Below are 54,991 nucleotides of genomic sequence, written 5' to 3'. Positions count from 1 at the left end.
GGCAGGCCGAGCCGCGGCGGCCGGGTCGGCGGCAGACTCGGCCCCGGCCGACAGACCGGCGCCGGGCCGCGCCGCCGGCTGCGGGGCGAGCAGGCCGGTGGCGTGCAGCTGCCACGGCTCGTCGTCCTCGGCGCGCTCGGCGCGGGAATGCACAGTCAGCTCGCGGCGGCCCTCGTCGTCGGCCGGGGCGGCGAGCACCTGCAGGCGGACCGCGCCGTCTTCCGGGATGACCAGCGGCGCCGCGAGGGTCAGCTCGGCGAGGTGCTCCGCGCCGACGTGTGCGCCCGTGTGCAGCGCGATGTCGACGTACGCGGTCGCCGGGAGCAGGACGTTGCCCAGCACGACGTGCTCGGCCAGCCACGGCGAGGTCGCCGTCGACAGGCGGCCCGTGAACAGGTAGCCGTCGCCGCCCGCGAGGCCGGTCGCCGCGCCGAGCAGCGGGTGCCCGGCGGCGCCCAGCCCGGCGGTCGCGACGTTGCCGCCGGTGTCCGTCGCGTCGAGCCAATACCGCTTGTGCTGGAACGCGTACGTCGGCAGCGCGGCGGTTTCGCGTTCGGGCAGCCACGCGCCCAGGTCGGGCCGGACCGCGGTCTTCGCGACCAAAGTGGACAGTGCGTCGAGCACGCTGCGTTCCTCGGGCTTGCCCGGGTGCAGCATCGCCGCGGTGGCGTGGTCGCCGGCGCCGAGGGTGTGCCCGGCGAGCGTGGTGAGCGTCGTGTCCGGGCCGACCTCGAGGAAGCCGGTGACGCCCCGGGCGGCCAGGGTCTCGATCGCGGGCCCGAACCGGACGGCTTCGCGGATGTGCCGGGTCCAGTAGTCCGGGTCGGTGAGCTGATCGGCCAGCTCACCCGTGACGTCGGAGATCACCGGGATGCGCGGCTCGTGGTAGGTCAGCGTGGCCGCGTAGGCGCGGAACGCCGGCAGGATCGCCTCGGTGTGCGGTGAGTGGAAGGCGTGGCTGACCTTGAGCGCCTTCGCCTTGCGGCCGCGGGCTTTCCACTCCTCGACGATGGCCGTGACGGCGTCACGATCGCCCGAGATCACCAGCGAGTCGGGGCTGTTGACCGCGGCGATCGAGACGGTCCCGGGCAGCTCGCCGAGGTCGTCCGGCGTGGCGGCGAGGGTGGCCATCGCGCCGGTCGGCGGGAGGGTCTGCATGAGCTGCGCGCGCTTCACGACGAGCCCGGCCGCGTCTTCGAGGGAGAGCACGCCGGCGAGGTGCGCGGCGGTCAGCTCGCCGATCGAGTGGCCGACGAGGAAGTCCGGGCGGACGCCGAAGGACTCCAGGAGCCGGTAGAGCGCGACCTCGATGGCGAACAACGCGGGCTGCGTGTGCTCGGTCTGGTACAGCAGCTCGGCTTCCGGGCTGCCAGGCTCGGCGAAGACCAGGGACTTGACGCCGACCGCCGTGTGCTCGTCCAGCGCGGCGCAGGTCTCGTCGAAGGCGGTGGTGAACGCGGCGAACCGGCCGTACAGCTCGCGACCCATGCCCGGGCGCTGCGAGCCCTGGCCGGAGAACAGGACGGCGAGCGCGCCGTCGGTGCCGGTGCCGGTGACGACGTCCGGGGACTTGGCGCCCTCGGCGAGCGAACGCAGTGCCGCCAGCGGGTTCGAGCCGGTCTCGGCCAGGACCACCGCGCGGTGGTCGAGCCGCGCGCGCCCGCGGGCCAGCGTGGCCGCCACGGCCGCGGGGTCGGTCTCGGGGTGCTCTTCGAGATGGGCGGCGAGCCGGCCGGCCTGGGCACGCAGGGCGTCGGCGGTCTTGCCGGACAGCACCCACGGCGTGTGCGCCCGCGTTGCCGCCACGCGCTCGACCGGTTCGGCGGCCGGCGGCTCTTCGACGATGACGTGCGCGTTCGTCCCGCTGATGCCGAACGACGAGATCCCGGCGCGGCGCGGACCGTCGGAAACCCAGTCGCGGGCTTCGGTGAGCAGCTCGACCGAGCCCGCCGTCCAGTCCACTTTGGACGACGGACGGTCGACGTGCAGGGTGGCCGGGAGCACGCCGTGGCGCATGGCCAGGACCATCTTGATGATCCCGCCGACCCCGGCCGCGGCCTGGGTGTGGCCGAGGTTCGACTTGAGCGAGCCGAGGTAGAGCGGCTTGTCCGGCCGGTGTTCGCGGCCGTAGGTGGCCAGGACGGCCTGGGCCTCGATCGGGTCGCCGAGCGAGGTGCCGGTGCCGTGGCCCTCGACGGTGTCGACGTCGGCGGCTTCCAGGCCGGCGTTGGCCAGGGCCTGCCGGATCACGCGTTGCTGCGACGGCCCGTTCGGTGCGGTGAGGCCGCTGCTCGCGCCGTCCTGGTTGACCGCGGTGCCGCGGATCACCGCGACGATCGGGTGGCCGAGGCGCTGGGCGTCGGAAAGCCTTTCCACCAGCAGCATTCCGGCGCCTTCGGACAGGCCGGTGCCGTCGGCGGCGTCGGCGAACGCCTTGCAGCGCCCGTCCTTGGCCAGCGCGCGCTGGCGGCTGAACTGGATGAACGGCTCCGGGATGGCCATCATCGCGACGCCACCCGCGAGCGCCAAGGAGCATTCGCCGTTGCGCAGCGCCTGCACCGCCAAGTGGAGGGTGACCAGCGACGACGAGCAGGCCGTGTCGGCGGTCAGCGCCGGGCCCTCGAACCCGAAGGTGTAGGAGACGCGGCCGGCGGCGACCGCGCCGGAGTTGCCGTTGCCGAGGAAGTTCTCCAGTTCCTCGGAAACCCGGCCAAGGCGGGTGTGGTAGTCGTGGTACATCATCCCGGCGAACACGCCGGTCCGGCTGCCGCGCAACGACGTCGGGTCGATGCCCGCGCGTTCCAGGGCTTCCCACGACGTTTCGAGCAGCAGCCGCTGCTGCGGGTCCATGGCCAGGGCCTCGCGCGGCGAGATGCCGAACAACGCGGGGTCGAAGTCGGCGACGTCGTCGAGGAAGCCGCCGGTCTTGATGTAGCTCGTGGCCGGCCGGGTCGACGTCGGGTCGTGCAGCTCGGCCAGGTCCCAGCCGCGGTCGGCCGGGAACTCGCCGACCGCGTCGACGCCGTCGGCGACGATCCGCCAGAGCTGCTCGGGGGTGCGGACGCCACCCGGGAAGCGGCAGGCCATCCCGACGATCGCGATGGGCTCCCGGCTCGCCTCTTCGACCTCGCGCAGGCGGCGGCGCGTTTCGCGCAGGTCCGCCGTGGCGCGCTTCAGGTATTCGAGGTACTTGTCTTCGTTCGGCACCGGGGACTCCTAGCTGTCCAGCTCGTGGTCGAGCAGGTCGAACAGTTCTTCCGCGGTCGCCGAGTCCAGCTCGGCCCGCTCGTCGGCCGGCCCGCAGGCGGCGGCCAAGGCCCGCAGCCGGGTGGCGGCCTTCTGGGCGTCTTCCGCGTCGACGGCCTTCAGCAGGCCTTCGAGCCCGTCGAGCGCGGCACGCAGGGCGCCGCCGGCCTCCGCTTCGGCGCTGGGCAGCTCGGTGTCGAGGAACTTGGCCAGCGCGGCCGGGTTCGGGTAGTCGAAGATCAGCGTGGCCGGCAGGCGCAGGCCGGTGGCCGCGTCGAGCTGGTTGCGCAGCTCGACGGCGGTCAGCGAGTCGAAGCCGAGGTCGAGGAAGCCCCGCTCGGCGCCGACGTCGGCCGGCCCGCTGTGCCCGAGCGCGAGCGCGGCCTGCGTCCGCACCAGGTCCAGCAACGCCTTCGCCCGCTCCTCCCCACTCAACCCGGTCAGCTTCCCGAGGGCGTCGCTTTCACGTGAAAGCGACGCCTTCTTGGCCGGGACGCGGATGAGGCCGCGCAGGAGGGCCGGGACGCCGTCGCCGGCTTTCGCGCGCAGGGTCGGCAGGTCGAGGCGCATCGGGACGAGCAGCGGGAGGTCGCTGCCGAGGCTCTGGTCGAGCAGCTTCAGGCCGTCCTCGATGGACAGCGGGAGGACGCCGGTGCGGTTGATGCGGCCGCGGTCGCCTTCGGCGAGGGTGCTCGTCATGCCGCCGCCGGTGTGCTCCCAGGAGCCCCACGCGAGCGAGTGCGCGGGCTTCCCGGTGGCGCGGCGGTGCTGGGCGAGGGCGTCGACGTAGGCGTTGGCGGCCGCGTAGTTCGCCTGGCCGGGGCTGCCGAGGACCCCCGAGGCCGAGGAGAACAGGACGAACGCGTCGACGTCGCCGACGAGGTCGTGCAGGTTCCGGACCGCGTCGACCTTGGCCCGCAGGACCTTGTGCAGCTGGTCGGGGGTGAGGTTGGTGACCAGGCCGTCGTCGAGGACGCCGGCGGTGTGGATGACGCTCTTGAAGTCGTGGGCCGCGACCAGCTTCTCGACGGCTTCCCGATCGGCGACGTCGCAGGCGACGACCTCGGCGCCGAGGTCCTGGAGCTCCGCCGCACCCGGGGCGTCCGGGCCGCGGCGGGAGGCCAGGACCAGGTCGCGGACGCCGTCGGCGATCAGGTGGCGGGTGACGATCGAGCCGAGGCCGCCGGTGCCGCCGGTGATCAGGACCGGGCCTTCGAGGCGCTTGGCCTCGGGTGCCGGCGTCTTCGCGAGCCGCGGGGCGAGGAGCCGGTCACCGCGGATCGCGAGCTGGGGTTCGTCGGTGGCGAGGACCGGCGCCGAGCCGTCGGTGTCCAGGAGGACGAACCGGCCCGGGTTCTCCGACTGCGCGGCGCGGACCAGGCCCCAGACGGTCGAGTGGGCGAGGCCGGGGACGTCCTCGGCCGCGGTGGCCACGGCGCCGGTGGTGACGAAGACGAGCTGCGCGCCGGCCAGCCGGGCGTCGGCGAGCCAGGCCTGCACGAGGTCGAGGGCCTGCTCGGCGGCGGCGTGCGGGTCGGTCCCCGGCAGCGAGGTGAAGACCATGCTGGGCGCGGGGAGGTCGTCGTCCAGCTCGGCGAGGAGGGCCTGCAGGTTCGCGAAGGAGCCGAGGTCGGCGAAGGCCTGGGCTGGATCGTCGTCGGTGGTGGCGAGGGCGACGCGGTGCCGTGGTGGCTGGGCGGCCTGGACGGGCACCCAGTCGACGGTGAAGAGGGCGTCGCTCTTCGCGGTGGTGATCAGTTCGGGCGACAGCGGCCGCGAGACGAGCGAATCGGCCTGGGCGACGGGGTTGCCGTCGGTGTCGGTGACTTCGACGGTGAGGCCGCGGGTGCCGGTGGCGGCCAGCCGGACGCGCAGGGTGTCGGCGCCGGTCCGGTACAGGCGGACGCCGGTCCAGGAGAACGGCAGACCGGCGTCGGCGGCGTCGGCGAGGAGGCCGGGGATGCCGACGGCCGGGTGGAGGGCGGCGTCGAGGAGAGCGGGGTGCAGGCCGAAGCGGGCGGCGTCGGCGCGGACGTGCTCGGGCAGGGCGACTTCGGCGAAGATCTCCTGGTCACCGCGCCAGGCGTGGCGGACGCCGCGGAAGCCGGGGCCGTAGGTGAGGCCGGAGTCGGCGATGCGGTCGTAGAGGCCGTCGAGGGAGACGGGCTCCGCTCCGGCGGGCGGCCATTCGGTCAGCGGCTCGAACGAAGAGTCCTTGGCCGGGGACAGGAACCCGGTCGCGTGGGCGGTCCACTCCTCTTCTTCCGCTGCCGGGCGGGAGTCCAGGCGCAGCGGCCGGCGGCCGTCCTCGTCGGGTGGGCCCACGAACAGCCGGACCACCACCGCGCCCGTCTCCGGGAGCGCCAACGGCGCCGCCAGCGTCAGCTCCGCCAGCTCCGCGCCGCCGCCGACGTGCAGGGCCAGGTCGATGTACGCGGTGGCCGGCAGGATGACCGTCCCCAGCACCACGTGGTCCGCGAGCCACGGGTGGCTCCGCAACGACAGCCGGCCCGTCGCGACCAGGCCGCCGTCCGGCAACGCGAGCGTCGCGCCCAGCAGCGGGTGCGCGGCCGCCGCCTGGCCGAACGCGTCCGCGTCGCCGCCCGCCTCGCCCGGGTTCAGCCAGAAGTGCTTGTGCTGGAACGGGTACGTCGGCAGGTCGACCAGCCGGCCCCCGGCGAAGTCCCAAGCCACCCGCACCCCGGCCACGTGCAGCCGCGCGAGGGCCGACCGCAGCGCGCGGGGCTCGTCGACCTTCTTCCGCAACGCCGGCACCGCGCCCTCGACCAGCGACGACAACGCGCCGTCGGGGCCCAGCTCCAGGAACGTCCGGACACCGGCCTCGCGCAGCGTCGCGACGCCGTCGGCGAACCGGACCGCTTCCCGCACGTGCCGCACCCAGTACTCGGGCTCGGTCAGGTCCGCGTCGCCGCCGGTGAGCGTCGAAACCACCGGGATCGCCGGTGCGGCGAACGTCAGCTGCCCGACCACCGCGCGGAACTCGTCGAGCATCGGGTCCATCAGCGGCGAGTGGAACGCGTGCGACACCGGCAGCCGCTTGGTCTTCCCGGCGCACCGCTCGGCGATCGCCGCGACCGCGTCTTCGGCACCGGAAACCACCACGGCTTCGGGGCCGTTGATCGCGGCGATCGCGACGCCCTCGGTGAGCAGCGGGACGACCGAAGCCTCACTGACCTGCAGCGCGATCATCGCGCCACCGGCCGGCAGGGCCTCCATCAGGCGGCCGCGGGCGGTGACGAGCCGCGCGGCGTCGGCCAGCGACAACACCCCGGCGACGTGCGCCGCGGCGATCTCGCCGATCGAGTGCCCGGCGACGAAGTCCGGGTGGACCCCGGCCGACTCCAGCAGGCGGAACAGCGCGACCTCGATCGCGAACAACGCGGGCTGGGTGTTACCGGTCCGGTTGAGCGCATCGGCGTCCTCGCCCCAGATCACGTCCCGCAGACCGGGCTCGAGCAAGGCGAGCACCTCGTCGAACGCCGCGGCGAAGACCTCGGACTCCGCATACAGCTCGCGGCCCATGCCGAGCCGCTGCGCGCCCTGCCCGGAAAAGAGGAACGCCAGCTTGCCGTCCACAATGGACCCGGTGACGACGTCGGCGGTCGCTTCCCCGGCGGCCAGTGCGGCCAGCGCGTCCTCGTGGTTCCCGAGGACGACGGCGCGGTGTTCGTGCCCGGCCCGGCTGCGGGCCAGCGAGAACCCGACGTCGACGAGCCGGCGCTCGCGCACCGTCTCCAGCACCCGTGAAGCCTGGGCCCGCACCGCTTCCGGCGTCCGGCCCGACAGCGGCAGCACCGGCGATGTGGTGAATGACTCGTTCACCACGTTTGTCGCGGGTGCCTGCTCCAGGATCACGTGCGCGTTGGTGCCGCTGATCCCGAACGACGACACCGCCGCGCGACGCGGGCGGTCGGCCTCCGGCCACGGCCGGGCCTCGGTGAGCAGCGCGACCGCGCCGGTCCATTCGACGTGCGGGGTGGGCTCGTCGGCGTGCAGCGTGCGCGGCAGGACGTCGTTGCGCAGGGCCAGGACCATCTTGATCACCCCGGCGACACCGGCCGCGGCCTGCGTGTGGCCGACGTTCGACTTGACCGACCCCAGGTACAGCGGCCGGTCCGCCGGACGCCCGCGGCCGTAGGTGGCCAGCAGCGCGTCGGCTTCGATCGGGTCGCCCAGCGACGTGCCCGTGCCGTGCGCCTCGACCGCGTCGACGTCCGAAGTGGACAGTCCGGCCGCGGCCAGCGCGGTCCGGATCACCCGCTGCTGCGACGGGCCGTTGGGGGCGGTGATGCCGTTGGACGCGCCGTCGGAGTTCACCGCGCTGCCGCGGACCACGGCCAGCACCGGGTGACCGAGCCGCTGGGCATCGGAAAGACGTTCCACCAGCAGCATTCCGGCGCCCTCGGCGATGCCGAAGCCGTCGGCGGCCGCGGAGAACGGCTTGCAGCGGCCGTCGCGGGACAAGCCACCCTGCTTGCTGAACTCGGCGAACAGGTCCGTGGTGCAGACGACGGTCGCGCCGCCCGCCAGCGCCAGCGAGCACTCGCCGCTTCGCAGTGCCTGCGCGGCGAGGTGCAGCGTGACCAGCGAAGACGAGCACGCGGTGTCGACCGTGACGGACGGGCCTTCGAGGCCGAGCGTGTAGGAGATCCGGCCGGAGACGACGCTCGCCGCCGAGCCGGTGGACAGGTAGCCCTCCCCCTCGGGCGCCTGCAGGAGCAGGTTTCCGTAGTCCTGGCCGTTGGTCCCGGCGAACACCCCGACCCGCTCGCCACGCAGCGACGCCGGGTCGATGCCCGCGCGCTCGATGGCCTCCCACGACGTCTCGAGCAGGACGCGCTGCTGCGGGTCCATCGTCAGGGCTTCGCGCGGCGAAACGCCGAAGAAGTCCGCGTCGAAGTCCCCGGCCGCGTCGAGGAACGCGCCGGTGCGGACGTAGCTGGTGCCGGGGCGGCTGAGCTCCGGGTCGTACAGGCGGTCCATGTCCCAGCCGCGGTCGGCCGGCACCTCGGCGACGGTGTCGACGCCGCCGGCGAGCAGGTCCCAGAACCGCTCCGGGGTGTCCGCGCCGCCGGGGAAGCGGCAGCCGATGCCGACGATCGCGATCGGCTCGGTGGCGCGGGCCTCGACGTCGGCGAGCCGCGCCTGCGTGTCGTCCAGCTCGGCGACCGCGCGCTTGAGGTAGCGGCGGAGCTTGTCCTCGTTGTCCATGCGTTGCACCTCGTTCGAAAGCGGGGGGGGGTCAGGCCGTGCCGAAGCGGTCGCCCAGCAGGTCGAGCAGGTCGTCGTCGGTGGCGGCGTCGGCCAGCGACGCCGGGCCCGCGCCGCGCGCGGCGTCCCACAGCGGGCGCAACGCCTGCAGCCGGCCGGTGATCCGGGCCAGCGCGGGCTCGTCGGATCCGAGCGCGGCCACCGAGCCGGGGGTGAGCGCGGCCAGCGCCGCTTCCAGCCGGTCGAGCTCGGCCAGCAGCGGGACGGCGGTTTCGGCGGCGGGCTCGGCCAGCCCTTCGGCCAGGTGCCCGGCGACGGCCCGTGGGTTCGGGTAGTCGAAGACCAGGGCGGCGGGCAGCTGCTGCCCGGTCGCCGCGGTCAGGCGGTTGCGCAGCTCCAGCGCGGTCAGCGAGTCGACGCCCAGGGCGCTGAACGCCCGGTCCGCGCCGACCTCGGCGGGTCCGGCGTGCCCGAGCACCGACGCGGCCGTCGTGCGGACCAGCTCCAGGAGCCGCTTCTCCCGGTCCTCAGTGGACAGTGCGGTCAGCTCGGCCCGGAAGCGGGCGGCATCCACGGTCCGCGTCTCGCCACTCCCCTTGGCCGGCGCGGGCACCAGGTCCGAGAGGATCGCCGGCAGCGCGCCCGCCTTGGCGTCGGCACGCAGCCGGGCGCGGTCGAAGGGCACGGGGACCAGCGCGGTCTCGCCCGACGCGCATGCGGCGTCGAACAACGCGGCGCCGTGCTCGGCGGTCATCGGGACGAGCCCGCCGCCCTCCAGGCGCTGCAGCTGCGCGTCGCCGAGTGCCCCGGCCATGCCACTGCGCTCTTCCCAGAGTCCCCACGCCAGCGACGTCGCGGGCAGGCCACGGGAGACGCGGTAGGCGGCGAACGCGTCGAGGAACAGGTTGGCCGCCGCGTACGGGCCCTGGCCCGCGCCGCCGAAGGTGCCGGCGAACGAAGAGAAGAGGACGAACGCGTCGAGGTCCGCCGTCAGCTCGTGGAGGTTCAGCGCCATGTCGACCTTGGGGGCGAACACGCGCTCGACCTGGCCGGGCGTGAGGTCGCCGAGCAGGCCGTCGTCGAACACCCCGGCGGAGTGGACGACGGCGGTCAGCGGGTGCTCGGCCGGGACGGTGGCCAGCGCGGCGGACAGCGCGTCGCGGTCGGCGCCGTCGCACGCGCACACCTGGGTTTCGGCGCCCAGCTCAGCGAGTTCGGCGACCAGCTCGTCGGCGCCGGGGGTGTCCAGGCCGCGGCGGCCGAGCAGCAGCAGCCGGCGGACGCCGTGGGTGCCGGCGAGGTGCTTCGCGATCAGGGAGCCGACACCCTTGAGGCCGCCGGTGACCAGCACGGTTCCCCGGTCCCATCGCGGTGTTTCGCCCGGCTGCGGGGAGATCCGGGTGAGCCGGGGCACGAAAGCGGCGCCGTCGCGCAGCGCGAACTGGTTCTCCCCGCCCAGGAGCGTGCCGATCAGAGCCGCGGTGGACTCGGCGGCGCCGTCGGTGTCGAGCAGGACGAACCGCTCGGGGTGCTCCGCCTGCGCCGAGCGCACCAGCCCCCAGACCGGGACGTGCGTGAGGTCGACGTCGTCCTGGTCGCCGATCCGGACCGCGCCGGCGGTGACCACGACCAGCCGGGAGTGCCGGAGGTTCGGCTCGGCGAGCCAGTCCTGGAGGGTCTTGAGCATCGTGGTGGTCGCGGCGCGGGCCTGCCCGGCGAGGTCCGCCGGCGTGGCCGCGGGCTGCGGCGGCAGCGACAGGAAGACGTACTCGGGCGCGGGGCCATGGGCCAGCGCCGCGATGTCGGCGTACCGCTCGCCCTGCGCGCCCGCGGCTTCGAGGGCCGCGGCGACCTTCAGCTCGTCGTCACCCAGCAGCGCGAAGGTGCCGGACGTCGTCGGGCGCGTGACTTCCGGGTGCGTGACCCAGTCGACGCGCAGGGGCGGCTCGACCGGCGCGGCGCCGACCGGGCGCATGACCAGTGTGCGCACGGCGGCGACCTCGGCGCCGGTTTCGTCGGCGACCAGCACCGACAGCGCGTCGGCGCCGGCCGCCCGGATCCGCGCCCGCAGCGTCGTCCCGGCGGGGCGGCTCAAGCGGACGTCGCTCCAGCTGAACGGGCCGCGCCCGCCGTCGCCCAGCACGCCGAACCACGCGCCCTGCAGCGCGCCGTCGAGCAGTACCGGGTGCAGGACGTAGGAGCCGGCTTCGCGGTGCAGGTCCTGCGGCAGCGACAGCTCGGTGAAGACGTCGTCGCCGCGGTGCCAGGCCGCGGTGACGCACTGGAAGGCCGGTCCGGCGTGGACGCCGGCGTCCGCCATGGCCTCGTAGAAGTCGTCCAACGACAGGGGTTCCGCGTCACGCGGCGGCCAGGTCGCGAGCTCGTCGGAGCTGGGTTCGGCGGCGGCCGGGGCGAGCCGGCCGGTCGCGTGGACCACCCACTCCTCGTCGTCGGCGCGGGAAGCGAGGGTGAAGGCGCGGTCTTCGGTGACGGTGACCTGGACGGCGACCGCCCCGGTGGCCGGGAGCACGAGCGGCGCCTGGTGGGTCAGCTCCTCGACACGCGGGCAGCCGAGGCGGGCGCCGGTGTGCGCCGCCATCTCCAGCATCGCCGACCCGGCCAGCACGACGGTGTCGCCGAGGGCGTGGTCGGCCAGCCACGGCTGGGCGGTGAGCGAAAGCCGGCCGGAGAGGTAGACGGCGCCGGTGTCGGCGGCGTGCAGGACCGCGCCGAGCAGGCCGTGCTCGGCGGGCTGGAGGCCGACGGTCGCGACGTCCTGGCGGCCCGTCCGCGGCGCCAGCCAGTAACGCTGGTGCTGGAAGGCGTAGGTGGGCAGCGGGACGCGGCGGGCGTTGGAGAAGATCGGCGTCCAGTCGACGCGGCCGTGGTGCAGGTGCAGTTCGGCCAGAGCGGTCCGGAAGCGCTTCTGGCCGGTGCCGCGGCGCAGCGTCGAAAGCACCGGGCGGCCCTGCGCGGCTTCTTCGAGGGGCGCGCCGAGCACCGGGTGCGGGCTCACTTCGAGGACGTGCGTGAAACCGTCCGCGAGCGCGTCGACGACGGTCGGGAAGAAGCGGACCTGGCTCTTGAGGTTCGCCAGCCAGTAGTCGCCGGTGAGCGTCGCGGTGTCGATCTTCTCGCCGGACACCGTGGAGTAGAAGGGAATCCCGGTGCTCACCGGCGTCACCGGCTCGAGGTCTTCGAGGATGACGTCGGCGAGCTGCCCGACCTGCGGGTGGTGCGAGGCGTAGGAGACGTCGATGCGCCGGTAGCTCTCGCACTTCTCCGCGAGTTCGTCCAAAGCGGACACCTCGCCGGAGACGATCACCTGCGCCGGGCCGTTCACCGCCGCCACCGCGAGCCGCTCGTCGATCAGCTCGGCGGCCGCTTCGGCCGACACGCGCAGCGACGCCATGCCGCCGAGGCCTTCGAGGGCCTTGAGCGCGCGGGCGCGCAGGGCGACCACGCGAGCGCCGTCCCGCACCGACAACGCGCCCGACACGGTCGCCGCGGCGATCTCGCCCTGGGAGTGCCCGACGACTCCGGCGGGCTCGACGCCGTAGGACCGCCACAGCGCGGCCAGCGACACCATGATCGCCCACAGCAGCGGCTGCACGACGTCGACCTGGCTGGTTTCCTCGGCGAGCTTGTCGAACAGCGACCAGTCGACGAACTCCGACAGCGCCTGGTCGCACTCGCGCAGCTTCTGGGCGAACACCGGCTCCAGCACGGCGAGTTCCAGTCCCATGTGGACCCACTGCGAACCCTGGCCGGGGAACACCATCAGCACCCGGCTCGGCGCGCCGGTGCCCGAGCCGAGCAGCTCCGGGTTCGCCAGCCCGGCCAGGAGCTCTTCGCGGTCCGAGGCGACGACGGCGGCGCGGTGCGCGAACGACGTCCGGCCCAGCAACGAGAACCCGAGGTCGCCCAGGGAAACCGAAGGGTGCGCCAAGACGTGCTCGCGCAGCCGGTCGGCCTGGTCCCGCACCGCTTCCGGGGTCCGGCCGGACAGCACGACCGGGATCGCGCCGGCCGGTACTCCGGCACGCTCGACCGGCTCGGCTTCCGGGGCCTGTTCCAGGATGACGTGCGCGTTGGTGCCGCTGATGCCAAAGGAGGAAACCCCCGCCCGGCGAGGCCCCTCGGTCTCCCAGGGGCGCGCTTCCTGCAGCAGCTCGACCCCACCACCGGCCCACTCGATCTTCGACGACGGCGTCGAGGCGTGCAGGGTCTTCGGGAGGATCCCCGCCCGCAGGGCCTGGACCATCTTGATGATCCCGCCGACGCCGGCCGCGGCCGCGGAGTGGCCGATGTTGGACTTGAGCGAGCCGAGCCACAGCGGCCGTTCGCGGGTGCGGTCCCGGCCGTAGACGGCGATCAGCGCGTCGGCCTCGATCGGGTCGCCCAGCGCGGTGCCGGTGCCGTGCGCCTCGACGACGTCGACCTCGGCGGCCGACAGCCGCGCGTCCTCCAGCGCCGCGAGGATCACCCGCTGCTGCGAAGGGCCGTTGGGGGCGGACAACCCGCTGCTCGCGCCGTCCTGGTTCGTCGCGGAGCCGCGGACGATCGCGAGGACGTCGTGGCCGTGGCGGCGGGCTTCCGAGAGCCGCTCCAGCACGACGACGCCGACCCCTTCGGACGCGCCGAAGCCGTCGGCGCCGTCGCCGAAGGCCTTGCAGCGGCCGTCCGGGGCGAGCGCGCGCTGCTGGCTGATCTCGATCTGACCCTGCGGGGTCGACATGATCGTCACCCCGCCGGCCAGCGCCAGGGTGCACTCGCCGGCCCGCAGGGCGCGGGCGGCGAGGTGCAGGGAGACCAGCGACGACGAGCAGGCCGTGTCGACGGTGACCGCGGGGCCCTCCAGGCCGAAGGTGTAGGCGACCCGGCCGGAGATGACGCTGGCCGCGCTGCCGGTGAACAGGTAGCCCTCGTACTCCTCGGACACCCCGCGGGCGGCGGCGGTGTAGTCGTCGGACCAGCCGCCGATGAACACCCCGGTGCGGCTGCCGCGCAGTGTGCGCAGGTCGATGCCGGCGTGCTCGATGGCTTCCCAGGAGACCTCGAGGAGCTGCCGCTGCTGCGGGTCCATGACGACGGCCTCGCGCGGCGAGATGCCGAAGAACTCGGCGTCGAACCGGTCGGCGCCGCGCAGGTAGCCGCCGCGGCGGACGTAGGTCTTGCCGGGCGTGGCCGGCGTGGGGTCGAAGATCGCGTCGTGGTCCCAGCCGCGGTCGTCGGGGAACCCGGCGATGGCGTCGGTCTCGTCGGCCACGAGCCGCCAGAGCGCGTCCGGGCCGTCGACCCCGCCGGGGTAGCGGCAGCCCATGCCGACGACGGCGATCGGATCGTGGTCCTCGAGCTCGCGCACGCGCTGCCGCGTCTGCTTCAGGTCGGCGGTGACCAGGCGGAGGTATTCGCGGAGCTTCTCGACATCAGCCATTTCAGCTTCGACCTCATTCGGCGCAGGCGAACGGAATTCTCTTTTCAAGCTATGGACCGGCCCCGGCGCCGACAACCCCTACCGTTCCCCTAGACACCCCTGCGCCCCCGTCGAGCTGCGGGAGCTCGGCGGGGGCGCAGGGGTGCGGAAAGTCAGGCCGACAAGCCGTTGTCGATGAACTCGAACAATTCTTCGTCGGTGCCGAAATCAAAAGAACTGTCCGTTTCGGAATCGCCTTCGACCCATTTCGCGAGGAACGACTGGAGGCCGACCTTGAGCTGGGCCCGGGTGATGCCGTCCGGGGCGGTCGCGGCGAACGCCCGGCCCAGCTCGTCCAGCCCGGCCAGCACCGACGCGGCCGTGGTGGTGCCGGCCGGGGCGAGCCGGCCGGCCAGGTGAGCGGCCAGCGCGGTGGGGGTCGGGTAGTCGAACGTGAGCGCCGTCGGCAGCTGGAGGCCGGTGAGCGCGCTCAGCCGGTTGCGCGTTTCCACCGCGGTGAGGGAATCGAACCCCAGCTCGGTGAAGCCGCGCTCGGGGTCGATCGCGGCCGGCGACGCGTGCCCGAGCACCGCGGCCGCCTGTGCGCGGACCAGCTCCAGGAGCAGGGGTTCCCGCTCGGCCGGGGGCGCGTCGGCCAGCTGTTGCCGCAGGGCGGCACCCGCGTCGGCGGTGACGGCGGCCGAAGCCGGGCCGGTCACCGGCACGACCGCTTCGGGCAGCTGGTCCAGCAGCGTCCGGGGGCCGTGCCGCTCGACCAGCCGTGGCCAGTCGACGTCGGCGACCCCGACGGCGACGTCCTGGTGGGCCAGGGCGAGGCCGAGGGCGGTGACGCCGGTGGCCGCGGCCATCGGCGCGACGCCTTCGCGGCCGAGGCGGTCGGCGATGGCGTCGTCGGCGGCGAGGCCGGTGCCGCCCCACGCGCCCCAGGCCACCGAGGTGCCCGGGAGCCCCGCCGCGCGGCGTTGCTCGGCCAGGGCGTCCAGGTAGGCGTTGGCGGCGGCGTAGTTGGCCTGGCCGGCGTTGCCCAGGACGCTGGCGAACGAGGAGAACAGCACGAACGCGTCGAGGTCGTGAGTGAGTTCGTGCAGGTGGCGGGCAGCGTCGGCCTTCGGGCGCAGCACGGTGGCGAACCGGTCCGGGGTGAGCGAGTCGAGCGCGCCGTCGTCGAGGACACCGGCGGCGTGGAAGACCGCGGTGGGTGGCTCGATCGTGGCGAGCAGCCCGCGCAGGGCCTCGCGGTCGGCGGTGTCGCAGGCCGCGACGGTGACCTCCGCGCCCAGCGCCCGCAGCTCTTCGGCCAGCTCGGTGGCGCCTTCCGCGACCTCGCCGCGCCGGCTGGTGAGCACGACGTGCCCGGCGCCGTTCGCGGCGAGCCAGCGGGCGACGTGCGAGCCCAGCGCGCCGGTGCCGCCGGTGACCAGCACGGTCCCCCGCGGCCGGTACTCGCTCCCGGCGGCCCCGCCGACCGGGCTGCGGACCAGCCGCCGCGAGAAGAGCCCTTCGGCCCGGACGGCGACCTCGGGTTCGGCGCCGGACAGCGCCGCGACCAGCAGGTCCGGGTCGTCGTCGGCGGGGAGGTCGACGAGGCCGCCCCAGCGTTGCGGGGCCTCGATGGCGGCCACCCGGCCGAACCCCCAGAGCTGGGCCTGCACCGGGTCGACGGCGCCGGGTTCGCGGGTCGTGGCGACCGCGCCGCGGGTGAGGCACCACAGGCGGGCGTCGCCGCCGGCGTCACCCATGGCCTGGGTGAGCTGCACGGTCGCGAGGAGGCCGAGCCGGGCGAGCACGCCGGTGAACGGTTCCCCGGTGAGCAGGTCGGCGAAGCCCGCCCGGTCGGTCTCCGGGCCGACCTCGACGCGCACGACCTCGGCGCCCCGGCCTTCGAGCTGGGGAGCTTCGACGCCGGGCGGGGTCAGGACGAGCCACCGGCCGGTGAGCCGGGGCGCGGCCGGCCGGGACAGCGGTGTCCAGGCGACGCGGTAGCGGAGAGCGTCCTGAGTGGACCGCTCGTCGCGGCGTCGCTGCCAGTCCGACAGCGCCGGGAGCACGGGGCCGAGGACGTCATCGGCCACGCCGAGGGTCTTGGCGACCTCGTCGACGTTCTCTTCGCGGACGGCGGCCCAGAAGGCGGCTTCGGCGGCGTCCGTCGAGCCGGTGGGCTTCGGGGCGTCGAGCCAGAAGCGTTCGTGCTGGAAGGCGTAGGTCGGCAGGGGTACTCGGGTGGCGCCGTCGAACAGGGGTGTCCAGTCGACGCGGCCGTGCCGGACGTGGAGTTCCGCCAGAGCGGTCCGGAAGCGCGTCTGCCCGCCTTCGCGGCGGAGGGTCGAGAGGACCGGGAGGCCTTGGGCGGCTTCCTCCAGCGGGGCGCTCAGCACCGGGTGCGGGCTGACTTCCAGGACGTGCGTGAAGCCCTGCTCGAGGGCGGCCACGACGGTCGGGAAGAACTTGACCTGGCTCTTCAGGTTCTCCAGCCAGTACTCGCCGGTGAGGGTCGCGGTGTCGATCTTCTCGCCGGACACCGTGGAGTAGAACGGGATCTCAGTGCCCACCGGCGACACCGGCGCGAGGTCCTTGAGAATCACCTCCGCCAGCTGGCCAACCTGCGGATGATGCGAGGCATAGGAAACATCGATACGGCGATAGCTCTCGCACCGCTCGGCCAACTTGTCCAAAGAGGACACATCGCCGGACACGATCACCTGCGCCGGGCCATTCACCGCCGCCACCGCGAGCCGATCATCGATCAGCGCCTCGGCCTCCTCGGCCGACACCCGCAACGACGCCATCCCACCGATACCTTCGAGCGCACGCAACGCTTTCGCGCGAAGAGCCACCACTCGGGCGCCGTCCTGCAACGACAACGCACCCGACACGGTCGCCGCGGCAATCTCCCCCTGCGAATGGCCCACCACACCAGCGGGCTCGACACCGTAGTGACGCCACAGCGCCGCGAGCGACACCATGATCGCCCACAACAGCGGCTGCACCACATCGACCTGGCTGGTCTCTTCCGCCAGCTTGTCGAACACCGACCACTCGACGAACTCCGACAACGCCGCGTCGCACTCCCGCAGCCGCTCGGCGAAGACCGGCTCGGCCTCGGCCAGGTCCAGGCCCATCCGGACCCACTGCGAACCCTGGCCCGGGAACACCATCAGCACCCGGCTCGGCCCGGACCCCGCACCCGTGATCGGCAGGTTCGTCAGGCCGTCGAGGAGTTCGTCGCGGCCCGAGGCGACCACGGCACCACGGTGCGCGAAGCTCGCGCGGCCCGTGGCCAGGGAAAACCCGAGGTCACCCAGGGAAAGCGACGGGTGCGCCAGTACGTGCGCACGCAACCGCGCGGCCTGGTCCCGCAGCGCCTCGGCCGTACGGCCGGACAGCAGCACCGGCACGGCACCCGGCACGTCGGAGGTCTCGATCTCGACCGGCGGAGCTTCCTCCAGGATCACGTGCGCATTGGTGCCGCTGATGCCAAAGGAAGAAACTCCCGCCCGGCGCGGCCCCTCGGCCTCCCACGGGCGAGCCTCCTGCAGCAGCTCCACCCCACCGCCGGCCCACTCGATCTTCGACGACGGCGTCGACGCATGCAGAGTCTTCGGAAGAACTCCGGCCCGCAACGCCTGCACCATCTTGATCACGCCACCCACCCCGGCCGCGGCCTGGGCGTGCCCGATGTTCGACTTCAACGAACCCAGCCACAGTGGACGGTCCCGCTCGACACCGTAAACCGCCTGCAACGCCTGCACTTCAATCGGGTCACCGAGGGCGGTCCCGGTCCCGTGCGCCTCCACGACGTCGACATCGGACGCGGACAACCGGGCATTCCGCAGGGCGGCCTGGATGACACGCTGCTGCGAAGGACCGTTCGGCGCGGTGAGCCCGTTCGACGCGCCATCCTGGTTCACCGCCGAGCCCCGCACCACGGCGAGCACCTGGTGTCCATTGCGGACGGCGTCGGAAAGCCGTTCCAGGGCCAGGAACCCGATGCCCTCGGCCGCGCCGAAGCCGTTGGCGTCGTCGGAGAACGCCTTGCAGCGGCCGTCCGGGGCCAGCGCGCGCTGGCGGCCGAGACTGGTGAACGTGGCCGGGGTGCACATGATCGTGACGCCGCCGGCCAGGGCCAGCGCGCAGTCCTGGTTCCGCAGCGACCGCACCGCGAGGTCGATCGCGACCAGCGACGACGAGCAGGCCGTGTCGACCGACATCGTCGGCCCCTCCAGGCCGAGGGTGTAGGCGATCCGGCCGGTGGCGGTGCTGGCCATGTTGCCGTTGTCGAGGTAGCCCTCGAGGTCGGCGGGCACGGTCGCCAGCCGTGTCGAGTAGTCGCTCTGCAGCACGCCGGCGAACACGCCGGTGAGGCTGCCCTTCAGCGAGTCCGGGTCGAGCCCGGCGTCTTCCAGGGTCTCCCAGGCGACTTCGAGGAGCTGCCGCTGCTGCGGGTCCATCGCGAGAGCCTCCCGCGGCGAGATGCCGAAGAAGGCCGCGTCGAAGTCGTTGGAGTCACGGACGAAACCGCCCGAGCGCACGTACGTCTTCCCGGCCGCGTCGGGGTCGGCGTCGAACAGCGCGTCGACGTCCCAGCCGCGGTCGGCCGGGAACTCGCCGATCACGTCCGCGCCGTCGGTGACCAGCCGCCACAGGTCCGCGGCCGAGCGCACGCCGCCGGGGAACCGGCAGCCCGTCCCGACGATCGCGATCGGCTCGTGCGCGGCGTCCTCGACCTCCACCAGGCGACGGCGGCTGCGCCGCAGCTCGGTGGTCATCCACTTCAGTTCCTTGAGCAGCTTCTCGTCGTTCGGCATGGGTCAGGACCTTCCGAATTCCTTCGCGATGATGTCGAGCAGTTCGTCGGCCGAGGCGTCGTCGACGTCGTCTTCGCCCCCGGCGCCGCCGGTCCACCGGTCGAGCAGCGCCCGCAGCCGGTCGGTGATCTCCGCGCGGTCCTCGTCCGTGCCGGCCAGCGCGGCTTCGAGCGCGTCGATCCGGTCCAGCACCGACGACCCGCCGGCCTGCTCCGGGGCGAGGCCGGCGTGCAGCAGCCGCGCGACGTGCCGCGGGTTCGGGTGGTCGTAGATCAGCGTCGCCGGCAGCCGCACGCCGGTCCGGGCGGTCAGCCGGTTCCGCAGCTCGACCGCGGTGAGCGAGTCGAAGCCCTGCGTCTTGAACGGCTGGTCCAGATCGGCCGGCCGCTCTTCGGCGTGCCCCAGCACGTGGTTCACCTGGGCCGCGACGACCGTCTCCAGCAGGTGCAGCTGCTGCTCGCCGGTGAGCGCGGCGAGCTGACCCGCCAGGCCGGTCGTGACGACGGTCTGCGCGTCGGCGCGGGTGGCCTTGACCAGGGCGCGGAACAGCGGCTCGGGCTGGGTGCCGACGGTCAGCGCGATCGGCACGTAGTGCGGGTGCGTCGACGTCATCGCCGCGTCCAGCAGGCCGAGCGCGTGCTCGGCCGGCAGCGGCCGCATCCCGTCGGCCGCCATGCGGGCCCGCTCGGCGTCGCTCAGGTGCCCGGTCATGCCGGACACGTCGTCCCACAGGCCCCACGACAGCGACAACCCGGGCAGACCCTGCGCACGACGCCGCCGGGCGAGTTCGTCGAGCCAGGTATTGGCCGCGGCGTAGTTGGCCTGGCCGGCATCGCCGAGGACACCGGCCGCGGAGGAGAACAGCACGAAGTGCGACAGGTCGAGGTTTCGCGTCGCCTCGTGCAGGTGCGTGCCCGCGATCACCTTGGGCCGCAACACCTTCGCGAGCTGTTCAGGGGTGAGGTTGACCGACAGGGCGTCGTCGAGGACACCCGCCGTGTGGAACACCGCGCCCAGCTTCGGGTATCGGGCGATCAGCGTGTCGACGGCGTCGCGCTCGGCGACGTCGCACGCGACGATGTCCACCGACTCCGCGCCCAGCGTGCGAAGTTCGTCGCCGAGACCGTCGGCGGCTTCGGGACCGCGACGCGAGGTCAGGACGAGGTGCCGGACGCCGTACGTGGTGACGAGGTGCCGGGCGAGCAACGCGCCGAGCGTGCCGGTGCCGCCGGTGACCAGCACCGGCCGGGCCGGGTCGAGCGGCTCGGGCAGGGTCAGCGCGACCTTGCCGACGTGCCGGGCCGCCTGCACGAACCGCAGCGCCTGCCGGGCCTGCTGCATCGGCCACGACCGCACCGGCAACGGCGTCAGCACGCCCTCGGCGAAGAGGCCACGCAGTTCGGCGAGGATCTCGCCCAGCCGGTCCGGGCCGGCTTCGATGAGGTCGAACGCCCGGTAGGAGACGCCTTCGTGCGCGGCGGCGACGGATTCCGGGTCGCGGACGTCGGTCTTGCCCATGTCGACGAACCGCCCGCCGGGGCGCAGCAGCCGCAGCGAGGCGTCGGTGTGCTCGTGCGCCAGGGAGTTCAGGACGACGTCGACCCCGCCGGCCACCTCGCGGAAGTCGGCTTCGAAGTCGAGGGCCCGCGAACTGGCGATCCGCTCCAGCGGGACGTCGAGGGCCCGCAGCGTGTCCCACTTCGCCGGGGACGCGGTGGTGAACACGTCCGCGCCCCAGTGCCGGGCCAGCTGCAGGGCGGCCATGCCGACCCCGCCGGTCGCGGTGTGGATCAGCACCTGCTCCCCCGCGGTCAGCTTCGCCAGGTCCGACAGGGCGTAGAAGGCGGTCAGGAACGCGACCGGCGTGGCGCCGGCCTGCTCGAACGTCCAGCCGCCGGGGACGGGGACGACCAGCCGCGCGTCGGTGACAGCGAGCGCGCCGAAGGTGGCGCACTCGGTGAACATGCCCATCACGGCGTCGCCGGCCCGCACCGACTCGACACCGGGACCGACCTCGGTCACGATCCCGGCGGCCTCGCTGCCGAGGACGGCGTCCGGGTCCGGGTACATGCCGAGCCCGACCAGGACGTCGCGGAAGTTGACGCCCGCCGCGCGCACCCGGACCCGGACGTGCCCGGGTGCGAGGGGCGCGGTGCCGGCGTCGTAGGGCACCGGGTCGGCGTCGTTGCCGATGCGCCAGCCGCCTTCGGGGAGGGTGAGTTCGGCGCCGACGCGGCCGAGGCGCGGCACCCTTGTCTCGCCGTCGAAGACGCCGATCACGGGCTCGTCGGTCGCGAGGACATCGTCGTCCACTTCGGACCCGTCGGTGACCAGCAACGCGACCCGGCCGGGGAACTCGGCGGCGACCGTGCGGACCAGGCCCGGCAGGCCCGCGTGTTCGAGGGTGTCGGCGCACTCGACGACCAGCCGGGCCTCGCCCGGCTCGGCCAGCCACTCCTGGATGCGCCGCAACGTCGTTTCGATGACCTCGCTCGCGGTCGAGCCGGTCGCCGGCCACCGCACGATCTCGACCGGCTCCGGCATGGCCGGCGCTGTCCAGTCCTGCCAGTCGACGCGGTACATCGCGTCCCGTAGCCGCACCGCCGGCCCGGCCACCTGCGCGGACCGCGAGATCAGCTCGTCGACCCGGGCGACCGGGGCGCCGGTGGGGTCGGCGACGGTGAGCGTGACGCCGTCCTCGCCGGTCGGCGCGACCCGGACCCGCAGCGCGCGGGCGCCGGTGGCGAACACCGAGAAGCCGCGCCAGGAGAACGGCAGCCGGGTGGTGCCGTCGCCGGCCAGCTCGGCGGTCTGCACGGCCGCGTCGAGCAGCGCCGGGTGCAGCACGAACTCGCCGACGGCCTGGTCTTCGGGCAGGACGACGTCGGCGAACAGCTCGTCACCGCGCCGCCACGCGTGACGCAGGCCCTGGAACACCGGCCCGTAGCGGAGGCCCGCCTCGGCGAGCGCCGGGTAGAACGCCTCGACGTCGAGCGGGTGCGCGTCCCGCGGCGGCCATTCGGTGAGGCCGGTGTCGGCGGCGGCCGTGCCCTTGACCAGGGTGCCTTCGGCGTTCTGGACCCAGTCTTCGTCGCCGGAGCGCGAGTGGAGGGCGAAGGCGCAGCGGCCGGACTCGTCGGGTGCCTGCACGGTGACCTGGACCTCGGCGGGCAGCGCGAGGGGCGCGTGGTGGGTCAGCTCTTCGACGCGCGGGCAGCCCAGCTGGTCCCCCGCGTGCACGGCCATTTCCAGCATCGCGGTGCCGGGCAGGACGACGGTGTCGCCGAGGGCGTGGTCGGCCAGCCACGGCTGCGTGGCGGGCGAAAGCCGGCCGGACAGGTGCAGTGCGCCGGTGCCGGCGGCGTGCAGGACCGCGCCGAGCAGCCCGTGCCCGGCCGGACGCAGGCCGACGGCGGTGACGTCCTGGGCGGCTTCGCCTTCGAGCCAGTACCGCTCGTGCTGGAAGGCGTAGGTGGGTAGGGGTACTCGGGTGGCGCCGTCGAACAGGGGTGTCCAGTCGACGTGGCCGCCGTGGACGTACAGCTCGGCCAGTGCGGTCCGGAAGCGCTGCTGCGCGCCCTCGCGGCGCAGCGTCGACAACACCGGAATCCCTTGGGCGGCTTCCTCGAGCGGTGCGTTCAGCACCGGGTGTGGGCTGACTTCGAGAACGTGCGTGAAGCCTTGCTTGAGCGCGGCCACGACGGTCGGGAAGAACTTGACCTGGCTCTTCAGGTTCTCCAGCCAGTACTCACCGGTGAGGGTCGCGGTGTCGATCTTCTCACCGGACACCGTGGAGTAGAACGGAATCTCAGTGCCCACCGGCGACACCGGCTCAAGATCGTTGAGAATCACCTCCGCCAGCTGACCCACCTGCGGGTGGTGCGAGGCATAGGAAACGTCGATCCGCCGATAGCTCTCGCACTTCCCGGCCAGTTCGTCCAAAGCGGACACATCACCGGACACGATCACCTGCGCCGGGCCATTCACCGCCGCCACCGCGAGCCGATCATCGATCAGCGCCTCGGCCTCCTCAGCCGAGACTCGCAGCGACGCCATCCCACCAATGCCTTCGAGCGCACGCAACGCTTTCGCGCGCAGCGCGACAACCCGAGCACCGTCCTGCAAGGACAACGCGCCCGACACCGTCGCCGCGGCGATCTCACCCTGCGAGTGCCCGACCACCCCGGCGGGCTCGACACCGTGCGACCGCCACAGTGCGGCCAGCGAGACCATCACCGCCCACAGCAACGGCTGCACCACATCGACCTGGCTGGTCTCTTCCGCCAGCTTGTCGAACACCGACCAGTCCACGAACTCCGCCAGCGCCGCATCGCATTCCCGCAGCCGCTCGGCGAAGACCGGCTCCCGCTCGGCCAGGTCCAAGCCCATCCGGACCCACTGCGAACCCTGACCCGGGAACACCATCAGCACCCGGCTCGGCTTGCCGGTCCCCGAACCCACGAGGTCCAGCTCGTCCAGCCCGGCCAGCAGCTCGTCCCGATCCGCGGCGACAACGGCACCGCGGTGGGGGAACTTGCTGCGCCCGGTCAAGGAGAACCCGAGGTCACCGAGGGAAAGCGAAGGGTGCGCCAGGACGTGCTCCCGCAACCGGGAAGCCTGCTCCCGCACCGCTTCGGCGGTCTTGGCGTGCACCAGGAACGGCAGCGGCCCGGCGATCTCGGCCGAGGTCACCTCCGCGGCAGGAGCCTGCTCCAGGATCACGTGCGCGTTGGTGCCGCTGATGCCAAAGGAAGACACTCCCGCCCGGCGCGGAGCATCGGAAGACCACGGGCGAGCCTCCTGCAACAGCTCCACACCACCGCCGGCCCACTCGATCTTCGACGACGGCGTCGAGGCGTGCAGCGTCCGCGGCATGACCCCGGCCCGCAACGCCTGCACCATCTTGATCACGCCACCCACCCCGGCCGCGGCCTGCGAGTGTCCGATGTTCGACTTCAGCGAACCCAGCCACAGTGGACGGTCCCGCTCCACGCCGTAAACCGCCTGCAACGCCTGGACCTCGATCGGGTCACCCAACGCGGTTCCGGTCCCGTGCGCCTCCACGAGGTCGACGTCGGACGCGGACAACCGAGCGTCCTCGAGTGCCGCCGTGATCACCCGCTGCTGCGAAGGACCGTTCGGCGCGGACAGCCCGTTCGACGCGCCATCCTGGTTCACGGCCGAGCCGCGCACCACGGCGAGCACGTCGTGCCCGTTGCGGACCGCGTCCGAAAGCCGTTCCAGCAGCAGGAATCCGACACCCTCGGAGACCCCGAAGCCGTCGGCGGAATCCGCGAACGCCTTGCTGCGGCCGTCCGGGGCGACCGCGCGCTGCCGGCTGAAGTTCACGAACGAACTCTCGCTCGCCATGATCGTGGCGCCCCCGGCCAAGGCCAGGGAGCAGTCCTGGCTGCGCAACGCCCGCACCGCGAGGTTCAACGCCACCAGCGACGACGAGCACGCCGTGTCGACCGACACCGCCGGCCCTTCGAGGCCGAGGGTGTAGGAGATCCGGCCGGACGCCACGCTGCTGAGGTTCCCGTTGTCCACGTAGCTTTCCAGCTCGCCCGGCACCGACGGCAGCCGGTCGGCGTAGGAGCTGTGGATCACGCCGACGTACACGCCGGTCGGGCTGCCCTTGAGCGCGAGCGGGTCGAGCCCGGCGTTCTCCAGGGTCTCCCAGGCGACTTCGAGGAGCTGCCGCTGCTGCGGGTCCATGGCCACCGCCTCGCGCGGCGAGATCCCGAAGAAGCCCGCGTCGAAGTTGTTGGAGCCGTGGAGGAACCCGCCGGTGCGCACGTAGGACTTGCCGGCCGCGTCCGGGTCCGGGTCGTAGAGCGCGTCGGCGTCCCAGCCGCGGTCGGCGGGGAACTCGCCGATCGCGTCCGCGCCGTCGGCGACCAGCCGCCAGAGGTCTTCCGGGGTCCGGACGCCGCCCGGGAAGCGGCAGCCCATGCCGACGATCGCGACCGGTTCGTGGGCGGCCCCGCGCAGCTGCTGGTTCTGCAGGCGCAGGCGTTCGGTTTCCTTGACCGACGCGCGGAGTGCGGCGACGACCTTCTCGTCGGGAGCAGTCATGAGTTCTCGGATCCCTCCATCGCCAACGCGATGAGTGCGTCGGTGTCCATTTCGTCCACGTTCGCCCTCGAGGTGGTGGCGCCGCCGGCCGGCTCCTCGGCCAGGCTCAGCAGCGCGTCGAACAGGCCGATCTCCCGGAGCCGGGACACCGGCACCGTGGCCAGGACCTCCTGCAGCCGTCGCTTGTCCTCGTCGTCGGCCGACAGCGGTTCCCGCGCCGGCGCGAGCGTCCGGTGCAGCAGCCGCGTGATGTCCCGCGGGGTCGGGTGGTCGTAGATCAGCGTCGCCGGCAGGTGCGAGCCGGTCTGCGCGCCGAGCCGGTTGCGCAGCTCGACCGCGGTCAGCGAGTCGAAGCCCTGCACGGTGAACGGCTGGTCGGGGTCGACCGCGTGCCCCTCGGCGTGCCCGAGGACGAGGTTGACCTGCGCGGCGACGAGCTCTTCCAGCAGCTGCAGCTGTTGTTCGGGGTTGAGCACCGACAGCCGCTCGGCGAGCCCCTCTTCCGCGGCGGCGCCACCGGCGCGGGCCTGCGCCCGTTTCGGCTGGACCAGCGCCCGGAAGATCGGCTCGCGCTGCGTGCCGACGCTCAGCGAGATCGGCACGTAGTGCGAGTGCGTCGACGTCAGCGCGACGTCGAGCAGGCCCAGTGCGTGCGCGGCGGACAGCGCCCGCATGCCGTTGGCGGCCATCCGGTCGTGGTGGACGCCGTCGAGGTGCCCGGTCATCCCGGACGCGTCCGCCCACAATCCCCACGACAGCGACAACGCGGGCAGCCCGAGTGCCCGGCGGCGCGCGGCGAGCTCGTCGAGGTAGGTGTTCGCCGCCGCGTAGTTGGCCTGCCCGGCGTCGCCGAGGACACCGGCGGCCGAGGAGAACAGCACGAAGTGCGACAGGCCCATGTCCAGGGTCAGCTCGTGCAGGTAGGTCGCCGCCTGCACCTTCGGCGCGAGGACGCGGCGCACCTGCTCGGGGCTGAGGTTCACCGACAGGCCGTCGTCGAGGACGCCCGCCGTGTGGAACACCGCCCCGACCGGCCCGGTGTGCTCGAACAACCCGGCCAGGGAGTCCCGGTCGGTGACGTCGCAGGCCACGACGGCGACCGACTCCGCGCCGGCTTCGTACAGCTCGTCCCGCAGTTCGGCGGCGCCGAGGGCGCCCAGGCCCCGGCGCGAGGTGAGCACCAGCTCCCGCACGCCGTACTCGGTGACCAGGTGCCGGGCCAGCAGCCCGCCGAGGGTGCCGGTGCCGCCGGTGATCAGCACCGGGCGGTCCGGGTCGATCTTCTCCGGCAGCGTCAGCACGACCTTGCCGATCTGGCGGGCTTCCCGCACGTACCGCAGCGCGCGGCGGGCCTGCTGCATCGGCCACGCCTTCACCGGCAGCGGCAGCAGCACCCGGGCGGTGAACAGCTCGTGCAGTGCGGTGAGGATGTCCTGGATCCGGTCGGGCCCGGCCTCGATGAGGTCGAAGGCCCGGTACTTCACACCGCGGTGCTCCTTCGCGACGACGTCGGGGTCGCGGACGTCGGTCTTGCCCATGTCCACGAACCGCCCGCCACGCGGCAGGAGCCGCAGCGACGCGTCGGTCTGCTCGTTGGCCAGCGAGTTCAGCACGACGTCCATACCCGCACCCCGCGTCGCCGCGAGGAACTCGGCCTCGAAGTCCGCGGTGCGCGAACTGGCCATCCGCTCCCGCGGCACGCCGAGAGTCTTCAGCACCGGCCACTTGCCCGGGTGCGCGGTCGTGAAGACCTCCGCGCCCCAGTACTGGGCCAGCTGCAGGGCCGCCATGCCGACGCCGCCGGTCGCGGTGTGGATGAGGACGCGCTTGCCGGTGGCCAGCTTGCCGAGGTCGTGCAGGGCGTAGAACGCGGTCAGGAACACCACCGGGGCCGCGCCGGCCTGCTCGAAGGACCAGCCTTCGGGCACCGGGACGACCATCCGGGCGTCGGTGACCGCGTGCGAGCCGAAGCCGGAGCACTCGGTGAACAAGCCCATCACGGCGTCGCCGGGTTCGACCGTGTGCACGTCGGCGCCGGTTTCGACGACGACGCCGGCGGCCTCGCTGCCCATCATCGCGCCCTCGTCGGGGTACATGCCGAGGCTGATCAGGACGTCCCGGAAGTTCACCCCGGCCGCGCGGACCGCGACGCGCACCTCGCCCGGGGCGAGTTCGCGGGTGGCCGCGTCGGAGGGGACCAGGCCGACGCCGTCGAGGGTGCCGCGGCCGTCGGAGGCGACCGACCAGGCTTCGCCGTCCGGGATCGCCAGCTCCGAGACCGTGCGCTCGAGCCGCGGCACGCAGACCACGCCGTCACGCACGCCGAGGACGTGCTCGTCGGTGGCCAGCGCCGCCATCAGCGCCGGGACGTCGACCGGGCCCTTGCCGCGGACGTCCAGCAGGACGAGCCGACCGGGGAACTCCGTGGCCATCGACCGGATCAGGCCGCCGACACCCGACTCGGCCAGGCCGCCCCAGCCGACGACCACCAGCCGGGTGCGTTCGGACTGCGGCCGGGCGAGCCAGCGCTTCAGCCGCATCAAGACGGCTTCGACCAGCCGGCCGGCGGTTTCGGCCAGCGCGGGGCCGTCGTCGAGGTCGACCGGACGGCGCAGCAGCGACGCCGTGTCCCACAGCACCAGGTCCGGCGGCTCGCGGGTGACGGCGACCTCGTCCCAGCCGCGGTAGAGCACCGGCTCGCAGCCGGCCTCGGCGAACCAGGCCCGCAGGCCGCTGGTGTCGTCCAGCACGCCGAAGGTCGGTTTGTCGACAACGGTCGTCGAGCCGCTTTCCGCCGTCCACTGAGGCCAGTCGACCTGGAACAGGCTGTCCCGGATGTTCACGAACTGCGACAACGCTTGCTGCGGCAGGGCGCGGGAGACCAGGGCACGAACGTCGAGCACCGGCGTGCCCTCGCTGTCGAAGGCGGCGATGGCGACGGTCTCGTCGTCGCCGCCGGTGATGCGGACGCGGAGCCGGCGGGCGCCGCTCGCGTGGATCGAAACACCCTGCCAGGAGAACGGGATCGCGGTGTCTTCACTCGCGTTCGCCAGGCTGATGACGTGCAGGGCGGCGTCGAGCAGCGCCGGGTGGACGAGGAACCCGTCCTCGTCGAGGGAGTCCGCCAGGCTCACCTCGGCGTACAGCGCGTCTTCGGCCCGCCAGGCGGCTTCGAGGCCCTGGAACATCGCGCCGTACGCGTACCCCTGGCCGGCGAGGACGCGGTAGGCGTCGCCGGTGTCGATCCGGCGGGCACCTTCCGGTGGCCAGACGGCCGGAGCTTCGGGCCGCTCGGTGGCCTCGCGGCACAGCAGGCCGGACGCGTGCAGCTCCCACTCGCCGTCTTCTTCCGGGCGCGAGTGCAAGGTCAGGCCACAGCGGCCGTCGTCGTCGGGCGCGGTCACCATCAGCTGGACGACCACGGATCCGGTGCGCGGCAACAGGAGCGGCGCGTGGTGGGTCAGCTCCTCCAGGTGCGGGCAGCCGACCTGGTCACCGGCGTGCACGGCCAGGTCGACCATCGCCGCGCCCGGCAGCAGCGGGGTGTCGCCGAGGGCGTGGTCGGCCAGCCACGGCTGGGCGGTCAAGGAGAGGCGGCCGGAGAGGTAGACCGTGCCGTCGCCGGCGGCCCGCATGACCGCGCCGAGCAGGCCGTGCCCGGCCGGGCTGAGGCCGACCGTGCCGACGTCCTGGGTGCCCTGGCGGGCGTCGAGCCAGTAGCGCTCGTGCCGGAAAGCGTATGTGGGCAAGGGAATCCGGCGCGCGCCCGCCTTCAGGTACAGCGCGGTCCAGTCGAGACTGCCCTGGCCGACGGTGAACTCGGCGACCGAGGTGCGGAACCGGCTCGGCCCGCCGTCGCCGCGGCGCAGCGTCGAGAGCACCGGGATGCCTTGCGCGGCTTCGTCGAGGGACGCGCCGAGCACGGGGTGCGGGCTGATCTCGAGGACGTGCGTGAAGCCGTTCTCGAGGGCCTTGACCACGGTCGGGAAGAAGCGGACCGGGCTCTTCAGGTTCTCCAGCCAGTACTCGCCGGTCAGGGTCGCGGTGTCGATCGGTTCGCCGGACACCGTGGAGTGGAAGGGGATCTCGGTGCTCGCCGGCGACACCGGGGCGAGGTCGGCGAGGATGACGCCGGCCAGCTGCCCGACCTGCGGGTGGTGCGACGCGTAGGACACGCCGATCCGGCGGTAGTGCGCGCCTTCGTTCTCGCAGACGATCGCGAGCTCGTCGAGGGCGTCGACGGCGCCGGAGACGATGACCTGCGCCGGGCCGTTGACCGCGGCGACGGCGAGCAGCTCGCCCCACGGCCGGATGAGTTCCGCGGCGCGCTCGGCCGAGACCAGGATCGACGCCATGCCGCCGATGCCTTCGAGGGCCCGCAATGCCCTGGCGCGCAGCGCAACCACGCGGGCACCGTCCTGCAGGGACAGCGCGCCGGACACGGTCGCCGCGGCGATCTCGCCCTGGGAGTGCCCCACCACTCCGGCGGGCTCGACACCGTAGTGGCGCCACAGGGCGGCGAGCGACACCATCATCGCCCACAGCAGCGGCTGGACGACGTCGACCTGGCCGAGGGCGGACTCGTCGGCGAGCTTGTCGAACACCGACCAGCCGACGAACTCCGACAGCGCCGCGTCGCATTCGCGCAGGCGTTCCGTGAACACCGGCTCGTGCTCCGCCAGCTCCAGTCCCATGTGGACCCACTGCGAACCCTGGCCAGGGAAGACCATCAGCACCCGGGCGTCGCCGGAGCCCGAGCCGGTCACGGCGGAGTCCGCGCCGGCGGCCAAGCCGGCGAGTCCCTCGATCAGCTCGTCACGGTCGGTGGCGACGACCGCGCCGCGGTGGGCGAACGCCGTCCGGCCGGTGGCGAGGGAATATCCGACGTCGGCGACCGAGAACTCGGGGTGCGCCAGGACGTGCTCGCGCAGCCGGGAAGCCTGGTCCCGCAACGCTTCCGGCGTCTTCGCGTGGACGACGACCGGCAGCGGCCCGGCCGCCTCGGCCGGGCGTGCCACGGTCTCCGCGGCCGGAGCTTGTTCGAGGATGACGTGCGCGTTCGTCCCGCTGATGCCGAACGACGACACCGCGGCCCGGCGCGGGCCTTCGGTGGCCCACGCGCGGGCGTCGCGCAGCAGCTCGACCCCGCCGCCGGCCCACTCGATCTTCGACGACGGCGTCGCCGCGTGCAGCGTCTTCGGGAGGATCCCGGCCCGCAGCGCCTGCACCATCTTGATCACGCCACCGACCCCGGCGGCGGCCTGCGCGTGCCCGAGGTTCGACTTCAGCGAACCCAGCCACAGTGGACGGTTCGCGTCCCGGCCGGCGCCGTAGGTCGCTTGCAGGGCCTGGACTTCGATCGGGTCGCCGAGCGCGGTGCCGGTGCCGTGCGCCTCCACGACGTCGACGTCGGCGGCGCCGAGGCCGGCGTCGGCCAGCGCGGCGGCGATGACGCGTTGCTGCGAAGGGCCGTTGGGCGCGGTCATGCCGTTGGACGCGCCGTCCTGGTTCACCGCGGAACCCTTGACCACGGCCAGGATCCGGTGCCCGTTGCGCTGCGCGTCGGACAGTCGTTCCAGCACGACCATGCCGACGCCCTCGGCCCAGCCGGTGCCGTCGGCGTCGTCGGAGAACGCGCGGCAGCGGCCGTCCGGGGCGAGCCCGCGCTGGCGGCTGAAGTCGACGAAGACCTCGGGCGTCGACAACACCGTCACGCCGCCGGCCAGCGCCATCGAGCATTCACCGCGTCGCAGCGCCTGCGTCGCGAGGTGCAGCGAGACCAGCGAAGACGAGCAGGCGGTGTCCACCGAGACCGCCGGGCCTTCGAGTCCGAGCGTGTAGGCGATCCGGCCGGTCAGCACGCTGGCCGCGCTTCCGTTGCCCAGGAACCCTTCCAGCTCCTCGGGCACTTCGCGCAGCCGCGCCGCGTGGTCGTGGTACATGATCCCGGCGAACACGCCGGTGTGGCTGCCCTTCAAGGAAACCGGGTCGATCCCGGCGTGCTCCAGGGCCTCCCAGGCGACCTCCATGAGCTGCCGCTGCTGCGGGTCCATCGCCAGGGCCTCGCGCGGCGAGATGCCGAAGAACCCGGCGTCGAACTCGAGGGCGTCCGGGAGGAACCCGCCGTGGCGGACGTACATCTTGCCCGGCGCGGCCGGGTCCGGGTCGTAGAGCGCGTCGAGGTCCCAGCCGCGGTCGGCCGGGAAGTCGCCGATGGCGTCGGCGCCGTCGGCGACCAGCCGCCACAGTCCGTCGGCGTCGGTCACGCCCCCGGGGTACCGGCAGCCGATGCCGACGATCGCGACCGGCTCGTCGGCGACGCGCACCGGCGCGGCGACGGTGACCCGGGTGCCTTCGCCCAGGTGTGTGGCGAGCGCGGCCGGCGTCGGGTAGTCGAAGATCAGCGTGGCGGGCAGCTTGCGGCCCAGCGCGGCGCCGAGGCGGTTGCGCAGCTCGACGGCGGTCAGCGAGTCGAAGCCCAGTTCGGTGAACGCCTGGTCGAGCTCGACGGCGTGCGGTGTCGCGTGCCCGAGCACCGCGGCGACGTGCTCGCGCACCAGCCCGGCGACGTCCGTGGTCGCGGCCCGGGTGGCCGTGCGCTGGGGTGTGGTGCGGACGAGGCCGCGCAGCAGCGGCGGGACGGCGTCCTTGGCCCGCAGCGCCCGGTGGTCCAGGAGCACCGGCGCGACGACCGGATCGGCCGTCCGCAGCGCGGTGTCGAGCATGCCCAGCGCGCGGTCGGTCGGCAGTGGCGCGATGCCTGAGCGGCGCAACCGGGCGTGGTCGGCTTCGCCGAGCTTCGCGGTCAGCCCGCTCGCCTGCTCCCACAGGCCCCACTGCAGCGACAGTGCGGGCAGGCCCGCGGCGTGGCGGTGCTGGGCGAGTGCGTCGAGGAAGGTGTTGGCGGCGGCGTAGTTCGCCTGGCCCGCGCCGCCGAGCAGCGCGGCCGAGGAGGAGAAGAGCACGAACGCGTCGAGCGGGCGGTCCTTCGTCAGCTCGTGGAGGTTGAGCGCCCCGTCGACCTTCGGGGTCAGCACCTTCGCGACCCGCTCGGCGGTGAGCGAACCCAGGACGCCGTCGTCGAGGACGCCCGCGGCGTGCACCACGGCGGTGAGCCGCGGGATGGCATCGAGGACTTCGGCAAGCGCTTCCCGGTCGGCCGCGTCACAGGCCACGACCCGCACGTCGGCGTCCAGTTCCACGTCCACGGGGTTGCGGGAGAGCAGGACGAGGCTGCGGATCCCGTGGTGGCGCACGAGGTGCCGCGCGACGAGCCGGCCGAGCACGCCGGTGCCGCCGGTGATGAGCACGGTCCCGTCGGGGTCCAGGCTTGTCTCGTCCACTGTGGACAGCTCAGCGCCGAGTCGCGGCACGAGCGCCACGCCGTCACGCAGGGCGAGTTCGGTCTCCCCCACCGCGACGGCCGCCGCGACCGCACTGCGCAGGGCGTCGCGGCTCGCGTCGCTGCCGTCGGTGTCGACGAGCACGATCCGGCCGGTTTCCTCGTCCTGCGCGGAGCGCACCAGGCCGGGCACGGTGGCCTGCGCCAGGCCGGGCACGGTGTCGCCGCCGACGACGGCGTGTGCGCCGGTGGTCAGCACGACCAGCTGCGAGTCCGCGGTGCGCGGGGTCGCGAGCCAGGAGGTGAGCAACGCCAGGACGTCGGACGCGGCGGTGTGCGGGCCGGTGGACGTGACTTCGGCGAGCACGAAGTCCGGGACCTCCGACAGCAGCAGCGCGGGCAGGTCCGGATGCCTGGGCTCGCCGAGCACCGCCCACGAACCGGTGGCCTCCTCGGCGGTCAGCGGGACCCAGTGGGTGGCGAACAGCGAGTCCGCGACGGCGGCGACGGGGCGCAGGGTCAGCGTTTCGACGGTGGCGATCGGCGCGCCGTCGAGACCGGCGACGGTGAGGGCGACCGAGTCGTCGCCGGTCCGGGTGAGCCGGACGCGGGCGCGGGTCGCGCCGGGCGCGTGGACGGCGACGCCGCTCCACGAGAACGGCAGCCAGGCGCGGCCGTCCCCGCCGAAGGCGCCGTCGAACAGCTCGAGGGCGTGCAGGGCGGCGTCCGCGAGGACCGGGTGGAGCGCGAAGCCGCCGGGAACCCCTTCGGGCACCACGACTTCGGCGACGACGTCGTCCCCGGCACGCCAGGCGGCGGTGAGCCCCTGGAAGGCGGGGCCGTAACCGAGCCCGGTGTCGGCGAGGGCCGGGTAGACGGCGCTGACGTCGATCGCGCCGGTGGTGGGCTCGGCGACTTCCCCGGCCGCGACCGGCGCGGCACCCAGGGACCCGGACGCGTGGTGCGTCCACGGGCCGTCGTCGTGTCGCGAGTGGACGGTGAAGGGGCGCGTCCCGTCGCCGTCGGGCTCGCCGACGGTGGTCTGGAGGGTGGCGGTCGTGGTGAGCACGAGCGGCGCGTGCAGGGTCAGCTCGGCGACCGCGGGGCAGCCGACGTGCGTCCCGGCCTGGATCGCCAGTTCGAGGAAGGCGGTGCCCGGCAGGATCGCGGCGCCCTGGACGCGGTGGTCGCCGAGCCAGGGGTGCGTGCTGAGGGAAAGCCGGCCGGTGAGCGTCACCTCGTCCTTGGCGGCGTGCGCGAGGACGGATTCGACCAGGGCGCCGGCGGGGCGTGCGGCGAGCCAGAACCGCTCGCGCTGGAAGGCGTAACCGGGCAGCCGGACGTGCCGGACGTCACGGTCGCCGTAGTAGGCGCGCCAGTCGACGTCGGCGCCGCGGACGTACCGCTCGGCGAGGGCTTCGGCCGGGTCCTGGCCGAGCTGCAGGAGGTCGCGCACGCCGTGCCGGTCCAGCCAGCCGGCTTCCGGCTGGACCGGCGCCGCGAGCCGCGTCCAGTGCCCGGCGTCGGCGAGTTCGGTCGCCTCCACCGGGTCACCGGTCACGACGTCGAGCACGAGCCTTCGCTGGGGATCGAAGGTCAGTGCCCGAACGAGCCTCCGCAGCTCGTCTTCTCCCGCGCCCCTGGCCAGGGTTCCGGCCAGCGCGCAGGCGTCGGAAAGCGACAGCACCCCGGCGACGTGCGCCGCGGCGACCGCGCCCAACCCGGCCCCGCCGACGACGTCCGCGTGGACGCCCCACGCCTCGAACAGCCGGTAGGCGGCGATGTTCGCGGCGAAGGCGTACTCGGGGGACGAGGGCGTGAGCGGGGTTTCGCGTTGGATGTTCAGGTGGCCGCAGGCTTCCGCGAGGGCCTTGGTGAACACCGGGTGGGTGTGGTCGGGGAGGTCGTCGTCGAGCCGCACGGCGAGCCCGCCGTCGGTGGTGCGGCCGCGGACGAGCCCGGGTGTGTCTGCGCCGTCGGTGAGGGCTCGGAGCTGGGCCCGCGCGGCTTCGACGGTCTCGGCGACGACGACGGCGCGGTGTTTGAAGGCGGCGCGGGTGGTGCCGAGGGCCGCGCCGAGGTCGGCCAGGGGGTAGTGGTCGAGACGTTCGAGAAGGGCAGCCGCCTGGCCGCGGAGGGCGGCGGCGGACTTCGCGGAGATGGGGAGCAGGAAGGGGCCGGCCGACTGATCGCTCGACGCGATTTCTTCAGCCGGCACCCCTTCCAAGATCACGTGGGCGTTCGTCCCGCTCATCCCGAACGACGACACCCCGGCCCGCCGCGGCCGGTCGTCCTCCGGCCACGTGCGGGCGTCCGTCAGCAGCTCCACCCCGCCGCCCGCCCAGTTCACGTGCGGGGTCGGCGACTCCACGTGCAGCGTGCGCGGCAGCGTCCCCGCCCGCATCGCCAGCACCATCTTCACCACGCCCGCGAGCCCGGCCGCCGCCTGGGTGTGGCCGATGTTCGACTTCACCGATCCCAGCCACAGCGGCCGCTCCGATGGCCGCCCCACGCCGTACACCGCCTGCAGGGCGTTCGCCTCGATCGGGTCGCCCAGCAGAGTGGCCGTGCCGTGGGCCTCCACCGCGTCGACCGAAGCCGCCGGGACGCCCGCGTCGGACAGGGCCTGCTCGATCACGCGTTGCTGGGCCGGTCCGCTCGGGGCCGTCAGACCGTTGCTCGCGCCGTCGGAGTTGACCGCGCTGCCGCGCACCACCGCCAGCACCCGGTGCCCCCGCGCCCGCGCCTCCGACAGCGGCTCCAGCACGACAGTGGCGACGCCCTCGGCCCAGCCGGTCCCGCCCGCGTCCGCCGCGAACGCACGGCAACGGCCGTCCGCCGACAGCGCGCGCTGGCGGCTGAACGACAGGAACCCGCCCGGGCTCGACATCACCGCGACGCCCGCCGCCAGCGCCAGCCCGCACTCACCGCGCCGCAGCGCCTGCACCGCCAGGTGCAGGGCGACCAGCGACGACGAACACGCCGTGTCGACGGTGATCGCCGGCCCCTCCAGACCGAGCGTGTACGCGATCCGGCCGGACGCGACGCTGCCCGCCGTGCCGATGTCCAGGTAGCCCTCGGCGCCGTCGGCGTCCTCGAGCCGGGGCCCGTAGTCCTGCGCCTCCGCGCCGACGTACACACCGGTGCGGCTGCCCTTCAGCCCGGTCGGGTCGATGCCCGCGTCCTCCAGCGCGTGCCAGCCGCTCTCCAGCAGCAGCCGCTGCTGCGGGTCCATCGCCACGGCCTCACGCGGGTTGATGCCGAAGAAACCCGCGTCGAACTCGGCGGCGTCGTGCAGGAAGCCACCGCGGCGGGTGTAGGTCGTGCCGGGGCGGTCCGGGTCGGTGTCGTAGAGCGCGTCGAGGTCCCAGCCGCGGTCGGCGGGGAACTCCGACGTCGCGTCCGCGCCCGCGGAAATCAGCCGCCAGAACTCGTCGGGGGTGCTCGCGCCGCCGGGGAACCGGCAGCTCATGCCCACGATCGCGACCGGCTCGCCGTCGTGCGACGCGACTTCGGCCGGCGCCGGGGCGGTCCCGCCCACCAGGCGCTCCTCGAGGTAGGTCGCGAGCCGCGCGGGGGTCGGGTGGTCGAAGGCCAGCGTCACCGGCAGCGCCAGGCCGGTCGCCTCGACGAGCCGCGCGTGCAGCGCGACCGCGGCGACCGAGTCCAGGCCGAGGTCCAGGAAGGAGCGATCGGCGCCGGACGGCGGCTCGGCGAGCACCGCGGTCAGCTCGGCCCGGACGAATTCGGCGAGGACGCGGGAACGGTCGTAAGCGGAAAGGTCTCCGAGGTCCCGGATGGGGTTCACCATTTTTCCCTCGTTCTCCAGCGATCGTTTTCCCGGCGGGAATTGGCGGGAATTCCCGCACCCTCTCCGGGAGGCTACCGACGCCCGACCGCCCTCCCCACCCCTACGCGCCCCTAGTTCGCGCCACGGATCAGGGGCTGGACCAGGCAAACCAGCGTTAGGGGTGGCGGCCCCGCGCGAGCCATTCCTATATTCGGCGCACACCTTGGATCGGGCACATCGTCAATTCCACCGAAAGGACGGGCCGATGCCGGCGAAACTCTTTGCTGCGGACTCGGTGCAGACCCTCGACGAGTTCGAGTCGCGGACCCTCGGGGTGGCCGACGCGCTGGCCGCCCGCGGCCTGCTGCCCGGGCACCGGGTGCTGCTGAAGGCCGGCAACTCCGCCGGGTACGTGAGCACGCTGTTCGCGCTGATGCACCTCGGTGCGTCGATCGTGCTCGTCGACCCGCAGGAGAAGGCCTCGCAGACCCAGGAGATCATCGACCGCGCGGCCGTCCGGCTGTCCATCGTGGACGACGACGCGCCGCTGCCGGACGGGCAGAACCCGCTCTACATCTACGAGCTGCTGGCCGACGCGGTGCCGGCCGAGCCCGGCGAGCGGCTCGACTTCGACCGCTGGTGCGAGCTGCCCGACAGCATCATCATGTGGTCGTCCGGCTCGACGGGCTCGCCGAAGGGGATCGTCAAGAACGGCGCCCGGTTCCTGAAGAACATGAAGCGCAACGCCGAGCAGGTCGGGCACCGCCCCGACGACGTCCTGCTGCCACTGCTGCCCTTCTCCCACCAGTACGGCATTTCCATGGTGATGATCGCCTGGCTGACCCGCTGCTCGCTGGTGATCGCCCCCTACCGCCGGCTCGACCGCGCGCTGCGGATGGCGGGCCAGTGCGGCGCGACCGTCGTCGACGCCGCCCCGACCACCTACCAGAGCATGCTGAACATCGTCCGCAAGCGCCCCGAGGCCCGGGCCGCGCTGGCGAAGGTGCGGATGTTCTGCAGTGGCGCCGCCCCGCTCGACAGCCCGGTGGTCGCCGAGTACGAGGCCGAGTTCGGGATGACCCTGCTCGACAGCTACGGCAGCACCGAGCTCGGCAACCTGGCCTTCGCCACCCTCGACAACCCGGTCGGCACCGGCCAGGTGATGGCCGGCATCGACGTCAGGATCCTCGACGACGACGGCCGCGAGGTCGCCGCCGGTGAGATCGGCGAGGTCGTCATCGACTGCCCGGACATGCTGACCGCGCTGCTCGGCGACGACGGCACCACGACCCCGGTCACCCAGGGCTGGTACCCGACCGGCGACTTCGGGTACCTCGACGCGCACCGGAACCTGTTCATCGCCGGGCGCAAGGCCGCCGTGCACCGCATGGGCTACACGCTGCACCCCGAGATCATCGAGCGGAAGGTCGCCGCCCAGGGCTGCAGCACCCGCATCATCCCGCTGCCCGACGAGCGCAAGGGCGCCCAGCTCGTGTTCTTCGTCGCCGACCCGGAGCGGCGCGAAAGCGGTTACTGGCGCGAAAAGCTGGCCGAAGTGCTGCCGGCGTACGAGCAGCCGAACCGGGTCGTCGTCGTGGACCAGTTCCCGGTCAACCGCAACGGGAAGCCGGACAAGCAGCGGATGGCCGAGCTGGCCGTGGCCGACACCGGGTCCGCCGCGTGAGCGGCACCGCGCTGGTCTTCCCCGGCATGGCGCCGAGCCGGTTCGAGGAGCTCACCAAGTTCCTCGTGCTGGACCCGCGGGCCCAGCGGCGCGTCGCCGAGGCCGACGACGTGGCCGGTTACTCCATTTTGGACGCCTACGCCGACAGCGAGGACGCGTACTCCCCGGCCGCGCAGCTGGCCTTCCTGGTCAGCTGCGTCGCCCTCGCGGACGGGCTCACCGTCCGCCCGGACGCGGTGACCGGCGTCAGCTTCGGCCAGAAGGCCGCGGCCGTCCACTCGGGAGCGTTGAGCTTCGCCGACGCGGTCCGCTTGACGGCCGTGCAGGCGGCCTGCGAGGCGGAGTACTTCGCCTCGCAGCACCAGGACGTCGTGACGCACACGGTCACGCGCGTGCCCGACGAGGGCTGGCGGACCGTCCTGGGTGAACTTTCCTGGGCCGAGATCTCCGGTGTCGTCGACGACGGCTTCCACATGGTCTCACTGCGGGAAGGCGAGCTGGCGGAGTTCACCCGGCGGATCAGCGCGGTCGGCGGCTATTCGCTGTACACGATGCGCCCGCCGGTGCACGCGCCCGCGTTCGGGGCGTTGCGGCGCCGAGCGGCCGAAGCGGCGTTCGGCGACTGTCCCTTGCGGACCCCGGAGCTCCCGCTGCTGTCCGATCAGGACGGTGCGGTCGTGACCACGGCCGACGAGGTCCGCACCATGCTGCTGGGCACCTTCGACCGGCCGATCGACTGGCCTTCGGTCACGGCGGCACTACACCGGCTCGGTGTCACGGAGCTGCACTTCTGCGGCACGGACAACCTGTTCAGCCGGACCCCGAAGGCGAAGGAGTTCCGCGTCCACGCGCACAACCCGAAGCTCGCGCTCCGCCCGGCGGCCTAGCGCGACTTCGGCTCCCGCTCCAGCCCGTGCCGGACGGCGTAGCGCACCGCCTCGACGCGGTTGCGCACGCCGATCTTGGCGAACGCGTTGTTGATGTGCGTCTTCACCGTCGCCTCGCCGATGAACAGCTCGGCGGCGATCTTCCCGTTGCTGAGCCCGGCGGCGATCAGGCCGAGCACCTCGGCCTCGCGCGCGGTCAGCCCGTCCGGCAGGCCTTCCTTGTGCGGGGCGGCTTTCGCCGCGCTCGGCCCGCCCGAGTCGAACAACGCGCTGACGACCTGGCGCGAAACGTCCGCGCCGAACGTCAGCTGCCCGGCGACCACGGCTCGCAGCGCGGAGCCGATCTCGCCCCGGCCGGCCTCCTTCGTCAGGTAGCCGCGCGCGCCCGCGGCCAGCGCGCCGGCGATCGACTCGTCGTCCGAATAGGTCGTCAGCACCACCACGGCGACCTCCGGGTGGTCCTGCGTGATGCGCTTGGTGGCTTCGACCCCGCTCAGCACCGGCATGTTCAGGTCCATCAGCACGACGTCGAGCCGCTCGAGCGACGCGACCAGCTCGAGCGCCTGCGCGCCGTTCGCGGCCGAGCCGACGACCTCGACGTCGTCGAGCAGGCTCATCAGCGCGACCAGGCCCTCGCGCACGACCTGCTGGTCGTCGACCACGATCACCTTGATCGTCTGCGGCTCACCCATGATCCCCTCCAGTGTGACCGGGTTCCGGCACTTCCGCGACCACCTGCCACTCCCCCTGGCACGTGCCCGTGCTCAACCGCCCGCCGACCTGGGAAACGCGCTCACGCATCCCGGTCAGCCCGAAGCCCGTCCCCGCACCCGGATCGCCGGCGACGGGGTTGCGGACGGTCAGGCGGACGCGGTCCGGCTCGAAGCCCAGCACCATGGTGACCGGTTCGCCGGGCGCGTGCTTGGCGGCGTTCGTCAAGGCTTCCCTGGCCAGCGCCACGAGGCAGGCTACCACCGAGAACGGCGGGGTCCGGAGCTCGCCTTCGGTGCCGAACGACACCTCGGTGCCGCTCAGCTTGTGGTGCCGCTGCGCCAGATCCTCCAGCGCGCGAGCGAGCGGCGGGACGTCGGCCCGCAGGGCGGCGACGGCGTTGCGGGCCTCGGCCAGACCGTCCACAGCCAACCGTCGCGACACCAGAACCCGTTCCAGCGCCCGGTCGTCGTCCTTCTGCTCGAGCATCGCCTCGGCGAGCTCGAGCTGGACCACCAGCGCGCCAAGGGAATTCGCCAGCACGTCGTGGATCTCGCGGGCGATCCGGGTGCGCTCGTCCAACGCGGCCGCGCGCGTCTGCTCGGCCTGCGCGCGTTTGGTCTGCTCCAGCAGCCGCCGCGTCTGGGCCAGGTGGATCCGGTACTGCCGCCGGTTCAGCCCGAACAGCAGGATGATCACCAGGCCGAGCGGGTTGCCGAGCGTCTCGCCGAGCGAGACGTCGGCGAGCAGCCCGCCGAGCACGCACAGCGCGATGTCGGCGCAGCCGGTCGCGACGATCAGCCGCACGCCGGGGGTGATCAGCGCGGCGAACCGGCCGAGCATCACCACGCCGATGACGAGGGCGGAGGTGTCCGAGGCGACGCTGATCACCGGGGCCACGACGGTGGCGCCGGCGGCGAGCAGCGCGGCGGCCGTGCGCGGCAGCCGTTCGTGGCCGAGCACGAAACCCACCCAGCACGCGGCGGCCGCGCCGTAGGCCACCCACACGAGTGGCTGGGTCTCCGCGGTGGTCAGCAGCGTCGCCAGGATCACCACGGACCCCAGCAGCTGCACCACCAGCCAGCCCGGCGCCACGTTCTCGGGGAGCCTCAGGCCGCGGAGCACCTTGTCCATGGCCAGCAGTCTGCCGCATCACCGGGCCTGGAGCCCCCGTGGTGGGGCAGAGTAGGGGTTGTCGGGTTTTCGCCGCCGCGCTTACGCTTGGCCGGTGAAGATCGCCTGCTGGCAGGCCACCCCGGACGACGCCGGGGCCGCCGGGCTGCGCGCGGTCGCCCGGCGGGCCGCGGCGGCGGGCGCGGCCCTGCTCGTCACCCCGGAGCTGTCGGCGACGGGCTACCTGACCGACGCCCAGCGCCTGCGTGCCCTGGCCGAGCCGCCCGACGGGCCGTGGGCCGGGACGGTCTCGGCGATCGCGGCCGAGGCGGGCATCGCGATCGTCCACGGCGGCCCGGAAGCCGACGGCGACCGCGTGTACAACACGGCCTGCCTGGTGGACCGGACCGGCCGCACGGTGCTGCGCTACCGCAAGAGCCACCTGTACGGCCCGGTGGAGCGCGCGGCGTTCTCCCCGGGCGAAGACGGCGTGAAGCAGGTGGAGTTCGGCGGCCTCACGCTGGGCATGCTGATTTGTTACGACGTCGAGTTCCCCGAAGCGGTGCGTGCCCACGCCGTCGCGGGCACGCAGCTGCTCGTGGTGCCGACGGCGTTGATGACCCCGGGCGAGTTCGTGGCGACCGGTCTCGTCCCGGCCCGCGCGTTCGAGAACCAGCTGTTCATCGCCTACGCCAACTGGACGGGCGAGGGCTCGGGGCTCACGTATTGCGGGCTCAGCCGGATCGTCGGCCCGGACGGGCGGGTGTTGAGCGGGTCCGGAGAGCTGCGCTACGCGTCGATCGACCTGGCCGAGATCCCGAAGGCCCGCGAGTTCAGCCCGTACCTGGCCGACCGGCGGCCCGCGCTCTTCGCCGGGTAGGTCCACTGTGGACCTGTCACATCGGAGTCTGCCCGTTCGTCAGCCCGGTGACGGGACGGAGGAACCGTGGAAGAAGCCCTCGCCGAAGAGTTCGAAACGCACCGCGGCCACCTGCGCGCGGTGGCCTACCGCATGCTGGGTTCGACGGCCGAGGCCGAGGACGCCGTCCAGGAGGCGTGGCTGCGGCTGGCCCGCGCCGGCGCCGGCGGCGTCGCCAACCTGGCCGGCTGGCTGACCACCGTCGTCGGCCGGATCTGCCTGGACATGCTGCGGTCGCGGCGGACCCGCCGCGAAGAGCCGCTGGAAACGCACGTGCCCGACCCGGTCGTGACGGACCCCGCCGAGGTGGCGGCGCTCGCCGACTCGGTGGGCCTCGCGCTCATGGTCGTGTTGGAGACGCTCAAGCCGCCCGAACGGCTGGCCTTCGTGCTGCACGACCTGTTCGGCGTGCCGTTCGAGGAGATCGCGCCGATCGTCGGCAAGTCCCCGGCGGCCGCCACCCAGCTGGCCAGCCGCGCCCGCCGTCGCGTGCGTGGCGCCGCCCGCCCGGACGTCGGCCTGGCCGCCCAGCGCGAGGTGGTCGACGCGTTCCTGGCGGCCTCGCGGGCCGGGGACTTCGAAGCCCTGGTGGCGGTGCTCGACCCGGACGTCGTGCTGCGGGTCGACGCCGGGACGGCGTCGAAGCTGGTCCGCGGCGCGCGGGACGTCGCGAGCCAGGCGCTGCTGTTCGCCCGCGGCGCCGGCGCGGTCGCGCGGCCGGTGGTCGTCAACGGTCAGGCGGGCCTGGTGGCGACGGTCGCCGAGCGGCCGGTGGCGGTGTTCTGCCCGACCGTGCGGGGCGGCCGGTTCGTGGAAGTCGACATCGTCGCCGACCCCGACCGCGTCGCGGCGCTGGTCGGGCCGGGACAATGACCGGGTGCTGACTCCCGAGCGCGTGAAGACCCACTGGTGGCGCGGCGCGCTCGCGGTGGCGGCGGTGGTCGTGGCCTGCTTCGCCGAGAGCCCGTTCGCCGCGTTGTTCGGCCTGCTCCCGACGTTGTTCTGGTGCCTGCTGGCGCCCAGCCGCCGGACCGGGCTGATCGTCGGGGCGCTGCTGGTGGCGTTGCTGGCCTGGTTCGTGCTGCCGCTGGGCCTCGCCGGGCCGTGGGTGCCGGCCCCGATCGAGCTGTACTGGCTCCACACCACCCTCGCGGCGGTCATCTGCGCGATCGGCGCGCGACGCGGGTTCGTCCGGTTGTTCCTGCTGGTCGTCGCCGGGTTCGTGGTGACCGGCGGCGTGTGGTTCCTGGGGCTGGAGGCGCCGCCCGGCGCCGAAGGGGTGCTGCCCGGCCCCGCCGGTCTGCAGAACGCGCGGCACGAGGAATGCGCGTCGGGCGGGTGCTGGTGGGCCCTGAACTCCACCGGCGCCGACGCCGACCGGCGGTGGCACGAGCACCTGGCGGCCCAGGGCTACTCCCCCGCCCCGGCGGGGCCGATCACCGGTGCTCCGCGGTTCTGCCGGACCACCGGGATCGCCGTGACCCACATGATCTGCGTCGAGCTGACCACTTCTTCGGCGGACGCCGTCCACCTGGAGTGGTACGACAACACTTAGCCCGGGGCGACCGCCCGGCCCGTCTGCGGCGAGATCATCCCCGCGCACAGCCCGCGGCTCGCCAGTGTCTGCGCGATCCGCGGGACGGCGGCCAGCGTGTTGGCCGGCCACTCGTGCATCAGGATGATCTGGCCGTTGCCGAGCCGGGCGTTGGCCTGCACGATCGCGTCGACGCTCGCGTTGTTCCAGTCCTGCGAGTCGACGTCCCAGATGATCTGGCGGAGCCCGTACTTCGCCTCGACCGCCTGCAGCGTCCCGTTGGTTTCGCCGTACGGCGGGCGGAACAGCCGCGGGGTGCCGCCGCCGGCCGCCGCGATCGCCTGCTGCGTCCGGGAAACCTCCGAGTCCATCTGGGACTGGCTCTGCTGGGTCAGGTGCGGGTGGGTGTAGCTGTGGTTGCCGACCCACATCCCCGCGCTCACCTGGGCCCGGACCTGCGCCGGGTACGCGGCCGCGTACTGGCCCTCGTTGAACATGGTGGCGCGCAAGCCGTTCTGCCGCAACGCGTTCAGCAACGCCGGGGTGTGCGCGTTCGACGGCCCGTCGTCGAAGGTGAGCCCGACGTAGCCGGAGCAGGCCGCGGCGTGCGCCGGGGTGACAGCGGTGGCCGCGCTGAACGCCAGCAGTGCCGCGCCGAAGATCCATTTCTTCATGCTTCAGCCCACCGTGAGGTTCGAGTTGCCGCTGCTCTGGTAACCCTCGGTGGCAAGGATCATGTAGTAGTTGAAGCTGCCGAGCCGCATGCCGTAGCGCGCCCACGCGTCGAAGTGGTTGCCGGTGGTGATGGTGCCGCCGGTCCGCTTCTGCTGCCGCACGGACCAGTACTGGTTGAAGGTCTTGGTCCCCTCGACGGACGGCGCGTTGTAGCGAGTGGTCTGGTAGATGTCGTAGGTGCCACCGTCACTGGTCACGGTGCCCTTGTAGGTCCCGGTCGGCCGGTAGGTGCCCCAGTTGTCGACGATGTAGTACTCGACCAGCGGGTTCGACGTCCAGCCGTAGAGGGCGAGGTAGCCGTTGCCGGAGGGGTTGAAGCTGCCGGAGTAGCTGACGGTCCGCCGGCTGCCGTTGCTCCACCCCTTGCCGCCGACGAAGTTGCCGACGTTGCTCCAGTTCATCCGGTAGTTCCCGCCGGAGCCGAGCGTCATCTGGACCGAGCCGCCGCCGTCGGTCCAGAAGGAGTAGTAGTACCCGCCGTTGTTCCCGGTCTGGCTGGTGGTGATGACGGTGTCGGCCCGCGCGACCCCGGGGACAAGCGAGGCGATGAGCGCGAGCGCGGCCCCACCGGCGAACACCCTGATCTTGGTGAGCATGCTTCCTCCTCGTCGAGGCTGGCCAGGATGGGGAAAGCATGTGATCGGGATCGGTGGTGGGGCAATAACTTTCGGAAAGTTTCGGGAGTACGGCAGGGGTTCCCGGGCGGGACAAGGACATCGAGCCCCTGAACTGATGTTTCACCGCGATTTCATCGCCCCTGCCTACCGTCCGCCCCATGATCGCCGACGAGCTGTATCGCGACGCGTTCCGACTGGAGCGAGGCAGCTCCGTCGACGATCTGCCCGAGATCGAACGGCTCTACCGGCGGGCCGCCGCGCGGGGGTCCGCCGCCGCCATGGGGCGGCTCGGGTTGCTTCTCGAAGGGCGTACCCGCGCCGAATTCGAAGGGCACTCGGCCGCGCAAGCCGTCGGGGATCTCGCCGAAGCCCTTGAGTGGTACGAAAAGGCCGCCAAGGCCGGGCACAGCGACGCCGCCTTCTTCCTCGGCCGGCTCTACTCCGAGAAGCTCGGGGACTGGGCCAAAGCCGAGCCCTGGTACCGGCGGGCCGCCCGCGCGGGTAACAGCGACGCCCGGGACCGGCTCGCCGCCGGGCCGCACGGGCCGGTCCGGCGGCAACCGAACCTCAGGGCCGGCTATGCCGTCCTCGCGCTGCTCGCCGTCCTCGTCCTGGTCGCGCTGACCTGCTGAGCTCCGGTTTCATCCGGATTTCATCGCTGCCCCCTAACGTCGGCGAGCATGACCGCCGAGGAGCTGTTCGCCGCCGGGCACCAGCTGGAGTTCTGGGGCTCCGTCGAGGATCTGCCCGAAATCGAACGGCTCTACCGCGCGGCTGGGGCTGGCCGTCGAAGGCGAGCTGCGGGCCATGAAGGAGGCGCGGGAACCCGGCACCGGCCTCGGGAACCTCGAGGAAGCCGCCCGGTGGTACCGGAAGGCCGCCGAGGCCGGGCACGCGCAGGCCGCCTTCTTCCTCGGCCGGCTCTACTCCGAGAAGCTCGGTGACTGGCAGCGGGCCGAACCCTGGTACCGCAAGCCGCCGCCGGACTGGCTGCTGCCGCGTGCCGCACCGGCGAAGACCGGCTGCGTGGTCCTCGCCGTGCTGCCGCTCCTGCTGACCGTCCTCGCCATCGTGACGAAGACCGCCTGAAGCCGTCCGGGCGCCGGCCGAGGGGGACGGCGCCCGGACTCCTCACTCCCGCAGGCCGATCGCCTCCACCGGGCGGGCCCGCAGCGCCACCGACGTCGACACGCCGATCGCCATCATGCCCAGCAGTGCCGCGCCGCCGATGATTCCGAAGTAGACACTCCAGGGGCCCGACGGCAGCGGGTTCCCGCGCAGGCCCACGTTCAGCAACCCCAGCGGCACCAACGCCACCAGCGTGCCCAGCACCACCGCGATCCCGACCGTGGTGAGCGCCTCGAGCCGCATCATGCGGGTCACCTGGCGCCGGGTCGTGCCGACCAGCCGCAGCAGCGCGAACTCCCGTGTCCGCTGCGCCGTCGTCAGCACCAGCGTGTTCGCCACCGAAATCGCCAGGTACGCGACGATCACGCCGACCGCGACCAGGTTCAGGTAGAACTGCGCCTGCCGCTCGCCACCCTCAGGCGCGGCCATCGACGCCGCCGGGGCCACCGTCACCCCGGGCAGCTCGCGCAGCGCCGCGGCCACCGCCGCGGGGTCGGCGTCGACGGCCCGCCGGACCAGCACCGAGTCGTCGAGCCGGCCGCCGTCGTGCGCGCGGGCCAGCCCGATCGGCAGCACGAAGTCGCCGAACGCCTTGTCGCGGGTGTAGGTCGCCACCAGCCGCAGCTTCGCCGGGACGCCGTCGCCGAAGTAGAACGACACTTCGTCGCCGATCTTCTTGTCCAGCCAGTCGGCTTCCGAACGGCTCAACGCCACCGTGTCACCCGAAAGGTCCTCGAGCCGCCCCTGGTCGACACCCAGCTCCAGCACCCCGCGGACCTTGTCCAGGCCCTGCGCGGGTTTCCGCTGGACGTCCACGCTGTCGCCCATCGACGACACCGTGAGCACCGAGGTCCGCACCACCGGGGTCGCCGCGGCGACGCCCGGCACCCGCTCGACCGCCGCCGCGACCTCCGGCGACACCCCGGCCGGACCGGACAGGACGTAGTCGGCCGTCGTCGAGCGTGCTGTCTCCTCCGCCGTGGCCGCCGTGCTCGAGGTCTGGCTGTAGAACGTCGCCAGCGCGAACGCGACCGCCAGCATGATCGGGGTCACCGCCGCGGCCAGCCGCCGGGTGCCGGCCTGCGCGTTCGCCCCGGCCAGGTACCCGCTGATCCGCCAGACCCGGCCGAGCACCGGCGCGAGCACCCGCACCAGCGCGCCGGTCACCCGCGGGCCCACCACGGCCAGCCCGATGACAACGACCAGCGTCGACATCGTCGAAACCGCGGTCGCGATGTCGCCGTGCAGGAACAGCGGGACCAGCGCGCCGCCGAAGCCGACCAGCACCAGGCCCCAGCCCGTGAGCAGCCGGACCCGGCCGAGCTCGCGGCGTTCGACCGCGGCTTCGCCGAGCGCTTCGACCGGCCGGATCGACGACGGCCGCCGCGACGCCGCCCACGCCGCCAGCCGGGCCGCGCCCAGCCCGAGCAGCACCGCGGCGATCGGCGGGAGCGGGCTGATCGCCAGCCCGAAGTCCGCCGGGATCACGCCGATCGCGGCGAAGGCGTCCCGCAGCCCGGACGCCACCGCCACGCCCAGCGCGCCACCGAGCACCCCGGCGGCGAGCGCGACCAACGTCGTCTCGGTGCCGATGAGCTTGCGGATCTGCTTGGGTGTCGCCGCGACCGCGCGCAGCAGCGCGAACTCGCGGCGACGCTGGTTGATCGTCAGCGCCAGGGTGCTCGCCACGACGAAGACCGCCACCAGCAAGGCGAACCCGCCGAACGAGCCGGCGATCGCCAGCAACAGCAGCCGCGTCTGGCTGACGTCGAGAAACTCGACGGTGCTGCGCTCGACGCCGGTGGTCACTTCGGTGCCCGGGGCGACGGCGCGCACCCGCTCGGCGAGCGTCTCCGGCGCCACGCCGGGGTCGGCGAGGACGCCGATCGCGTGCGCCTGGCCGGGCCGCCCGGCCAGTTCCGTGGCCCGCGCCGGGGTGAAGAACACCGTCGTCTGCCGCGAAAGCGCGTTCACGATGCCGCTGACGCGGAACGTCGTCGGTGCCGCGCGCGTGGTGATCCGCACCTGTCCGCCGACGCCCACCTTCGCCTGCCGCGCCAGGTCGGCGTCGAGCACGACGTCGTCGGCGGCCGCGGGCGCAGCGCCGGCGGTCAGCGTGAACGGCGCCAGCGCGGCCGCGTCCCAGTTGTGGCCCAGTGCCGGCGGGCCCCCGGCGACCTGCGCGGGGAAGCTCTGCTCGGCGATCGCCGCGTGCACGCCGGGCACCGCGGCGATCCGGCCGGCCAGCGCCGCCGGGACCGAAGGCTGTTCGCCGACCTGCTCGAACGTCAGCGCGTCGGCGCCGGGCGGCCGGACGGTCTGGGCGCCGCCGACGACGACGGCCGCGGCGGCGTAGCGCTGGGTGGGGACGCCGGCTCGCAGGCCGGACTCCATGAGGACACCGCAGCCCGCCACCAGGGCGGTGCCGCACAGGATCGCGATGAACGCGCCGGCGAACCCGCCGAGCCGCGTCCGGATCGTCTGCCACGCGAGGTCCAGCACGCTCACCACTCCCCGAGGTGCGTCATCCGCTCCGCCACCCGCTCGGGGGTGGGGTGCGGGAGGTGACCGGCGAGCTTGCCGTCGGCCAGGAAGAGCACGCCGTGCGCGGCCGAGGCCGCGACCGGGTCGTGGGTCACCATCAGCACCGTCTGCCCCATGCCCTCGACGACGGCGCGCAGCAGGTCGAGCACCTGACGGGCGGTGCGGGTGTCGAGCGCGCCGGTCGGCTCGTCGGCCAGCACGACGTCGGGCCGGGCGATCAGCGCCCGCGCGATCGCGACGCGCTGCTGCTGCCCGCCGGACAGCTCGGCCGGCCGGTGTTCCAGCCGGTTCGCGATGCCGACGCCGTCGACGACCTGCCGCAGCCACTGCGGGTCCGCCTTGGTGCCGGCCAGCCGCATCGGCAGCGTGATGTTCTGCAGCACGTTCAGCGATGGCAGCAGGTTGTAGGCCTGGAAGACGAACCCGACGCGGGTGCGCCGCAGCCGCGTCAGCTCGTTCTCCTTCAGCTTGCCGATCTCGGTGCCGCCGAGCAGCACCCGCCCCGACGTCGGCCGGTCGAGGCCGGCCGCGCAGTGCAGGAAGGTGCTCTTGCCCGAGCCGGACGGGCCCATCACCGCGGTGAACGTCCCCCGCGCCACGCCCGCCGACACGCCGTCCAGCGCGGTGACCGCGCCGTCGCCGGAGCCGTACACCTTCCGCACCCCGGCCAGTTCCAGCGCATACGCTGTAGTCATCGTGCTCCCTTTCGCTCCCTGGCAAGAAAACTAGGGCGGCGCGGCCGGGACTTCGATCCTGCGGGGAGGTGGATCCGGGGTAGCGCCAGCACCACCACGGCGGTGGGGTGGGACACTGTCGCCGTGACGACCCGCCTGCGGAAGTGCTGGTCGGCGGCTCGTTACCTCGTCGTCGGCGCCGGCACCTCGATGCTGTCGATCTTCGCCCTCGCCGGGCTCTTCGCCGTGCTCCTGCTGTGCCCGTTCGGCGTCGGCATCCCGTCGCTGGCCCCGGCGATCCGGCTGTCGCGGTGGCCGGTGAACGTCGACCGCCGCCGGGCCGCGCGCCTGCTCGACGAAGCGATCCCCGAGCCGTACCGGGACGGCTCCCCGCTGAAGGACCCGGCGACGCGGCGCGACCTCGCGTGGCTCGCGATCCACGCGGCGACCGGCCTCTTCATCGGCTGCCTGGCCATCGGCCTGCCGCTGGGCGCGGTCCAGCAGGTCGTCACGGCGATCATCTGGCCCGCGGTGCCCGGCGGCATCGAAGGGTCCCTCGGGATCGTCGTCAACTCGTGGCCGACGGCCGCGCTGTGCGTCCTCAGCGGCGTCGCCATGGCCGCGGTGGCGCTGCTGTTCCCGCGGGTGGCGCGCTGGCAGGCCCGCACCGCGCAGCGGTTCCTCGCACCCGGGCCCGGCACCGTCCTCGCCGACCGCGTCGCAAAGCTGACCGCGACCCGGGCGGCCGCGCTGGAGGCGCACGGCGCCGAGCTGCGCCGCATCGAGCGTGACCTCCACGACGGCACCCAGGCCCGGATCGCGGCGGTCGTGCTGCAGCTGGGCATCGCCGGCCAGCTCTACGACCGCGACCCGGACACGGTGCGCGACCTGCTGGTCAAGGCGCAGGACACGGCGACCGACGCGCTGGCCGAGCTGCGGACGGTGGTGCGCAGCATCTACCCGCCGCTGCTGAGCGAGCGCGGCCTGGCCGGGGCGGTGCGCGCGCTCGCCGAGCGCACGCCGGTGCCGACCGCGGTCACCGTCGAGTACGAGACGGGCCGCCCGGCCGCCGTCGAAGCCGCCGCGTACTTCGTCGTCGCCGAGGTGCTGGCCAACGTCACCAAGCACGCCGACGCGTCCCAGGTGGACATCGTCCTGGGCGGCACGGTTTCGTTGCTGCGCCTGCAGATCCGTGACGACGGCCGCGGCGGCGCGGACGAGTCGCGCGGCAGCGGCCTGGCCGGGATCCGGCGCCGCGCGGAAGCCTTCGACGGAACCCTCACCCTGACCAGCCCACCCGGTGGGCCGACCGAGCTGCGAGTGGAGCTGCCATGCGGGTCGTGATCGCCGAGGACGACGCGTTGCTGCGCGAAGGCCTCGGGCTGCTGCTGAAGACGGCGGGCATCGAGGTGGCCGCCACGTTCGACAACGCCGAGGACTTCCTGGCGTTCGTCGAGGGCGACCGGCCGGACGCGGTCGTGATGGACGTCCGGATGCCCCCGACCCACCGCGACGAGGGCCTGCGCGCGGCGGTGCGCGCCCGCGAGATCCACCCGGCGCTGCCGGTGCTGGTGCTGTCCGCGCACGTCGAGACGAGCTACGCGGTGGAGCTGCTCGCCGACGGTGTCGGCGGGGTCGGCTACCTGCTCAAGGAGCGCGTCGGCAAGGTCGAGCGGTTCCTCGACGCCCTCCAGCGCGTCGCCAAGGGCGGCACGGCGATGGACCCCGAGGTGATCGGCCAGCTGATGTCCCGCCGGCGCGCCGCCGATCCGCTGGCCGCGCTGACGGCACGGGAGCGTGAGGTGCTGGCGTTGATGGCCGAGGGCTACAACAACGGCACGATCGCGGAGCTGCTGGTGGTCAGCGACGGCGCGGTGCTCAAGCACATCCGCAACATCTTCGCGAAGCTCGGCCTGCCCTCGGACGAAGGCGGCGGGCACCGCCGGGTGCTGGCGGTGCTTGCCTACCTCGGCCGGGACGCGGGGTAGCGCTGGCGCTACCCCGGTTCCGGGTGCCGGCGGGATCGTTCGGTCAGCCGCGTTTTCCTAGTGTTCGTGGCATGGAAAACACCACCGCAGTCACCCGCTCCGCCGCCCCCGCCGTCCTCTGGCCGCTGCTCGTCGTCAGCGCGGGGGTCAACGCCGTCGGCTCCTTCACGGGGATGGCGGACCCGTTCCGGATCACGGCCGGCGCGATCGCGACCGTGGCCCTGATCCTGCTGGTCGTGCACTACGTCCGACGCCGGCGGCAGTGACCAGCGCCGCGGCGACCCAGTACGGACCCACCGTCCCGAGCGCCACCCCGGCGAGCACGGGCCCGGCCGCCGCCCCGACGTTGAGGGCGGCGGTCGCGTACGACCCCGCCATCGTCGGCGCGCCGGTGGCTCGGCTCAGGATCCGCGTGATCAGCGTGCCACCGACCGCGAACGACAACGCGCCCTGCGTGAACGCGAGCACTACGAGCGCCGCGGGGACCAGGGCCAGCACGATCCAGCCCGCGAGCAGCAGCGAGCCACCCACGGCGAGGACCCGGCCGGGCCACCGGTCCGCGAGCCGTCCCGCCGCGGTGACCCCGGCGAAACACCCGAGGCCGAACGCGGCGAGCACCACCGGCGCCGGCGCGAGGCCCTCGCTCAGCGGCGCCAGATAGGTGAAAACGCCGAAGGTGGCGGCGTTGACCAGCGCGGCCCGGAGCAGCACCGGCGCGAGCGGGCGGAGTTCGCGGAACTCGGCCCGCAGGCCGGACACACCGCCGGCCGGGGTGTCGGGAATCCGCCACACCGCGGCGAACGCGGGCACGCACAACGCGGCGACAACCCAGAAGGCCGAGCGCCAGCCGAACGCGGCGTCGAGCAGCGCCCCACCGGGGACGCCGGCGATGCACGCCACGGTGGTCCCGCCGAGCAGCACGGCGAGCGCCCGTCCCGGCGGCCCGAACCGGGTCGCCACGGTAATCGCGACGGCGAGGAACCCGGCGTTGGCGACGGCCGCGACCACCCGCGTCCCCAGCAGGACGGCGAACGACGTCGTCACCGCGCCGAGGATGTGCGCGGCGACGAACACCACCAAGAACCCGAGCAACGCGGTCCGCGGCGGCCACCTCCGCGCGAGCGCCGCCATCAGCGGCGCGCCCACCACCATCCCGACAGCGAACGCGCTGGTCAGGTAGCCCGCCTGCGCGAGTGAGACGTCGAGCGCGGCGGCGACGGCGGGCACCAGCCCGGCGAGCATGAATTCGGACGTGCCCATGGCGAACACCGCCAGGGCGAGGAAGTACAACAACGAGGACTCCAGGGAGCACGAAGGTGTGAGGACACTTCGTGGTCACCCGGGCAGCCGGGGAAGAGCAGAGGGTTACCGGGCCGCCGGGATGACCGGCAGCCCCGCCCTGGACGCTTCGGGGCTCGACATGCCCCCGACCTTACCGGGTCTGCCGCGGCTTGTCGTGAGTGTTTAGGGCGGTTAGAACCGCCCTAAACACTCACGACAGCTGCGGCAGAGCGGAAACTGGCGCGGTAGGCCTGGGGGCTCGTCCCGACGATCCGCTTGAACCGCTCGCGAAACGCCGTCGGCGACCCGAACCCGACGTCGCCGGCGATGCGGTCCACCGGATCGCCCGTCGCCTCCAGCAGGTGCTGGGCCCGCCGGACCCGGGCCCGCAGCAGCCACTGCAACGGCGTTGTCCCCGTCTGCTCGCGGAAGCGGCGGTTCAACGTCCGCGTGCTCATCCCCACCCGCGCCGCGATCTCCGCCAGCGTCAGCTCAGCCGCGCAGTTCGCCTCGAGCCACGTCAGCACCGGCTCCAGCTCCGAGCCGCGCGGCGCCGGCGGCCGGTCGTGGACGATGAACTGCGCCTGGCCGCCCTCGCGCTCCAGCGGCATCACCGACAGCCGGGCCGCGTCGGCCGCCACCGCCGAGCCGTGGTCGCGGCGGATCAGGTGCAGGCACAGGTCCAGGCCCGCCGCCGCGCCCGCCGAGCTCAGGAACTGGCCGTTGTCCACATACAGGACGTCCGGATCCACGTCGACCGCCGGGAACCGGCGGGCCAGCTCGGGCGCGGCCGCCCAGTGGGTCGTCGCGCGCAGGCCGTCGAGCAGCCCCGTCTCGGCCAGCACGAACGCCCCCGAGCAGATCGACGCGATCCGCGCGCCCCGCGCCGCCGCGGCACGCAACGCCGAGTGCACCGAAGGCGGCAACGGCGGGTTCGACGCCCGGCCCGGCACGATGATCGTGTCCGCGTCGGCGAGCCCCGAGAGGTCGAACGGCGCCCGCAGCGTGAACATCCCCGCGTCCAGCTCCGGCGCGGGACCGCAGATCCGGACCTCGTACGCGGGGCGGCCGCGCAGGAGCGTCCGCGAGAAGACCTCGATGGGCGTCGCCAGGTCGAACGGGACGACCTGGTCCAGCGCGAGGACCGCGACGATGTGCATGACCCCACGATAGTCCGTCCACTAAGGACGGAGGCTGCGCAGCATCAGGTTCGCGAAGTGCTCGCCCACCTGCTCGCCCGAGAGCGAACCGTCCGCGTGGTACCACATGCCGAGCCGGTGGATGGCGCCGTAGTGGTAGTTGATCACCAGGTCGGCCGGCACGTCGTCGCGGAACACCCCGGTGCGCTGCCCCTCGGCGACCAGGTCCCGCACGCGCTCGTGGTACGTGCGCCGCTCGGCCCGCACCTGGACCTGCTTGGACTTCTCCAGCAGCGGGAACGACTGGAAGAACACGGTCGCGGCGTCGAGGTCGGCGATGCTCGTCACGACGACGTCGGTGACGATCGCGTGCAGCCGCTCCGGCAGCGGCAGGTCGGACTCGGCGATCGTCACCATCCGCCGCGTCTGCATCCGCAGCATCGCCGTGTAGATCTCGAAGAGCAGGTCGTCCTTCGACTCGAAGTAGTGATACAGCCCGCCTTTGGTGACGCCGGCCTCTTCGACGATCTCACGGACCGTGGTCGCCTCGAACCCCTTCTCGGCGAACAGGCGCACCGCCGCCCGCACCACCTTGTCCCGCACGTTCATGTCACCACCCTAGGTGAGCGGACGGGCCGGTCCGCACGGCGCTGCGGACCGGCCCACCCATCACTTACCCAGCAGATTCACCTGCTCCGGAGTGGCGCGTTCACCGGTGTACGGCGTGATCGCCCCGGTGCCCCGGTCGGTGACCGACGGTGGCTGGATCACCGTCGTCGTGGTGTCCGGGTTGATCTTGAACACGTACGCCCCGGTGTAGCCGGAGTGCGAGTCCTTCGAGAACCCGAACGGCGTGAGACCCGGGCCCTTCAACGCCCCCGAGCTCATCGCTTCGACGATCTTCTGCCGCGTCGGGTCCGGCCCGGCGGCCTTCAGCGCCTGGCCGAACGTGTACGCCTGCACCATCCCGTAGAACAGCGTGTTGGTGAGCGGCTCCTTCGGGATGTACTTGTCGTGGATGCCCTTGAAGTAGGCCACCCACGGGTCCGAAGTCTGCGCGACGTCGGGCAGGTAGCCGGTGCCGATCAGCCCGGCCAGCAGCTGCGCGCTCGACACGCTGGCCCCGCCGCGCTTGGCGAAGTCCTGCAGCAGCCCGGACAGCGTCGCCGGGTCCGCGCCGATGCTGCTGACCACGAACTGCGGGTGGTAGCCGATCTTCGCCGCGGCCAGGATGGCGAGTGCGGTGAACGCCGGGATGCACTCGCAGACGACGACCTCGGCGCCGGCGCCCTTGAGCGCCGACAGCTGCGGCGTGACGTCGGTGTTGGCGCTGTCGTAGCCCTGCCGGACCACCGTCTGGTCCTTGACGAACTGGTCGAGCCCGGCCTGGGTGTCGCGGCCGACGTCGTCGTTCTGCGTGAAGTAGCCGATCTTCTTACCGGCGAAGTTGTCCTTCACGTACTTGCCCTGGATCTTGCCCTCGCGGGTGTAGTCCACCTGGTACCCGAAGGTCATCGGCGCCTTCTGCGGGTTGTCCCACGCCAGCGCGCCCGAGGACACCAGCAGGTCCGGCACGCCTTCGGAGTTCAGGTAGTCGACGACCTTGGAGTGCGTCGGCGTGCCCAGGCCGCCGACGATCGCGAACACCTTGTCCTGCAGCACGAGCTTCTTGACGACCTCGACGGTCTTGGTCGGGTTGTACCCGTCGTCCTCGACCTTGTAGTCGATCTTGCGGCCGTTGATCCCGCCGCCGTCGTTGATCGCCTGGTACACCGCGCGGGCGCCGACGGAGATCTTGGAGTACCCGGGCGCGGCGGGCCCGGTGAGCGGCTGGTGGGTGCCGATCGTGACGGTGTCCTTGGTGACGCCGACGGCCGAGTCGGCCGCCTGCTGGCCACCGCCGTCGCTCTCCCCCGCGCCGCCGCACGCGGTCAGCGCCAGTGCGAGGGCGACGAACCCCGCGCCGTACCTAGTGGTTCTCATGGTTCTCCATAAGATTGTTGGTGTTCAGGACGGGATGTTCTGGATGCCCAGGGCGATGGGGTGTGGCTGATGGTTTTCTGCCCCGTCAGGTGGCTTACGAGGAGTGGCCGCCCTGTCGTTCTGG

General features: G+C 73.2%; 26 protein-coding genes. 10 read left to right on the top strand and 16 right to left on the bottom strand.

Annotated features, from left to right (window positions below; genetic code table 11):
• From M8542_RS47545 to M8542_RS47520, 6 genes are all read right to left on the bottom strand, one after another.
• The coding region (locus M8542_RS47545; protein ID WP_257927036.1) for a type I polyketide synthase at positions 1 to 3,207 on the bottom strand (3,207 nt) is incomplete at its 3' end.
• A gap of 9 nt (positions 3,208 to 3,216) precedes the next feature.
• Entirely contained in the window at positions 3,217 to 8,487 is a 5,271-nt protein-coding gene (locus M8542_RS47540) for an SDR family NAD(P)-dependent oxidoreductase (RefSeq protein ID WP_372508799.1), read from the bottom strand.
• A gap of 22 nt (positions 8,488 to 8,509) precedes the next feature.
• Positions 8,510 to 13,915 (bottom strand): type I polyketide synthase, encoded by a 5,406-nt coding sequence (locus M8542_RS47535; protein ID WP_257927034.1) that lies wholly within the window; start codon positions 13,913 to 13,915, stop codon positions 8,510 to 8,512.
• Between the two features lie 152 nt (positions 13,916 to 14,067).
• Complete coding sequence (locus tag M8542_RS47530; RefSeq protein ID WP_257927033.1) at positions 14,068 to 18,720, bottom strand: type I polyketide synthase; 4,653 nt, start codon at positions 18,718 to 18,720, stop codon at positions 14,068 to 14,070.
• 3 nt (positions 18,721 to 18,723) lie between these two features.
• Positions 18,724 to 24,798: a type I polyketide synthase gene (locus M8542_RS47525; RefSeq protein ID WP_257927032.1), complete on the bottom strand. Its 6,075-nt coding sequence runs from the start codon at positions 24,796 to 24,798 to the stop codon at positions 18,724 to 18,726.
• On the bottom strand, positions 24,795 to 35,948 hold the full coding sequence (locus tag M8542_RS47520) for an SDR family NAD(P)-dependent oxidoreductase (RefSeq protein WP_372508800.1): 11,154 nt from the start codon (positions 35,946 to 35,948) through the stop codon (positions 24,795 to 24,797). Before M8542_RS47520 ends, M8542_RS47525 begins: the two co-directional genes overlap by 4 nt.
• A gap of 247 nt (positions 35,949 to 36,195) precedes the next feature.
• On the opposite strand from M8542_RS47520, the gene M8542_RS47515 reads away from it, so the two are divergent.
• Both M8542_RS47515 and M8542_RS47510 read left to right on the top strand, forming a co-directional pair.
• On the top strand, positions 36,196 to 37,614 hold the full coding sequence (locus M8542_RS47515) for a class I adenylate-forming enzyme family protein (RefSeq protein WP_257927030.1): 1,419 nt from the start codon (positions 36,196 to 36,198) through the stop codon (positions 37,612 to 37,614).
• Positions 37,611 to 38,501: an ACP S-malonyltransferase gene (locus M8542_RS47510; RefSeq protein ID WP_257927029.1), complete on the top strand. Its 891-nt coding sequence runs from the start codon at positions 37,611 to 37,613 to the stop codon at positions 38,499 to 38,501. Before M8542_RS47515 ends, M8542_RS47510 begins: the two co-directional genes overlap by 4 nt.
• Here M8542_RS47510 and M8542_RS47505 read toward each other — a convergent pair.
• On the bottom strand, positions 38,498 to 39,193 hold the full coding sequence (locus tag M8542_RS47505; protein WP_257927028.1) for a response regulator: 696 nt from the start codon (positions 39,191 to 39,193) through the stop codon (positions 38,498 to 38,500). The genes M8542_RS47510 and M8542_RS47505 overlap by 4 nt on opposite strands.
• A complete protein-coding gene (locus M8542_RS47500; RefSeq protein WP_257927027.1) occupies positions 39,186 to 40,346 on the bottom strand; it encodes a sensor histidine kinase in 1,161 nt (386 codons plus the stop codon). The genes M8542_RS47505 and M8542_RS47500 overlap by 8 nt, the downstream gene beginning before the upstream one ends.
• Positions 40,347 to 40,440: 94 nt before the next feature.
• On the opposite strand from M8542_RS47500, the gene M8542_RS47495 reads away from it, so the two are divergent.
• From M8542_RS47495 to M8542_RS47485, 3 genes are all read left to right on the top strand, one after another.
• Positions 40,441 to 41,205 (top strand): carbon-nitrogen hydrolase family protein, encoded by a 765-nt coding sequence (locus tag M8542_RS47495; RefSeq protein WP_257927026.1) that lies wholly within the window; start codon positions 40,441 to 40,443, stop codon positions 41,203 to 41,205.
• A gap of 66 nt (positions 41,206 to 41,271) precedes the next feature.
• Positions 41,272 to 42,117: a sigma-70 family RNA polymerase sigma factor gene (locus tag M8542_RS47490; RefSeq protein WP_257927025.1), complete on the top strand. Its 846-nt coding sequence runs from the start codon at positions 41,272 to 41,274 to the stop codon at positions 42,115 to 42,117.
• Between the two features lie 4 nt (positions 42,118 to 42,121).
• Positions 42,122 to 42,799, top strand: a complete 678-nt coding sequence (locus tag M8542_RS47485) for a hypothetical protein (RefSeq protein ID WP_257927024.1) — start codon at positions 42,122 to 42,124, stop codon at positions 42,797 to 42,799.
• Here the strand turns inward: M8542_RS47485 and M8542_RS47480 are convergent.
• Together M8542_RS47480 and xynA are read right to left on the bottom strand one after the other, a co-directional pair.
• Positions 42,796 to 43,452, bottom strand: coding sequence for a polysaccharide deacetylase family protein (locus M8542_RS47480; protein ID WP_257927023.1), 657 nt, complete (start codon positions 43,450 to 43,452; stop codon positions 42,796 to 42,798). The two genes, M8542_RS47485 and M8542_RS47480, sit on opposite strands and share 4 nt — an antisense overlap.
• A 3-nt stretch (positions 43,453 to 43,455) precedes the next feature.
• The gene (xynA, locus tag M8542_RS47475; protein ID WP_257927022.1) at positions 43,456 to 44,109 is read right to left on the bottom strand and encodes an endo-1,4-beta-xylanase XynA; all 654 of its coding nucleotides are present in this window, start codon (positions 44,107 to 44,109) and stop codon (positions 43,456 to 43,458) included.
• 179 nt (positions 44,110 to 44,288) lie between these two features.
• Between xynA and M8542_RS47470 the strand changes: the two genes are divergently transcribed.
• Positions 44,289 to 44,762, top strand: a complete 474-nt coding sequence (locus M8542_RS47470) for a tetratricopeptide repeat protein (protein ID WP_257927021.1) — start codon at positions 44,289 to 44,291, stop codon at positions 44,760 to 44,762.
• A gap of 175 nt (positions 44,763 to 44,937) precedes the next feature.
• On the top strand, positions 44,938 to 45,219 hold the full coding sequence (locus M8542_RS47465; protein ID WP_257927020.1) for a hypothetical protein: 282 nt from the start codon (positions 44,938 to 44,940) through the stop codon (positions 45,217 to 45,219).
• A gap of 42 nt (positions 45,220 to 45,261) precedes the next feature.
• On the opposite strand, the gene M8542_RS47460 is transcribed toward M8542_RS47465, so the two are convergent.
• Together M8542_RS47460 and M8542_RS47455 are read right to left on the bottom strand one after the other, a co-directional pair.
• The gene (locus M8542_RS47460) at positions 45,262 to 47,769 is read right to left on the bottom strand and encodes an FtsX-like permease family protein (RefSeq protein ID WP_372508798.1); all 2,508 of its coding nucleotides are present in this window, start codon (positions 47,767 to 47,769) and stop codon (positions 45,262 to 45,264) included.
• Positions 47,763 to 48,497, bottom strand: a complete 735-nt coding sequence (locus M8542_RS47455; RefSeq protein WP_257927019.1) for an ABC transporter ATP-binding protein — start codon at positions 48,495 to 48,497, stop codon at positions 47,763 to 47,765. The genes M8542_RS47460 and M8542_RS47455 overlap by 7 nt, the downstream gene beginning before the upstream one ends.
• 123 nt (positions 48,498 to 48,620) lie before the next feature.
• Here M8542_RS47455 and M8542_RS47450 point away from each other — a divergent pair, with 123 nt between their 5' ends.
• From M8542_RS47450 to M8542_RS47440, 3 genes are all read left to right on the top strand, one after another.
• Positions 48,621 to 49,820, top strand: coding sequence for a sensor histidine kinase (locus M8542_RS47450; RefSeq protein ID WP_257927018.1), 1,200 nt, complete (start codon positions 48,621 to 48,623; stop codon positions 49,818 to 49,820).
• On the top strand, positions 49,808 to 50,464 hold the full coding sequence (locus M8542_RS47445; protein WP_257927017.1) for a response regulator: 657 nt from the start codon (positions 49,808 to 49,810) through the stop codon (positions 50,462 to 50,464). The genes M8542_RS47450 and M8542_RS47445 overlap by 13 nt, the downstream gene beginning before the upstream one ends.
• Before the next feature lie 71 nt (positions 50,465 to 50,535).
• The gene (locus M8542_RS47440) at positions 50,536 to 50,730 is read left to right on the top strand and encodes a hypothetical protein (protein ID WP_257927016.1); all 195 of its coding nucleotides are present in this window, start codon (positions 50,536 to 50,538) and stop codon (positions 50,728 to 50,730) included.
• Here M8542_RS47440 and M8542_RS47435 read toward each other — a convergent pair.
• The 4 genes from M8542_RS47435 to M8542_RS47420 form a co-directional block, all read right to left on the bottom strand.
• On the bottom strand, positions 50,657 to 51,757 hold the full coding sequence (locus M8542_RS47435) for an MFS transporter (RefSeq protein ID WP_257927015.1): 1,101 nt from the start codon (positions 51,755 to 51,757) through the stop codon (positions 50,657 to 50,659). The two genes, M8542_RS47440 and M8542_RS47435, sit on opposite strands and share 74 nt — an antisense overlap.
• A 191-nt stretch (positions 51,758 to 51,948) precedes the next feature.
• Positions 51,949 to 52,905: a GlxA family transcriptional regulator gene (locus M8542_RS47430; protein WP_257927014.1), complete on the bottom strand. Its 957-nt coding sequence runs from the start codon at positions 52,903 to 52,905 to the stop codon at positions 51,949 to 51,951.
• A 21-nt stretch (positions 52,906 to 52,926) separates the two neighbouring features.
• Positions 52,927 to 53,493 (bottom strand): TetR/AcrR family transcriptional regulator, encoded by a 567-nt coding sequence (locus M8542_RS47425; protein WP_257927013.1) that lies wholly within the window; start codon positions 53,491 to 53,493, stop codon positions 52,927 to 52,929.
• Positions 53,494 to 53,553: 60 nt separating this feature from the next.
• Positions 53,554 to 54,867, bottom strand: a complete 1,314-nt coding sequence (locus M8542_RS47420; RefSeq protein ID WP_257927012.1) for an ABC transporter substrate-binding protein — start codon at positions 54,865 to 54,867, stop codon at positions 53,554 to 53,556.
• Positions 54,868 to 54,991: the final 124 nt, after the last annotated feature.

The sequence above is a fragment of the Amycolatopsis iheyensis genome (assembly GCF_024703995.1).
Classification (GTDB): Bacteria; Actinomycetota; Actinomycetes; order Mycobacteriales; family Pseudonocardiaceae; genus Amycolatopsis; species Amycolatopsis iheyensis.
The sequence above is the reverse complement of the archived record's forward strand: the minus strand, read 5'-3'. Positions and strand labels throughout refer to the sequence as shown.

Coding starts and splice junctions, on each gene's coding strand:
- M8542_RS47465 (WP_257927020.1), top strand. CDS start 44,938: ATGAAGGAGGCGCGGGAACCCGGCACCGGCCTCGGGAACCTCGAGGAA.
- M8542_RS47445 (WP_257927017.1), top strand. CDS start 49,808: ATGCGGGTCGTGATCGCCGAGGACGACGCGTTGCTGCGCGAAGGCCTC.
- M8542_RS47420 (WP_257927012.1), bottom strand. CDS start 54,867: ATGAGAACCACTAGGTACGGCGCGGGGTTCGTCGCCCTCGCACTGGCG.
- M8542_RS47525 (WP_257927032.1), bottom strand. CDS start 24,798: ATGACTGCTCCCGACGAGAAGGTCGTCGCCGCACTCCGCGCGTCGGTC.
- M8542_RS47480 (WP_257927023.1), bottom strand. CDS start 43,452: ATGAAGAAATGGATCTTCGGCGCGGCACTGCTGGCGTTCAGCGCGGCC.
- M8542_RS47425 (WP_257927013.1), bottom strand. CDS start 53,493: ATGAACGTGCGGGACAAGGTGGTGCGGGCGGCGGTGCGCCTGTTCGCC.
- M8542_RS47515 (WP_257927030.1), top strand. CDS start 36,196: ATGCCGGCGAAACTCTTTGCTGCGGACTCGGTGCAGACCCTCGACGAG.
- M8542_RS47440 (WP_257927016.1), top strand. CDS start 50,536: ATGGAAAACACCACCGCAGTCACCCGCTCCGCCGCCCCCGCCGTCCTC.
- xynA (WP_257927022.1), bottom strand. CDS start 44,109: ATGCTCACCAAGATCAGGGTGTTCGCCGGTGGGGCCGCGCTCGCGCTC.
- M8542_RS47470 (WP_257927021.1), top strand. CDS start 44,289: ATGATCGCCGACGAGCTGTATCGCGACGCGTTCCGACTGGAGCGAGGC.
- M8542_RS47455 (WP_257927019.1), bottom strand. CDS start 48,497: ATGACTACAGCGTATGCGCTGGAACTGGCCGGGGTGCGGAAGGTGTAC.
- M8542_RS47505 (WP_257927028.1), bottom strand. CDS start 39,193: ATGGGTGAGCCGCAGACGATCAAGGTGATCGTGGTCGACGACCAGCAG.
- M8542_RS47500 (WP_257927027.1), bottom strand. CDS start 40,346: ATGGACAAGGTGCTCCGCGGCCTGAGGCTCCCCGAGAACGTGGCGCCG.
- M8542_RS47430 (WP_257927014.1), bottom strand. CDS start 52,905: ATGCACATCGTCGCGGTCCTCGCGCTGGACCAGGTCGTCCCGTTCGAC.
- M8542_RS47535 (WP_257927034.1), bottom strand. CDS start 13,915: ATGGCTGATGTCGAGAAGCTCCGCGAATACCTCCGCCTGGTCACCGCC.
- M8542_RS47530 (WP_257927033.1), bottom strand. CDS start 18,720: ATGCCGAACGACGAGAAGCTGCTCAAGGAACTGAAGTGGATGACCACC.